Annotated in this window: 45 protein-coding genes and 1 tRNA gene (1 of these 46 running past the window's edge); all 46 read left to right on the top strand. The window is 51.5% G+C overall.

Annotated elements, in window-relative coordinates:
- On the top strand, nt 1–1,532 hold the 3' portion of the coding sequence (gene murJ, locus B9Y55_RS05330; protein ID WP_234986139.1) for a murein biosynthesis integral membrane protein MurJ. 7 nt of this gene lie to the left of the window's left edge; only the last 1,532 of its 1,539 coding nucleotides appear in the window; its start codon lies beyond the left edge, outside the window; its stop codon occupies nt 1,530–1,532.
- 6 nt (nt 1,533–1,538) lie between these two features.
- Nucleotides 1,539–2,081: a hypothetical protein gene (locus B9Y55_RS05325; RefSeq protein WP_085544337.1), complete on the top strand. Its 543-nt coding sequence runs from the start codon at nt 1,539–1,541 to the stop codon at nt 2,079–2,081.
- 169 nt (nt 2,082–2,250) lie between these two features.
- On the top strand, nt 2,251–3,276 hold the full coding sequence (gene tsaD, locus B9Y55_RS05320; protein ID WP_143340820.1) for a tRNA (adenosine(37)-N6)-threonylcarbamoyltransferase complex transferase subunit TsaD: 1,026 nt from the start codon (nt 2,251–2,253) through the stop codon (nt 3,274–3,276).
- Nucleotides 3,277–3,455: 179 nt separating this feature from the next.
- The gene (gene groES, locus B9Y55_RS05315; RefSeq protein WP_085544336.1) at nt 3,456–3,746 is read left to right on the top strand and encodes a co-chaperone GroES; all 291 of its coding nucleotides are present in this window, start codon (nt 3,456–3,458) and stop codon (nt 3,744–3,746) included.
- A gap of 36 nt (nt 3,747–3,782) precedes the next feature.
- Nucleotides 3,783–5,429 (top strand): chaperonin GroEL, encoded by a 1,647-nt coding sequence (gene groL, locus B9Y55_RS05310; protein WP_085544335.1) that lies wholly within the window; start codon nt 3,783–3,785, stop codon nt 5,427–5,429.
- Nucleotides 5,430–5,561: 132 nt separating this feature from the next.
- Complete coding sequence (gene guaA / locus B9Y55_RS05305; RefSeq protein ID WP_085544334.1) at nt 5,562–7,094, top strand: glutamine-hydrolyzing GMP synthase; 1,533 nt, start codon at nt 5,562–5,564, stop codon at nt 7,092–7,094.
- Between the two features lie 116 nt (nt 7,095–7,210).
- Nucleotides 7,211–9,169: a sodium-translocating pyrophosphatase gene (locus B9Y55_RS05300; RefSeq protein ID WP_085544333.1), complete on the top strand. Its 1,959-nt coding sequence runs from the start codon at nt 7,211–7,213 to the stop codon at nt 9,167–9,169.
- Between the two features lie 91 nt (nt 9,170–9,260).
- A complete protein-coding gene (dnaG, locus tag B9Y55_RS05295; RefSeq protein WP_085544332.1) occupies nt 9,261–10,991 on the top strand; it encodes a DNA primase in 1,731 nt (576 codons plus the stop codon).
- 176 nt (nt 10,992–11,167) lie between these two features.
- Nucleotides 11,168–12,313 carry an RNA polymerase sigma factor RpoD gene (gene rpoD, locus B9Y55_RS05290; RefSeq protein ID WP_085544331.1) on the top strand — a complete coding sequence of 382 codons (1,146 nt, stop codon included), beginning with the start codon at nt 11,168–11,170 and terminating at the stop codon, nt 12,311–12,313.
- A gap of 13 nt (nt 12,314–12,326) precedes the next feature.
- Nucleotides 12,327–12,611 carry an RNA-binding S4 domain-containing protein gene (locus B9Y55_RS05285; RefSeq protein WP_085544330.1) on the top strand — a complete coding sequence of 95 codons (285 nt, stop codon included), beginning with the start codon at nt 12,327–12,329 and terminating at the stop codon, nt 12,609–12,611.
- Between the two features lie 27 nt (nt 12,612–12,638).
- The gene (gene eno, locus B9Y55_RS05280; protein WP_085544329.1) at nt 12,639–13,922 is read left to right on the top strand and encodes a phosphopyruvate hydratase; all 1,284 of its coding nucleotides are present in this window, start codon (nt 12,639–12,641) and stop codon (nt 13,920–13,922) included.
- A 42-nt stretch (nt 13,923–13,964) separates the two neighbouring features.
- Nucleotides 13,965–14,582 (top strand): redox-sensing transcriptional repressor Rex, encoded by a 618-nt coding sequence (locus tag B9Y55_RS05275; protein WP_085544328.1) that lies wholly within the window; start codon nt 13,965–13,967, stop codon nt 14,580–14,582.
- A 60-nt stretch (nt 14,583–14,642) separates the two neighbouring features.
- Nucleotides 14,643–15,020 (top strand): preprotein translocase subunit YajC, encoded by a 378-nt coding sequence (yajC, locus tag B9Y55_RS05270; RefSeq protein ID WP_085544327.1) that lies wholly within the window; start codon nt 14,643–14,645, stop codon nt 15,018–15,020.
- A gap of 98 nt (nt 15,021–15,118) precedes the next feature.
- Nucleotides 15,119–16,516 carry a protein translocase subunit SecD gene (secD, locus tag B9Y55_RS05265; RefSeq protein ID WP_085544326.1) on the top strand — a complete coding sequence of 466 codons (1,398 nt, stop codon included), beginning with the start codon at nt 15,119–15,121 and terminating at the stop codon, nt 16,514–16,516.
- Nucleotides 16,517–16,532: 16 nt separating this feature from the next.
- A complete protein-coding gene (secF, locus tag B9Y55_RS05260; protein ID WP_085544325.1) occupies nt 16,533–17,411 on the top strand; it encodes a protein translocase subunit SecF in 879 nt (292 codons plus the stop codon).
- A 229-nt stretch (nt 17,412–17,640) separates the two neighbouring features.
- Nucleotides 17,641–19,146, top strand: coding sequence for a single-stranded-DNA-specific exonuclease RecJ (locus B9Y55_RS05255; protein WP_159448242.1), 1,506 nt, complete (start codon nt 17,641–17,643; stop codon nt 19,144–19,146).
- Between the two features lie 26 nt (nt 19,147–19,172).
- Complete coding sequence (locus B9Y55_RS05250) at nt 19,173–21,434, top strand: RelA/SpoT family protein (protein ID WP_085544323.1); 2,262 nt, start codon at nt 19,173–19,175, stop codon at nt 21,432–21,434.
- Between the two features lie 4 nt (nt 21,435–21,438).
- Complete coding sequence (gene dtd, locus B9Y55_RS05245) at nt 21,439–21,885, top strand: D-aminoacyl-tRNA deacylase (RefSeq protein ID WP_085544322.1); 447 nt, start codon at nt 21,439–21,441, stop codon at nt 21,883–21,885.
- 2 nt (nt 21,886–21,887) lie between these two features.
- Nucleotides 21,888–22,514: an MBL fold metallo-hydrolase gene (locus tag B9Y55_RS05240; protein WP_085544321.1), complete on the top strand. Its 627-nt coding sequence runs from the start codon at nt 21,888–21,890 to the stop codon at nt 22,512–22,514.
- Nucleotides 22,511–23,158, top strand: a complete 648-nt coding sequence (locus tag B9Y55_RS05235) for a JAB domain-containing protein (RefSeq protein ID WP_085544320.1) — start codon at nt 22,511–22,513, stop codon at nt 23,156–23,158. Before B9Y55_RS05240 ends, B9Y55_RS05235 begins: the two co-directional genes overlap by 4 nt.
- 28 nt (nt 23,159–23,186) lie before the next feature.
- A complete protein-coding gene (gene mreB, locus B9Y55_RS05230) occupies nt 23,187–24,236 on the top strand; it encodes a rod shape-determining protein (protein ID WP_085544319.1) in 1,050 nt (349 codons plus the stop codon).
- Nucleotides 24,237–24,260: 24 nt separating this feature from the next.
- Nucleotides 24,261–25,037, top strand: a complete 777-nt coding sequence (gene mreC / locus B9Y55_RS05225) for a rod shape-determining protein MreC (RefSeq protein WP_159448241.1) — start codon at nt 24,261–24,263, stop codon at nt 25,035–25,037.
- Between the two features lie 11 nt (nt 25,038–25,048).
- The gene (locus B9Y55_RS05220; protein ID WP_159448240.1) at nt 25,049–25,504 is read left to right on the top strand and encodes a hypothetical protein; all 456 of its coding nucleotides are present in this window, start codon (nt 25,049–25,051) and stop codon (nt 25,502–25,504) included.
- Nucleotides 25,497–27,266 carry a penicillin-binding protein 2 gene (gene mrdA, locus B9Y55_RS05215; protein ID WP_085544316.1) on the top strand — a complete coding sequence of 590 codons (1,770 nt, stop codon included), beginning with the start codon at nt 25,497–25,499 and terminating at the stop codon, nt 27,264–27,266. Before B9Y55_RS05220 ends, mrdA begins: the two co-directional genes overlap by 8 nt.
- Nucleotides 27,267–27,298: 32 nt before the next feature.
- Nucleotides 27,299–27,973 (top strand): septum site-determining protein MinC, encoded by a 675-nt coding sequence (gene minC, locus B9Y55_RS05210; RefSeq protein WP_143340818.1) that lies wholly within the window; start codon nt 27,299–27,301, stop codon nt 27,971–27,973.
- 27 nt (nt 27,974–28,000) lie between these two features.
- Nucleotides 28,001–28,804, top strand: coding sequence for a septum site-determining protein MinD (gene minD, locus B9Y55_RS05205; protein ID WP_085544314.1), 804 nt, complete (start codon nt 28,001–28,003; stop codon nt 28,802–28,804).
- 10 nt (nt 28,805–28,814) lie between these two features.
- Entirely contained in the window at nt 28,815–29,090 is a 276-nt protein-coding gene (gene minE, locus B9Y55_RS05200; protein ID WP_085544313.1) for a cell division topological specificity factor MinE, read from the top strand.
- On the top strand, nt 29,083–30,204 hold the full coding sequence (rodA, locus tag B9Y55_RS05195) for a rod shape-determining protein RodA (RefSeq protein WP_085544312.1): 1,122 nt from the start codon (nt 29,083–29,085) through the stop codon (nt 30,202–30,204). Before minE ends, rodA begins: the two co-directional genes overlap by 8 nt.
- A 258-nt stretch (nt 30,205–30,462) precedes the next feature.
- On the top strand, nt 30,463–32,289 hold the full coding sequence (locus B9Y55_RS05190) for a TIGR03960 family B12-binding radical SAM protein (protein WP_085544351.1): 1,827 nt from the start codon (nt 30,463–30,465) through the stop codon (nt 32,287–32,289).
- Nucleotides 32,282–32,905 carry a TIGR03936 family radical SAM-associated protein gene (locus tag B9Y55_RS05185; RefSeq protein ID WP_159448239.1) on the top strand — a complete coding sequence of 208 codons (624 nt, stop codon included), beginning with the start codon at nt 32,282–32,284 and terminating at the stop codon, nt 32,903–32,905. Before B9Y55_RS05190 ends, B9Y55_RS05185 begins: the two co-directional genes overlap by 8 nt.
- Before the next feature lie 14 nt (nt 32,906–32,919).
- The gene (locus tag B9Y55_RS05180) at nt 32,920–34,416 is read left to right on the top strand and encodes an Rne/Rng family ribonuclease (protein ID WP_085544310.1); all 1,497 of its coding nucleotides are present in this window, start codon (nt 32,920–32,922) and stop codon (nt 34,414–34,416) included.
- A complete protein-coding gene (gene smc, locus B9Y55_RS05175; protein WP_085544309.1) occupies nt 34,397–37,807 on the top strand; it encodes a chromosome segregation protein SMC in 3,411 nt (1,136 codons plus the stop codon). The genes B9Y55_RS05180 and smc overlap by 20 nt, the downstream gene beginning before the upstream one ends.
- The gene (locus B9Y55_RS05170; protein WP_085544308.1) at nt 37,804–38,544 is read left to right on the top strand and encodes a tRNA1(Val) (adenine(37)-N6)-methyltransferase; all 741 of its coding nucleotides are present in this window, start codon (nt 37,804–37,806) and stop codon (nt 38,542–38,544) included. The genes smc and B9Y55_RS05170 overlap by 4 nt, the downstream gene beginning before the upstream one ends.
- Nucleotides 38,535–39,344, top strand: a complete 810-nt coding sequence (gene rsmI / locus B9Y55_RS05165; RefSeq protein WP_085544307.1) for a 16S rRNA (cytidine(1402)-2'-O)-methyltransferase — start codon at nt 38,535–38,537, stop codon at nt 39,342–39,344. Before B9Y55_RS05170 ends, rsmI begins: the two co-directional genes overlap by 10 nt.
- Before the next feature lie 28 nt (nt 39,345–39,372).
- Nucleotides 39,373–41,313, top strand: coding sequence for a methionine--tRNA ligase (gene metG, locus B9Y55_RS05160; protein WP_085544306.1), 1,941 nt, complete (start codon nt 39,373–39,375; stop codon nt 41,311–41,313).
- Nucleotides 41,303–42,121, top strand: a complete 819-nt coding sequence (locus B9Y55_RS05155) for a TatD family hydrolase (protein ID WP_085544305.1) — start codon at nt 41,303–41,305, stop codon at nt 42,119–42,121. The genes metG and B9Y55_RS05155 overlap by 11 nt, the downstream gene beginning before the upstream one ends.
- Nucleotides 42,114–43,232 carry a tRNA guanosine(34) transglycosylase Tgt gene (tgt, locus tag B9Y55_RS05150; RefSeq protein WP_085544304.1) on the top strand — a complete coding sequence of 373 codons (1,119 nt, stop codon included), beginning with the start codon at nt 42,114–42,116 and terminating at the stop codon, nt 43,230–43,232. Before B9Y55_RS05155 ends, tgt begins: the two co-directional genes overlap by 8 nt.
- Entirely contained in the window at nt 43,229–44,191 is a 963-nt protein-coding gene (locus B9Y55_RS05145) for an L-threonylcarbamoyladenylate synthase (protein WP_085544303.1), read from the top strand. Before tgt ends, B9Y55_RS05145 begins: the two co-directional genes overlap by 4 nt.
- A 72-nt stretch (nt 44,192–44,263) precedes the next feature.
- Nucleotides 44,264–44,350: transfer RNA gene (locus B9Y55_RS05140), tRNA-Leu, on the top strand.
- Between the two features lie 147 nt (nt 44,351–44,497).
- On the top strand, nt 44,498–48,169 hold the full coding sequence (gene rpoB / locus B9Y55_RS05135; protein ID WP_085544302.1) for a DNA-directed RNA polymerase subunit beta: 3,672 nt from the start codon (nt 44,498–44,500) through the stop codon (nt 48,167–48,169).
- Between the two features lie 2 nt (nt 48,170–48,171).
- Nucleotides 48,172–53,154: a DNA-directed RNA polymerase subunit beta' gene (gene rpoC / locus B9Y55_RS05130; protein ID WP_085544301.1), complete on the top strand. Its 4,983-nt coding sequence runs from the start codon at nt 48,172–48,174 to the stop codon at nt 53,152–53,154.
- A gap of 106 nt (nt 53,155–53,260) precedes the next feature.
- The gene (locus tag B9Y55_RS05125) at nt 53,261–53,518 is read left to right on the top strand and encodes a ribosomal L7Ae/L30e/S12e/Gadd45 family protein (RefSeq protein WP_085544300.1); all 258 of its coding nucleotides are present in this window, start codon (nt 53,261–53,263) and stop codon (nt 53,516–53,518) included.
- A gap of 33 nt (nt 53,519–53,551) precedes the next feature.
- The gene (rpsL, locus tag B9Y55_RS05120; protein WP_085544299.1) at nt 53,552–53,926 is read left to right on the top strand and encodes a 30S ribosomal protein S12; all 375 of its coding nucleotides are present in this window, start codon (nt 53,552–53,554) and stop codon (nt 53,924–53,926) included.
- 22 nt (nt 53,927–53,948) lie between these two features.
- Nucleotides 53,949–54,419 carry a 30S ribosomal protein S7 gene (rpsG, locus tag B9Y55_RS05115; protein WP_085544298.1) on the top strand — a complete coding sequence of 157 codons (471 nt, stop codon included), beginning with the start codon at nt 53,949–53,951 and terminating at the stop codon, nt 54,417–54,419.
- 50 nt (nt 54,420–54,469) lie between these two features.
- Nucleotides 54,470–56,536, top strand: a complete 2,067-nt coding sequence (gene fusA, locus B9Y55_RS05110; RefSeq protein WP_085544297.1) for an elongation factor G — start codon at nt 54,470–54,472, stop codon at nt 56,534–56,536.
- A gap of 28 nt (nt 56,537–56,564) precedes the next feature.
- Nucleotides 56,565–57,671 (top strand): elongation factor Tu (gene tuf / locus B9Y55_RS05105; protein WP_085544296.1); only part of this gene is annotated, 1,107 nt, incomplete at its 3' end.

Raw genomic sequence — 57,671 nt, 5'->3', positions numbered from 1 at the left:
GTAACGCAATGACCATGATGGCAGGCACTCTGGCCAGTAGGATCCTGGGGTTGGTCAGAGAAATAATAACCGCCGCCATATTTGGGGCATCCAGATCCCTTGACGCCTTTTACGTCGCCTACACTCTGGCAAACCTAGCGAGGCAGCTTTTAGCTGAAGGGGCTCTGTCCGCCGCCTTCGTACCTATCTTTGCTCGGGCTCTGGACGAAAAAGGATCGGACAGAGCGAGAGATCTGGCGAAACAGGCCTCTGGAGCCCTTATCGGGGCCTGCATTGTGGTTGTCTCTTTAGGGATATTCTTTACCCCCTGGCTGGTTGACGTAATGGCCCCCGGTTTCGACGGGGAAAAGGCGGAGCTTGCGATAAAGCTCACCCGTTGGCTTTTCCCCTTTCTCATGATGGTATCCTTAGCTGCTCTCGCTATGGGAGTCCTGAACAGTATGGACCGATTTTTCGTGCCAGCGGTGGCTCCAGCCCTATCGAACCTCGCGTATATTACGGTCGTGGTTCTGTTTGCGTCAAGGGCGGATGTGGCGTTGCTGGTATGGGCTGTTATGATTGGCGGGTTTCTCCAGATGGCGTTACAGCTTTTTGCCGCTCATAGGGAGGGAGTTTCCCTTGTCCCATCTCTGCCTAAGAGGGACGATCCAGAGCTGAAAAAGATGATCCTCCTCTTTCTTCCATACGCCGCCGGTCTCTCTCTGAACCAGGTAAACCCTGTCATAAGCAGGATAATGGGGTCCTTCCTGCAGGATGGAGCTATCTCCGTCCTGACCTACGCTAACAGGGTAATTCAGCTGCCTTTAGGGCTTATAGTGATAGCCATATCCCAGGCGGTTCTTCCCGAGTTGTCGAGGTGCGTGGTTGAAGGAAACGATGTTTTCAGGGATACCGTCAGAGACTCCGTCCGTTTTGCCCTTTTCGCTATTTTGCCGATTACCTTAGGGGCCTGTATGGTCTCTGATTCTGTGATAAACGTCCTCTTTTACCGAGGAGCTTTCGATCAATGGGCCTGGAAAGCCACGTCAGAGGCTCTCTTCATGTACGCCCTTGGGCTACCTGGTATGGCCTGCTCTACTGTGATAATGAGAGCCCTTTACGCAAAGGGATTATCCAGAAGCGCTGTTATCGTCACGTCAAGTAGCGTTGTTTTTAATTTAATATTGAGCTACTCTATGATGAAGTGGATAGGCTTCTCCGGGCTTGCCTTAGCTCCCTCCGTGGCCTTTACCATCTCTGCTGCGGTCGGGATATACCTTCTTAGTCTTCGTATTGGTGGCCCGATTGGACTGTTTGGCTTTTCCTGGGTTTCAAAAATGGCCATATCCGGGGTCGTTCTATTCCTATCGGTGAGAGCGTTTGAACTCCTTTGGCCTTTCCCCTCGCAGGCGTCTTTAGCTATCCGATCTGGATGGATTGGGCTTATTTTTATCTCTGGGATGACCTCCTATGGGATTATAACCTATGGGTTGAGATGCGGTGAATGGGAATGGATAAAAGGGGCCTTTAGAGCAAAAAGAAAGAGCAGGTGATGTGAAGTGGGGCTATGGAAAAAATTTGGGATATACCTTTTTATATCTGTTCTGTGTCTTGGCTGTTGTGGCGGTGCTTTTGCTTCCTCCTACGACGATCTAGCTAAAGATAGAATCTCCACCCTTTGGGTGGAAGGGCAGGTTTTAGGGGACATGGTTATAGGTGCCAGATCTCAGCTTGTATTCGTCTACATGGACAGAAAAGTCTGCGACGCCGCTAGATCGGAACGAGGAAAGCTTCCGGACTGGGTTACGTGGAACCTACAGTACGAGGCGGTCGCGGCGAAGCAGAAGAAGGCCCTCTTTTTGATCAGGTACAGGACCCTAAAAAACTGGGATTTCATAATATCTCAGTTGTCCGTAGGTGGCTATGTCCTTAGCGAGGAGGATATCCTCACCAGATCGGACTTTACCCAGATAGGCCCGATTCCTCCCGATACGGAAGGCACTTTAGCTGTCGCTGTTCCTCTATCAAAATTAAAGCCAGGAGACAGGATATCCATCGCCTACGGCGAGTGGAGTCAAAAATGGACTATACCGAAGAGGTGATTTTTTTGCATACGTTTAAATGTGCCAGTTGTGGAGAGAGATTTGACAGCGAGAAAAGGGAATCCCGGTGCCCCTACTGCAAAGGCAAGGTCCTTATTCACGAAAAAGGCGAACAGTTTCGCTCCAAGTCATGCAGTGGATCCTGTAGTTGTTGTAGTGGGTGTGGACATTGAGTGAGAGAGGATTTTTGACCCTCGCTCTGGAGAGTAGTTGTGACGATACAGCGGTGGCTATCCTCGAAGGGCAACGGACCATCAGGTCCTCGGTTATCTCCAGTCAGATAGATAGCCACTCACCCTTTGGCGGTGTAGTGCCTGAATTTGCCTCCAGGATGCATCTGGAGGCGGTTTTGCCCCTCTTGGACAGGGCCCTTCTAGAGGCAGGTATATCCGATCCTAAAAGGGACATCGATTTGCTCGCCGTGACCTCTGGCCCTGGATTGATGGGATCTTTGCTCGTTGGAGTCATGGCGATGAAGGGCTTGGCCCAAGGTTGGGGTAAGCCTATTTTAGGGGTTAATCATCTGGAAGGCCATATTTTTGCAAATGTAGTAAACCACCCTGACTTGGATCCTCCCTTTCTGGCTATGATAGTCTCCGGTGGTCACACCGAGGTTGTTTTGGTGAAAGAGCTAGGGGATTATCGGGTAATAGGTGAAACCAGAGACGACGCAGCAGGAGAGGCCTACGATAAAGTGGCTAAATTGTTAGGGCTAGGTTATCCCGGTGGTCCTATCATAGACAAACTGGCTCTCACCGGCAACGAGAGGGCTTTCGATTTTCCTGTCCCTCTTCGCTCGTCGGAAAAGGTGGAGTTTAGCTTTAGCGGGCTGAAAACATCGGTTCTATCCCAGGTCGAGAAACTTAGAAAAAACGGACAACCGCTGCCTTTGGAGGATCTCTGTGCTTCTTTCCAGAGAGCGGTGGCCCAATCCCTCGTCTCAAAGCTCCATATAGCCGTATCCCTTACGGGGGTGAGGAAGGTCGCCGTCTCAGGGGGAGTAGGAGCGAACTCCTATCTGAGGAAAAAACTATTGACCCAAACCGCATGGAAAGCCTATCTTCCCGACCCCTTCTACTGCACCGATAACGGGGTCATGATAGCTGGGGCCGCCTACCATGGCTGGAACAGAGGCCGTCGTTCCGATCTAGAGTTATCGCCCTCTCCGTCTTGGAGAATCACCGATGGGGTTTGACCAATGTGATAATGGAAGAAAAAACGAGATATTCTCGGATATAAATCCATATGTTCGACTATCTGCCTGTAGTAGCTATTGAGATTTAAAGCCCTTGAGATTATCATCAGCATCGTCGGTTAGCACTCACATGGTTTGAGTGCTAATATCACCAGAAGAAATTTTAGGAGGTATTTAGCGTGAATCTCAAACCCCTTGCGGATCGTATCGTAGTCAAAGTGGTTACCAGCGAGGAGAAGACCAAAGGCGGTCTCTATCTCCCCGACACGGCCAAGGAAAAGCCCCAGGAGGGCGAAGTGGTCGCGGTCGGTAGCGGAAAAGTCCTTGAAAACGGACAGAAGCTTCCTCTTGAGCTCAAAGTCGGTGATCGTATAATTTTCAGCAAATACGCTGGAACAGAGGTAAAGATCGACGGCGATGAGTACGTGATATTCAGCGAGAGAGATGTTCTCGCGATAATTGAGAAGTAGTTTTTGGCTCATTAGCTTAATAGGAGGTCAGTAAAAATGGCAAAAATTCTTTCCTTTGGTGAAGAAGCCCGTCGCTCTATGGAGCGTGGTATCAATAAAGTCGCCGACACCGTAGGTGTCACCCTTGGACCTAAGGGGCGCAACGTAGTTCTCGAGAAGAAGTTTGGCTCTCCCACCATAACCAACGACGGTGTGACCATAGCCAAAGAGATCGAGCTTGACGACCCTTACGAGAACATGGGGGCTCAGCTGGTCAAGGAAGTAGCCTCCAAGACCAACGACGTAGCGGGAGACGGAACCACCACCGCCACAGTTCTCGCCAGAGATATCATCCACGAGGGAATGAAGAACGTCGCCGCCGGCGCTAACGGTATTTTCCTCCGTATAGGCATCGAGAAGGCCGTCGATTTCGTGACCGAAGAGCTCAAGAAGAAGTCCATTCAGGTCAAAGGCAAAGAGGAGATCAGCCAGGTCGCCTCTATCTCCGCCAACGACAGCGTCGTGGGCAACCTCATAGCCGAGGCCATGGAGAAGGTCGGTGAGGACGGAGTTATCACCGTCGAGGACAGCCAGACCATGGGCACCACCCTTGAGACCGTCGAGGGACTTCAGTTCGACAAGGGCTACATCAGTCCCTACATGGTCACCGACCCAGAGCGTATGGAGGCAGCCCTTGAGGACGCCTACATCCTCGCCTACGACGGAAAGATCGGCAACATCAAAGACGTTCTTCCCATCCTCGAGAAGGTCGTTCAGACCGGCAAGCCCCTCCTTATCCTCGCAGAGGACGTAGAAGGTGAAGCCCTTGCTACCTTGGTGGTCAACAAGCTTCGTGGAACCATGCAGGTCGCGGCGGTCAAGGCCCCTGGCTTTGGCGAGCGCCGTAAGGCTATGCTTCAGGATATCGCCATAGTCACCGGCGGAGAGGTGATCACCTCCGACCTCGGCGAGAAGCTGGAGAACGTCGAGCTTTCCAAGCTGGGACGGGCCAAGAAGATAAGGGTCACCAAAGAGGAGACCACCATCGTCGAAGGTGCAGGTAACCCCGATGATATCAGAAAGAGAGCAGCCCAGATCCGTAGGGAGCTTGAGGAGTCTACCTCCGATTACGACAAGGAGAAGCTTCAGGAGCGTCTCGCCAAGTTGGTCGGTGGCGTCGCGGTCATCCAGGTTGGTTCCGCCACCGAGACCGAGCAGAAAGAGCTTAAGCTCAGGATCGATGACGCCCTTGCCGCTACCAGAGCCGCTGTTGAAGAGGGTATCGTCGCCGGTGGTGGCGTCGCCCTGGTCAGCTGCATCGATGCCCTTGCTAAGGAAATCGAGGGCTTTGCCGGTGACGTTAAGACCGGAGCTAACTTAGTCCTTAAGTCCCTTTCTTCACCTCTTCACCTCATCGCCAGCAACGCCGGTCTTCAGGGTGACGTAGTGGTCGAGAAGGTCCGTGGCATCGAGGAGGGCTTTGGCCTGAACGCCGCTACCGGTGAGTACGTGAACATGATAAAAGCGGGGATCATCGATCCTGTCAAGGTCACCAGGAGTGCCCTTGAGAACGCCGCTTCCGTCGCCAAGATGGTCCTCACCACCGAGGTACTGGTTGCCGACAAAAAAGAGGAAAAAGGCAGTGACCCTGCCGCCGGTATGGGCGGCATGGGTGGTATGGGTGGTATGGGTGGTATGTACTAGTCCCCTTTACGTCCTCAAGGGAGCCTCCGTGTTTTCTCGGAGGTTCCCTTTTTTTCGTAAACAGGGATTGCCGGAGTCGGCCTTTCTGGTATCATAATCCGATATTCAACCTACATTCGGGAGGAATCAGCCATGGACAATATAGTTATTTTGGATTGCGGCTCCCAGTTTACCCAGTTAATAGCCAGGAGGATCAGAGAGCTTAAGGTCCACAGTGAGATACTGCCTTGGGACGTCTCCGCCGATGAGATAGCCAAGAGATCCCCTAAGGGCCTTATCATCTCCGGTGGCCCTAGAAGCGTTCTGGAAGAAGGGGCCCCCAGGATAGACGAATCGGTGATCCAGATGGATCTTCCCGTTCTCGGGCTGTGTTACGGGATGCAGTATCTCTGTAAGGCTATGGGAGGTCAGGTAAGATCCTCCACCAGCAGGGAGTACGGAAGGGCCTACATAACGGTGATAGACGACGGTAGCCCTATCTACCGGGACGTTCCGGCAAAAAACCAGGTTTGGATGAGCCATGGGGACGATGTCGAGAGTCTTCCTGAGGGAACGATCATGACCTCCCGGACCGATGACGGTGTGATCGCCGGTTTTAGGTCCGAAGACGGCAGGGTAAACGGTTTTCAATACCATCCAGAGGTCGCCCATACCGAGTATGGGGAGACCATGTTGTCTAACTTCCTGTTCCACGTCTGTCGCTGTGCTGGCGACTGGGACCTAGGGGATTGGGTCGAAAACGCCGTCGAAGAGATCAGGGAAACCGTAGGGCAGGATAAGGTTATCTGCGGTCTTTCCGGTGGAGTTGACTCCTCTGTGGCCGCTGCGTTGGTATCTAAGGCTATAGGCGACAGACTTCAGTGTATCTTCGTCGATACCGGTATGATGAGGGACAAAGAGGCTGAGGAGGTCATGGAAAGCTACAGGGCTATGGACCTGAACGTGATACACGTAGATGCCTCTGAGCGGTTCCTCAAGGCCCTAGAGGGCGTGACCGAGCCTGAAAAGAAGCGCAAGGTGATAGGCGAGCTTTTCGTGAGGGTTTTCGAGGCGGAGTCTTCAAAAGTTTCCGACGCCAAGTGGCTTCTCCAGGGAACCCTCTATCCTGACGTTATAGAAAGCGGCCATAAAGGCAAAGGAGCGGCTGTCATAAAAAGCCACCACAACGTAGGAGGCCTTCCTGATGACATGAGCCTGAAGGTTCTTGAGCCTTTGAGGGATCTCTTTAAGGACGAGGTTCGTGCCTTAGGGAGGATAATAGACGTTCCTGAGGACATAGTATCGAGGCATCCTTTCCCTGGTCCGGGGCTGGCGGTTCGCTGTCTTGGCGATATAACGGTGGAAAAACTGGATATACTCAGAAAAGCGGATAGGATCTACCTTGACGAGATCAGAAAGGCCGGCCTTTATAACGATATATGGCAGGCTTTCGCCGTATTGCTCCCTGTCTACACCGTAGGGGTAATGGGAGACGACAGGACCTACGCCAGGGTTTTGGCTTTGAGGGCTATAACCTCTTCCGACGGAATGACCGCCGAATGGTTCCGTTTCCCGAACGAAGTTCTAGATCGAATCTCCACCAGAATATGCAATGAAGTTCAAGGTGTAAACCGAGTGGTCTACGATGTCACCAGTAAACCACCGGCAACGGTGGAATGGGAATAACCGTCCCTTGTCTTTATTCAAGGCCTTTACTATAATGTTCTAGTTTTGGGCGGACCGGTCCCTTCGAGGGGCCTGTAACGTGGTTGGTTTTATAGAAAACAGAGGAGGTCTGGTTTATGGGTCAAATTTTTACGCTTGTCGGTTTTACCGGCATCCTGGCTCTTGTCTTTGCGATGTCTTCCTATCGCAAAGTCAACAGGTTCAGGGTCGATAATGATAGGGTGAATGAGCTCTCCGAGATCATTCATCAGGGGGCAATGGCGTTTCTGAACAGGGAATACAGGTGGCTTTTCCCCTTCGTGATACTGGTCGCCGTTCTGTTGACCTGGAAGCTAGGTCTTCCTACCGCTTTGGCCTTTGTCCTTGGAGCCCTGTGCAGTGCCGTTGCGGGATACATCGGCATGAACGTGGCCACCAAGTCCAACGGAAAGACCGCTTACGCCGCTACCAGAGGCATGAATGCAGCTCTGGGAGTGGCTTTCAAAGGCGGTACCGTTATGGGTATGGCGGTAGTGGGACTTGGGGTCCTGGGGGTCTTGGTATGTTACTTCCTTTACAGAGATCCTAGCGTCATCACCGGATTTGGATTTGGCGCTAGCTCGATCGCTCTCTTTGCCCGTGTTGGCGGCGGGATCTACACCAAGGCCGCTGACGTAGGAGCGGACCTCGTCGGTAAAGTCGAGGCCGGGATTCCTGAGGACGATCCGAGAAACCCCGCTACCATAGCGGACAACGTCGGAGACAACGTAGGGGACATCGCAGGCATGGGTGCGGACCTATTCGAATCCTACGTCAACTCCATTATAGCCGCTATGGCTATAGGCGTTATTACCATGGGTACCGTTGGAGTGGCTTACCCCCTGGTCCTTGCGGCCCTCGGCATACTAGGGTCTATCCTTGGTACCTTCGTCGTCAGGGTCAAAGACGGCGGTAACGCTCAGGCAGCCCTCAGAAACGGCACTTTCCTGACCGGCGGCCTGATGATCCTTGGAGCCTTTTTTGCCACAAAGCTCATGACAGGAGATATGGGGCTCTTCTGGAGCGTCCTTTCCGGTATTCTCGTGGGAGTTCTCATCGGCTGGGTCACCGAGATCTATACCTCCGCTGACTACCGCTCCGTTAAGAACATCGCTAGAGCCACCGAGACCGGTGCTGCTACAACTATACTTGCCGGTATATCCGTAGGGATGGTCTCCACCGTGGTGCCTGTGCTCATGATCTGTGCCGCTACCTTGATAAGCTTCAAGTTCGGTGGACTTTTTGGCATAGCCTGTGCTGCGGTCGGTATGCTTTCCATCACCGGTATGACCCTTAGCGTAGATGCCTACGGTCCTATCGCCGACAACGCCGGTGGTATCGCCGAGATGAGCAAACTTCCTCCTGAGGTCCGCAAGATAACCGACAAGCTCGATGCGGTAGGAAACACCACCGCTGCTATGGGTAAAGGTCTGGCCATAGGCTCAGCCGCACTGACCGCCCTTTCCCTTTTCTCCGCCTACGCCACCGCGGTGAATCTGAGCACGATAGACCTCAGCAACCCCACCGTCATGACCGGACTCTTCATCGGTGGAATGTTGCCCTTCCTCTTCAGCGCCCTGACCATCCAGGCTGTAGGAAGAGCGGCGGAGCACATGATAGACGAGGTCCGTCGTCAGTTCAGGGAGATCCCAGGCATCATGGAGGGAACCGCCCGTCCTGAATACGAGAAGTGCGTCGAGATATCCACCGGTGCCGCTCTGAAAGAAATGGTGATACCGGGCCTTCTAGCAATCGTTTCTCCTATCCTAGTCGGAGTCTTCCTCGGTCCCGAGGCCCTTGGCGGTCTGCTCGGCGGCTCTATAGTTACCGGTGTCATGATGGCTATATTCATGTCCAACTCCGGAGGAGCCTGGGATAACGCTAAGAAATACATAGAAGAGGGACATCACGGCGGCAAAGGAACCGAGCAACACGCTGCTGCGGTAGTGGGAGATACGGTCGGAGACCCCTTCAAGGACACCTCTGGGCCGAGCCTCAACATCCTTATAAAGCTTATGTCCGTTGTGGCCGTGGTTATGGCCCCCCTATTCCTGTAGGGAAATAGTATAAGGGACAAACGAAAAAACAGGACAGGGGAGAGCGTGAGCCTTCCCTGTCCTGTTTTTCGTCTTTTAAGGAGGTTTTTTTTTGGGCGACGATGTAGGTAGAATAAAGGACAAATTGGATATCGTCGATGTAATAGGAGATTACGTAAAACTTATCAGAAGCGGTCAAAGCTACAAGGGGCTCTGCCCCTTTCACGATGAAAAAACCCCTTCTTTCCACGTTTCCCAGGAAAGGCAGACCTGGCATTGCTTTGGGTGCGGAAAGGGAGGGGATATATTCACCTTTATGATGGACAGAGAGGGACTTTCCTTTGCCGAGACTTTGGATGTTCTGTCAAAAAGGGCGGGCATAGAGCTTCAGTTTAAGTCAGAAGAGGGTAAAAACAGGAAAAACCTTTTTGAGGTCATGGAATACGTCTCTAATCGTTATATAAAGACCCTTCGTGGTGACCAAGGTGCTGCCGCTAGGTCATACCTGTTTAGACGAGGGATCGACGAAAAGGTCTGTCGCGATTTTTCACTCGGTTGGGCTCCTCCCTCCTGGGATTTTCTCGTGAAAGACTGCGGCCTGTCCTCTATGGAGCTTGGTGATCTGGTTCGGTGTGGCATGGCGATCCAGGGGGATAGAGGATATTACGACAGGTTTAGAGGACGGATTATCTTTCCCATAAAGGACATATCCGGTAGAACTATCGCTTTTGGAGGAAGGATTACCGAAGGCGATGGAGCTAAATACCTCAATAGTCCTGAGACGGAGATCTACAGCAAGAGAAAAACACTATACCTCATAGAAAAGGCGAAGTCAGCCATAAGGGAGAAGGGGCACGCTATACTGGTCGAAGGCTATATGGACGCTATCAGATCCCACATGAATGGTTTTCCTCAGACTGTAGCTACTTTAGGAACCGCCTTGACGGAGGAACAGGCCACTATAATAAAACGACTGGCCGACAGGGTTTATATCTGTTACGATGCTGACGGAGCAGGGCAGGCCGCCGCCCTGAGAGGGATGTACGTCCTTCAGAAGGCCGGATTGTCGGTTAAAGTGGTCAGTCTGCCTAAAGGCAAAGACCCTGATGACTTGCTATCCGACCCAGATGGGGCTATTGAGTATAAAGATCGTCTAAGATCCGCTCTTTCCCTCGTGGATTACCACATAGCTCTGAGGGAATCTGCTATGGCCGATGGGGACTCCCGAAAATCGGCTGTAGAAGACCTCCTCGAGGGGCTTGCTTCCCTCGACATGGTCGATATCTCTCCCTATCTTCCCAAGCTAGCCGCTGTTTTAGGAATAAGGGACTTTGAGGTCTTGGACGAATTGAGATCCAGGAAAAGAAGGCCCTTTGTCCCTCATGAAAAAAACACTCCAGATGGCCCTGTGGAGGATATGGACGGAACACCACCTCTAACGGATCCAGATAAGACTGAGATGGCTTTAATAGCTCTTCTATGGCAACAGGGAGAACTTCGAAAAAACTGTGATCTTCAAGAACTGTTCTGCCTTATCTCCGACGATCGTCTTAAGCTGATGGCCAGTTCTATCCTCTCCGGTGATTCCTGTGACTCTCTGGAGAGGCGATGGCTTGAGGCTGGCGATAGCTTCCAGATAAGGGTGCTTGCCAAAGGCGGCTCCTACCTGGAGGAGTTCCCCAGTGACTTTAACCGTAACTGGGAACTTTTTTGCTCTCTTTTACGTCGCAAAAAGGCTCAAATGCGGTATAATGAACTCCGTGTAAAAATGCTCCAAGGAGCGGCATCTCCTGAAGAGATAAAAGAACACGAGGAAATCAGACAGATTCTGTGTCTCAAATAGGGTGTGTTATGGTGGCGGTATGGTGATTATCTCCATATTTTTGGAGATGCCCTGTATGGATAGTCTAAGTTACAACCACAGAACTCTCTTAGAATGCAGGAGAAGCTTATTGTTCGAGAGGAGGGAGGTCGTCTCATCCCACGGCTAAAGTCATGTGGTGGTGATGGCCAAACAACATGAAAAATCTCGTTGATCAACAGGACGCAGGTGACGACCTAGAGGTTGAACTAGACCAAACCGAGGTCGTTCTGGATCAGTATCTCGATAAGATCAAAGATATCCTTCTGGAGGGGCAGAGCAAGGGGTATGTAACCAAGGACGACATAGAACGGCACATGAACCATCATGTCCTAAACGAAGCTCTTTTGGACAAGATCTACGAAAACCTGGAGGCATTAGGCATCAATATCCACAAACCGGAGGACTCAGAGGAGTTCGAGGAGGAAGATCCTCTTCCCCTTGTCCCTTGTGAGTCCTCATCGTCCGATTTAGGGTCGATATCCGACCCGGTCAGGATGTATCTCAGGGAGATTGGCACCATCCCTCTTCTCACCCAGCAACAGGAGGTAGAGCTTGCAAAAAGCATAGAGGAAGGGGATAAAGAGGCTAAGTCCAAATTAGTGGAGGCCAACCTCCGTCTGGTCGTCAGTATAGCTAAGAAGTATATGGGAAGAGGAATGCTTTTTTTGGATCTCATCCAGGAGGGCAATCTCGGCTTGATCAGAGCGGTTGAAAAGTTCGACTACACCAGAGGCTATAAATTCAGTACCTATGCGACCTGGTGGATAAGGCAGGCCATCACCAGGGCTATTGCCGATCAGGCTAGAACCATTAGAATACCTGTCCATATGGTAGAGACGATCAATAAGGTAATGAGGACCTCCAGAAACTTAGTCCAAAGCCTAGGTCGAGAGCCCTCGGACGAGGAAATAGCCGCAGAAATGGGTATAGAGCCCTCAAAGGTGGTCCAGATAAGGCGGGTTGCCCAGGAGCCTGTCTCCCTGGAATCTCCGGTAGGGGAGGAAGACGACAGCGAGCTTGGGGACTTTATAGAGGACAAGGACATGATAAGTCCTGATGAATCGACCTCGATGGAATTCCTAAGGGGACAGCTTGACAAGGTCTTAGATGGTTTGACGGACAGAGAACAGCAGGTGCTCAGGCTTAGGTTTGGCTTTGACGACGGTCAGTGTTATACCTTAGAGGACGTAGGTAAAAGATTCGGTGTCACCAGAGAGCGCATTCGCCAGATAGAGGCTAAAGCCCTCAGGAAACTTCGCCACCCCAGCAGAACTGTGACATTGAAGGATTATATGTCTTGAAAAGAGAGATAGAATGACAATTAGAGTAGATAAATACCTTAAACTTTCCAGGCTGGTAAAGAGGCGGACGATCGCCCAGGAGATGGTGGACGTCGGTGCGGTGAGGATCTCCGGTCGAAAGGTAAAACCCTCTGCGGACGTAAAAGTAGGCGATATCCTGGAGGTAGCCTTTCCTAGGAGGCTTTTAAAGGTGGAGGTCCTAATAGACGACGAATCTGTGCTCAAAAGAAAGGGAGTAGAGCCTTATCGGATGCTTCTGGACGAAAAGCTTTCCCCGGAGGATAAAGTCTGGGGTTGAACTTGGTTGATTTAGGAGGGATGTTCGATGAGTACTATAGTAGGGATACACGGTAGGGAGATACTGGACTCAAGGGGAAATCCTACGGTAGAGGTCGAGGTTATCCTCGAATCAGGGGTAGTTGGAATGGCTGCTGTCCCATCAGGGGCCTCTACTGGCACCTTTGAGGCAGTCGAACTGCGGGACGGTGGCGATCGCTATATGGGAAAAGGGGTTCTCAAAGCGGTGGAGAACGTCAACGACAGGATAGCACCGGAGATAATTGGAATGGACGTCGCGGAACAGGCCTACATAGATCGAGCTATGATAGATCTCGACGGTACCGCCAATAAAGAGGTACTTGGGGCAAACGCTATTCTAGGTGTCTCCATGGCCGTAGCCAGGGCTGCCTCCATCTATTTTGACATGCCCCTTTGGAACTATTTAGGTGGGTTAGGTCCTTTCTCCCTTCCCACCCCTATGATGAACGTCATAAACGGAGGGGCCCACGCGGATAACAACCTGGATATCCAGGAGTTTATGGTTATGCCATATGGTGCGGACAGTTTTTCCGAGGCCCTGAGGATGAACACAGAGGTTTATCATCACCTTAAGAGTATGTTGAAGAAGAAAGGTCACTCCACCGCTCTGGGGGACGAAGGTGGTTTTGCCCCTAACCTGGGCAGCAACAGGGAAGGATTCGATATTCTCGTCGAGGCGATAGAGAAAGCCGGTTATCGTCCTGGAGAGCAGATAGGTATCGCCGTGGACGTCGCAGCGTCGGAAATCTTCTCCGACGGCATCTATACCTTCAAAGGGGAGGGTAAGAAATTCTCCTCTGAAGAACTGAACGATTATTATGCCGGTCTCTGCGACGACTATCCTATCGTTTGCATCGAAGACGGAATGGCCGAGGACGATTGGAATGGTTTTGCCCTTATGACCTCTACGTTAGGTAAAAAAATACAGATCGTCGGTGACGACCTTTTCGTCACCAACAGAGAAAGACTTGCCAGGGGAATAAAAGAGAACTCCGCTAACGCCATTCTCATAAAATTGAATCAGATAGGGTCCCTATCCGAGACCCTTGACGTCATAAGGACCGCTAGAAACGCCGGCTTTGCGACGGTCATATCCCACAGGTCAGGAGAGACCGCTGATTCCTTTATAGCCGACCTATCGGTAGCGGTAGGAGCTGGTCAGATAAAGACCGGTGCGCCTGCCAGAACCGACAGAGTGGAGAAGTACAATCAGCTCCTTAGAATAGAAGAGGCTATAGGGGATAACTCCCCTTATGCTGGCATCTCTGCCATAAACTGCAGCGGGAGATAACCGTCAGGTCGGTTCATCGCCGATCCTTGAGGAGGTTTTTTTATGAAGGTCGCTGAACCGACGGTGGAGCGTCTGGTGCAATACCGACGGCTCCTTGAGCGTTTAGTTCAGGAAGATGTGTCGGTGGTCTCGTCCAGAGATATAGGGGATATGCTGGGTTACAAAGCAAGCCAGGTCAGGAAAGACCTATCCTACTTCGGGGAAATAGGAAAGCGAGGGGTAGGATACGGCGTGGAGAGGTTGCTCTCCCACGTAGAGGATATTCTCGCACCGCCCAAAAAATGGCGAATAGGCCTGGTGGGAGTTGGCCGTTTAGGCGAAGCGATTATAGACCACAGGGCGTTCCTATCACAGGACTACGAGATAGTCGCCCTTTTTGACGTATCGGAGAAAAAAATAGGCAAAGTTTTTTTAGGTAAGCCCTGTTTTTCCCTTGCCGATATGCCGAAAAAACTGTCTGAGCTGGATATAGACGTCATAATGTTGACAGTTCCAAAGGAAGCTGCTCAGTCCTGTGTTGATATAGCTACCTCCAGCGGAGTAATTCGGGGGATCCTGAACTTTTCCCCTTCTTCTATCTCCGTGCCTGAGGGAGTTATAGTCTACTCTGTAGACATATCCGTAGAGCTTGAAAAATTGTTGTTCTATCTCAAACACTGAAGTCCATGGTAGAATAGGCACTTGAGAACGTACAAGGACAAGATATAGGAGGCGGTATCGTTGAATCAAAGCGGGCAGGCAGGAGCAATGCAGATGTTTTTTCCCCTGGTCATATTCGTGGTAATATTCTACTTCTTCATAATCAGACCACAGAAGAAGAGGCAGAAGAAACACGATGACCTTATAGGGTCTTTGGGCAGGGGCGATAGGGTTATCACCGCTGGTGGATTTATCGGCATCGTCAGGGAAGTCAAGGATGATAGCTTCATACTGGAGATCTCCGAGGGCGTTAAAGTAAGGGTCCTTAAAGGCTCGGTCTCCAGCAAGATGGCTGTCGAAACAGGGGAGTCTCAAAAGACCTCTAAGGATGAGACCAAGTCGGACTCCGACTCCGGCAAGGTTGGGCTCTCCAAGGAAACTCCGGAAGACTCTAAGTAGATCGATCCGGTAAATGTCTGGAGTGGATGTCCTCCAACGCATCCACTCCTTTTTTCGTTTTTATCTTTTATGAGTAGAGTCAGGAGGTAGCGAATTTTATGCTGAGAAAAGATCGTTGGCGGCTGGGATTGGTGGCTGTCGTCATCATCGCAGCGGTAGCATCGGTTTTCCCTGTCAAGGGAAGAATTAACCTGGGACTTGACCTCAAAGGTGGGGCTCACATAGTCCTCCAGGCCAAAGGCACCGAAGAAAACCCCCTTACCCACGACAGCGTTGAGAGGCTGCTCGTCGTCTTAAGAAACCGGGTCGACCAGTATGGTGTGGCAGAACCTCTCATTCAGAGAGAGGGACAGGACAGGGTTATAGTCGACCTGCCAGGGGTGGAAAACCCGGAGCATGCCCTTGACCTTATAGGTAGGACGGCCCTTCTCGAGTTCCGTCAAGTTTTACAGTCGACAGGCTCTCTTCCCCCAAAAGCGGAGCGGCCTAACTACGACTCCGATGAGGAGTACCAGACTGCGGTGGAGAGATGGAACGAGGTAAAAAAACAAAGAGATCAGCTTGAGGTAAGGCTAAGGGAAGAAGCGGCCTCCGATAGCTCCACTAAGGTTGCCGTCGACGAGTCAGGCCGCATTTATCTTCTCGGTTCTCCCTATGTGACAGGCAAAGATCTCAAAGACGCAAAGACCACCTACGATAACCTTGGTCGACCTGTAGTCAGCCTGGAGTTTAACGACCAGGGCGCTAAGTTGTTCGATGAGGCGACCTCGGAAAACGTAGGCAACCAAATTGCCATCGTCCTAGACGGATCGGTCGTATCCGCCCCTGTCGTTCAAGAGCGTATAAGCGGTGGGGCTGCTCAGATCTCCGGTCGATTTACCCCTGAAGAGGCCAGAAACCTCGCTATAATGCTCAGGGCCGGTGCTCTCCCTGTTCCGGTGGATATCCTTGAAAATCGCTCCGTTGGACCTACCCTTGGAGCTGACTCAATTCAGGCAGGGTTAAAAGCCGGAATCATCGGCTGCGTTTTGGTCGTCCTGTTTATGCTCCTCTACTACAGGGTTCTCGGTGTAGCTGCGGACGTGGCTTTGGTCGTCACCATGCTGATACTATTTGCGCTGCTTATAAGCTTTAAAGCCACTCTGACCCTCCCCGGCATCGCCGGTATTATACTGACCATAGGTATGGCGGTGGACGGTAATATACTGATCTACGAGAGAATAAAAGAGGAATACAGGGATGGTAAGACCCCCTTAGCTTCCCTGGAAGCGGGGTTCAAAAAGGCCTTCAAGACAATCCTGGATGCCAACGTCACGACCCTTATCGCTGCCTCGGTTCTCTATTATTTCGGGAGTGGACCGATCAGAGGTTTTGCCCTGACCCTTACTTTCGGCATAGTGGCCAGCGTCTTTAGCGCTCTTTTGGTGACAAGGGTCCTGCTTCAGGTAATGGTGGGACGCAACGGCATTCCTTCTCTGTCCCGTAGAAATCAATAGGGGAGGCATAAAAACTATGGAAAAATTAGCTAAGTATCGTTTTAATTTCATGGGCTACCGTCGCCAAGCTATGGCGGTAAGCGCGATTCTCATACTGATAAGCCTAGGTTCCCTTCTGACAAAGGGATTAAACCTAGGGATAGATTTTACCGGTGGAAATCTGGTGCAGATAGAGTTTCAGGCACCTGTTGAGGTCGGAGATGTCAGAGACGTTTTGGCCCAAACCGGTCAGGAAAGTGCGGTAATACAGGCCTATAGCGACAGGGGCGTTATTATACGCCTTAAAGCGGAGGAAGAGGACGTAAGACAGCGTGCTGTAGAGGCCCTTCGCTCCAAATACGAAACCCTTCAGGTCCTAAGGTTTGAAAAAGTAGGTCCTGTGGTGGGACAGCAGCTTAGGCAAGAGGCCTTTATAGCCCTTGGTCTCGCCTTGCTCGGTATTCTGGCCTACATAACCGTCCGTTTTCAGTTTAGATTTGCCGCCGCTAGCGTCGTGGCCCTTCTGCACGACACCATAATAACCCTTGGTGTCTTCAGTCTCACCGGCAGAGAGATCTCGGTTACCTTTATCGCGGCTATTCTCACCATCGTTGGCTACTCTCTCAACGATACTATTGTGGTTCTGGATAGGGTCAGGGAAAATTGGAAGCATCTCAGAAGCTGGGGTGTCGATGACACCATGAACGTCTCCATAAACCAGACCCTCTCAAGGACGATAAACACCTCCTTAACCACCTTTCTCCCGGTTTTAGCCTTCTACATCTGGGGAGGACCTGTGCTGTCCAACTTCTCTTTTGCCCTTATGGTGGGTATTTTGGTAGGTACTTACAGCTCTATCTACGTGGCCAGCTCGATACTCGACGAGTGGTTTAAAAAATCCCCGTTAAAGGGATAAAAAAGGGATTGAACGGGGAGGGGGCCTATGCTCTCTCCCTTTTTTGTTCTATCCACTGTGTAATTTCAAAGTTTATAAGGAGGGGGAGTCGATGCTTCCTGTTTGTTCAACGGAGCTAATAGATATATTTTCCCTAGATCGAGAGTCTTCTGACCTCGCTCACAGTCTAGGTTGTTCCGAACTGGTCGCTGCGGTACTGAGATCAAAAGGTTTTTCCGATATGGAAAGCATGTCTAAACGCTTAAGCCTGGACCTTAAGGACTGTTTAAACGGTCTGGATATCGGTCCAGGATCTGTGGAGACCGCCCTTGAATGGGGTAAAGCCGTTCCTGGGGCTAGAGTTATGGTTTACGGTGATTATGACGTCGACGGAGTATGTTCATCTGCCCTTGCGGTGGAGATGGCCAGAGAGTCTGGAGCCAAGTCGGTTCATTACTATCTCCCCCACCGACAGAAAGAGGGCTATGGAGTTCACCTAAATGTCATAAAAAAAGCCCTTAAAGGTGGTATAGAGACCCTCATAGTCACCGACTGTGGCTCTAAAGACGTGGAATCCATCGAATACGCCGTCGACAACGGAATGAACGTAATGGTCTTTGATCATCACTCTGTCGAAGGAAACACCATAGATATTGAGGCTTTCGTTAACCCTCAAAGAGGAGGCTCTGAGGAGGCAAAAACCTTATGTGCTACCGCTGTCCTGTGGAGTTGGGCGTTCAGCGAAGGGATCCTGCCTTCCAGATGGCTGATGGAAAGATTGGACCTAGTCGCTATGTCCACCGTTGGAGACTGTGTAAGTATGGGGTATCTTAACAGGGCTTTGGTTCAGGAAGGTCTTACCGTCCTTAAAAGTTCCAAAAGGCCTGGTTTAGCCAGGCTTGTCGACCGTCTTGGCTTGGTAAAAGAGGATATAGACGAAAGTTCGTTGGCTATGAAGCTGGTACCCTGTCTAAACGCCGCTGGACGAATGGACGTAGCGGACCTCTCGTTATCGGTGATCCTGACAGGAGATCTCTCCTCCATAGATCGTCTAGAGGACCTTAACGTCAGAAGAAAAAAGATCTCCAGCGATATAGCTGCAGACATAGCTAAAAAACTTGAAAATTACGTCGAACACGTTATGTATAACCCAGATTGGCCGGTTGGCTTGCTAAGTGCAATCGCTAGTAGGCTTTGCTCAAGGTACTCCCTCGGTTTTGCCCTGGCTGCTCCCTCCGGGAAGGGGATAAAGGGAACTTTAAGGGTCCCTGATGGCGGAAATGCGGTAGAGATTTTATCGGAATTGGCTCCTCTGCTTGATTCCTGGGGAGGTCATCCCTATGCCGCTGGTTTCTCTGTCAGCAATTCCAGATGGGAAGAGCTTTCTTCAGCTTTGGAGATAAAGCTCAGATCGATTGAAGTGGCGGAAAAGCCGGAAACGGTGGTAGACTATGATCCATCTATGTTTGACCTTCTGATCTGGAAAGATCTGAACCGCATAGGTCCCTTTGGACAGGATAACCCATTCCCCTGTTTTTTCACCTCTCGAGAGGGAGGGGAGAGGCTAATTCCTCTTGGAGAAGGAGGAGTTCACGCTAAAATAGAGTCGGGATCAAAAAAACTAATTGCCTTTAACGGAGCCTGTCAGCATAGATCGATGGAGAGGATCCGTGGCTGGGTCTATAGACCTAGCATCAACTCCTGGAGAGGTCGAAAGGACCTTCAGTTCATAGTGGAAAAAATAGTGATGTTTTAAAAATATTTAGACCGGAGGTGAGGTATATGACCGGTGATGTAAAGAAAACCTCCAGCAAAAAGGAGATGTTCTCCCTTAGAGACAGTTTTATGGGCCGTATTCCTGAAAGCCAGCGCTCTGTTACCGTTAAATTTGCCTGGCAGGAACTCTGGTCCAAGGTCTCTCGGTATCTATCCAGAGAGGAGCTTATGGATTTAGGGGAGGCCCTGATATTTGCCGCGGTGGCCCATGGAGACCAAAAAAGAGGGACAGGGGAGCCTTACATAATACACTGTGTTTACGTAGCGTCCCTTCTGGCGGACATGAAGATGGATCTTCAGACGATGCAGGCGGCCCTTCTCCACGACTGTATCGAGGACACTGTGGTCACTAAAGAGGAGCTCGTCGAGAGATTTGGCTCTGAGGTAGGGGTCCTGGTGGATGGGGTAACTAAGCTTGGGAAACTTCCCTTTAAATCCTTTGAGGACTATCAGGCGGAAAATCTCCGAAAGATGTTCTTGGTCATGGCCAAAGACATTCGAGTCGTGCTGATCAAGCTTGCGGACAGAACCCATAACATGAGGACTTTAGGTGCCCTAAGGAAAGACAAACAACAGAGAATAGCGAAGGAAACTTTGGAAATATACGCTCCTTTAGCCCACCGTCTTGGTATATATCAGGTAAAGAGGACTCTCGAGGACCTCGCTTTTAAGTATTACGACCCTAATATGTACTACGAGATAAGAAAAAAAGTCCAAAAAAGGCTCCCTGAGAGGGAAGCCACGATAAAAAAAGCTATAGAGGAGTTGGAGGTTAGACTTAAAGATCACGGTATAGACGCCTTCATAAAGGGACGAGCTAAACATTTTTATAGCATTTTAGAAAAGATGAATCGAAAGGGCCTTTCGGTGGACCAGCTATACGATCTGCTGGCGATGAGGGTGACAGTAGACGATGTGACCACCTGCTACACCGTTTTAGGCATAGTACACACCGTATGGAAGCCCATACCGGGTCAGTTTGACGACTATATAGCTAATCCTAAGAACAACATGTACCAGTCTCTTCACACCACCGTAGTCGGTCCCTCTGGAGAACCTATGGAGGTTCAGATAAGGACCTGGGAGATGCACTGGTTGGCCGAATACGGTGTCGCCGCTCACTGGAGATATAAAGAGGGCTCCAATAAAATGGACGATCTAGACACCAAACTGGAGTGGATCAGACAGGCCATCGAGGGAGGCCAGGAGACGAGGCCAGAGGAGTTTATGGAGCGCCTTAAAGACGACGTGCTTACCTCCGACGTCTTCGTTTTTACACCTCAGGGAGACGTTAAATCCCTTCCAAGAGGGGCCTCTCCTGTCGATTTTGCCTTTGCTGTACACACTCAGGTCGGTAACCAGTACGTAGGTGCTATGGTCAACAACCGTATCGTTCCGGCGGACTACGAGCTTCAAAACGGCGATATAGTCAAGGTTCTGACCTCCCCTCAGGGCAAGCCCTCGAGAGACTGGCTCAAAGTCGTCAAGAGCAGCAAGGCTAAGCTCAAGATAAGAAACTACTTCAAACATCTCGACTCGGTAGCGAAATCGGAGGCTATCCAGAGGGGCAGAGAGCTTCTGGACAGGGAGCTTAAGAAGAGATATCCAGACCAGAGTAATTCTCACTCTCAGGACGATATAGGTGCTGCTTTAAACAAAATAGCTAGAGATATGGGGTACAATAACGGCGAGGACGTGTTCTACTCTATTGGATCAAACGCCCACTCTCCTGGCTCCATAGCTGCCCGAATATCCGCTGTTTTGCCCGATTCTCCTGGCGATTCATCCAACGTTGTACCCGATCCAGCCCCTCAAAAAATGATAAGAAAAGATAACCTTGATATTTTCGTCGAAGGGGCGGAGGGGGTTTTGGTAAAACTCTCCGACTGCTGTAAACCGGTTCCAGGAGACAGCATAGTCGGCTTCTCCACCAGAGTCAGAGGGATTACCGTCCACAGGGAGAACTGTGCCAATATATCTAAAATACCCTCAGAGAGGCTTATCCAGGTATCCTGGGGACATACAGGAAAAAAACGATACGAAGCCAGAATTATAGTCGATGCACTGGATAGACCTGGTCTTTTTTCCGACGTCGCTCAGGCGGTCTCTCAGGCTGAGTCCAGTTTGCCCTCGGTAAAGGCAAATCAAATCGGTGGAGGACAGGCCAGGATGAAGCTTGAGGTCACCGTCAGGAACTTGGAGCATCTTTATACAGTGATAGCCAGAATAAATACCGTTAAAAATGTGATTGACGTAAATAGGGGGTAAGGTCATGAAGGCTGTTGTTCAGCGAGTTTTAAGCTCAGCTGTGGTTGTAGACGGTGAGGAAGTCGGAAGGATAGGTAATGGCTTATGCGTCCTCCTAGGTGTGACCCATGGAGACGGACCGGATCAAGCTAGATGGCTTTCGGATAAAATAGCCTCTCTGAGGGTGTTTGAGGATCAAAATGGAAAACTCAACCTGTCTTTGAAGGAAGTCGATGGTCAGGTCCTGGTGGTCTCTCAGTTCACCTTATACGCCGACTGTCGGAAGGGAAGGAGACCTTCCTTCGTTGAGGCAGCGGAGCCAGTTGAGGCTAAAAAACTTTACGAACTTTTTGTGGATGAGCTAAAAGCCAAGGGCCTATCGGTCGCAACCGGTGTTTTTCAGGCCCACATGGACCTTGAGATACACAACGATGGTCCGGTAACTTTGATTATTGAAACCCCGGAGGTTTAATTATGGATTACAGAAGATTTCCTTTAGGACCCCTTTGGACTAACGGTTATATTTTCTGGGATAAAGACGGAGCCGCTTTTTTCGTCGATCCAGGAGGGGATCCGGAAGACGTGATAAATTGGATCAACAGGGAGAATCTCTCTCTGAAGGCTATTATACTCACCCACGGACACGCCGATCATATCGCAGGAGCAGCGAAGCTTCTCGAGGAATTTCAGTGTGAACTAATGGTTAACAAAGATGACGAACCGATGCTCTCTAATGGGGAGAAGAACCTTTCAGTTAACTTAGGAACCGAGTGTCCCCCGATACTAGCCACTGGATACCTGGCCCATGGAGAAACGTTTTCCGTAGGGACCATGGATCTAAAGGTAATTCACACACCAGGACACACTATGGGAAGCTGTTGTCTCTTGGTGACCGATGAAGGTCGCTCGGTTCTTATCACCGGAGATACCCTTTTCGCGAGAAGTATAGGAAGGACCGACCTTCCTGGAAGTGTTCCAGATCTCATGGCCGGTTCTTTAAACCTTTTCATGGATATGGACGATGATCTTAAAGTCCTCCCTGGCCATGGTCCAGAGACCTCTCTAAAGGTAGAAAAAAGAGAAAATCCCTTTTTGTCATGACCGGCGATCAGCTCCCAAGGGAAAGGCTTCTTTTGAAGGGACCATCCGCTTTGAGCGATGGAGAGCTACTGGCTGTCCTGCTGAGGACCGGAGATGGATCTCGAGATGTCGTTGGGTTATCAAGCTACATCCTTAGCTCCTTCGGTGGACTTAGGGGATTAAGCAAATCGTCGGTACAGGAATTGATGTCCTTGAAAGGTTTAGGGGTGGCGAAGTCAACCGCTATACTTGCGGCAATCGAACTTGGTCGACGAATATCCCTATTGGCCCTGAATGAATCGGGAGACAGGACCAAGATCTCCGTTGCTTTGGATGAGATAAGGTTATTTATTTCTGAAGAGGATAGAGAGTTTATAATAGCCCTTTTCCTCGACGAAAAAGAGGGTATTATAGCCAGGGAAAAGCTTTCCTATGGAGGACCTGATGGGGCCTCTTTGGACCTCAGATATCTTCTAAAAAAAGCTGTAAGGTTAGATTCAAAGGGATTGGTATTGGTGCATAACCATCCCAACGGTACTTTAGATAGCAGTTACGAGGATAAGGTTTTAACGAAAATAGTAAAGGAAAAGACCGATGCTTTAGGATTGGATTTTCTAGGGCACTATATAGTGTCACGGCAGGGTATAGCTGCTGTTTCGCTGTAAAGGTGTACATAAGAGGAGGAACAAACAGGTGGGTTTTTTTTCTGGTTTTCTTGGAAACGATGTGGGCATCGATCTAGGTACATCCAACGTGGTGGTATATCAGAGCGGTAAGGGGATAGTCATAGACGAGCCCTCTGCTGTCGCGGTTAGGAAGAAAAAAAAGGGCGGCCAGCTAGAGGTTATCGCTTTCGGCCATGAGGCCAAGGCCATGATGGGAAAAACCCCTACAGGGGTTTCCACGATAAAACCGTTGAAAGACGGGGTAATAGCTAACTTCGATATGACCGAGGCTATCATAAGACACTTTTTACAGCTGACCGGAGGAAGAGGGGTAAAGTCCCGTCCAAGGGTGGTAATCTCCGTTCCTGCAAAGGTAACTGAGGTCGAAAAGAAGGCGGTCATAGACGCTACCTTAGGTGCTGGTGCTAGAGAAGCCTACGTCGTAGACGAGCCTATCGCATCCGCCCTCGGCGCAGGTCTTCCTATTCAGGATCCGAGGGGCAGCATGGTCTTGGATATCGGAGGAGGTACCAGTGAAGTCGCGGTGCTCTCTCTCGGTGGAATTGTGGTAAATAACTCCCTCAGAGCGGCCGGAGACGACATGGACGAGGCCATTATCGCCATGCTCCGGCAGAAACACGCCATATTGATAGGGGAGACTACCGCGGAAAACATAAAGATAAGCATCGGGTCGGCCATACCTCTGGATAATGAGATAGACGTAGAGGTCAAAGGTAGAGACCTTGCGGACGGACTTCCTAAGGTAACCACTGTATCCTCCGTAGAGATAAGGGAGGCCCTGGATCCTTTGATCTCAAGGGTAGAGGACATGGTTAAAGTCGCTTTAGAGCAGACTCCTCCTGAGCTTTCAAAGGATATTGTGGATCAGGGAATCGTCCTAACCGGCGGTGTCTGTCAGATAAAAGGGCTGGCATCGAGATTTTCAAGGGCTCTGAACGCCCCTGTTATTCTGGCTGACGATCCTCTCCATTCTGTGGCCAACGGCGTTGGGAAAATATTGGAGGATCTCAGTGCCATGAGGAAAGTCCTCATGTCGGTGGAAAAAGGAAGCCGATAGGCCCCAAAGAGAAGGAAGATGCCGATGGAGAACCGACAGCCACAGATCATCTCTGGGTTATGCGCCGTGGCCCTGGGATTGCTCCTTACCCTAAGTACCGGTAGCGAGACTATCGTAAAACTCATGGGGCAAATAGGAGGTATTCTGGAATTTATCGAAAGACCAGGGATCTTTATTAGAGAGACCTACATAGGAGCTCAAGGTTGGATAAAGGAACGAGACCACGTTTTAGCCCACCTGGAGAAACTGGAACGGGAAAACGACGGTCTCTTTCTGGCGCTGCATATGAAAGAAGCTCTAGACGTAAGGGAGTCGGTACTATCCTCCACGAAGGACTCTATGGTCGATCTTCGTCTCCCTTTAAGTTGGTGGGACAGACTCAGGATAAATAAAGGCGGCATAGATGGGGTCTCCCCTGGGGATCCGGTGCTCCAGGATGGCTTTCTCATAGGGAGGGTTGCCTCGGTTGAGACCTCTCGCTCTTGGGTCAGTCTTATAAGCTCTACAGGAGAGATGATACCTGTGGTTATAAGAGAGACGAGAGACGTTGGGGTTATTACAGGAGATGGTACGGGATCTCTGTGGCTGAGGTATATTCCCGACGGAAGTCAGATAAAAGAGGGAATGACCCTTGATACAGCCCTTATCGGGGAGTCCATACCGGCGGGAATTCCCGTCGGTTCTCTCAGTGGAGTGACCAGGGAGAGCGATCACGGAATAACCGAGTACAAGGTTATACCTGGAGGCTCCCTATCTCGAATATACGGCGTCAGGGTTTTCCGTCGAGAAAGTGATGAGTAAACATGATTTTCGTGTTTTTAGCTTTTTGGTATCTCCAAAACCTGCTACAGGTTGCCTTCGCAGGTTGGGCTTTAGCTCCAGATCTGTTCTTTTTGTCGATATTTTCAAAAGGTCTTACCGACGAGAAACACTACGATAGATACCTTTGGGGATGTTTTTTAGGGGGGCTGCTCTGGGATTTCCGTTGGACCGGAATACCTGGTTTTTCAGCTTCTCTTTATGGAGGGCTATTTATGGTTTTCAGGCTAGTATGGATGATTATCCCTAAAGAGGGAAGGATCCCCATCCTTTTCCTGGGAGTATCCTCTTCCGCCTTATGTATCTCGGCGATACTCCGTGTGACGCTTTTTTACAGCGGACGGGCGGTTATCGGTTCAGCGATGATGATGTTTCTCGCTTCGGCAGCACTCTCCATCGTCATCTCCTGGATATATTACAGTCAGTTCTACAGGAAACAAGATGTTTGACGATAGGTCTATAACCGACAGCCGTTTGCGCTTCTTGAGATTTATATCCGCCGGTTCCCTTGTGCTCCTCCTGGCCGCTTTGTTTCATTTTCAGGTCTTTCAATCGGACAGATACGTTCAGTTGGCTATTTCAAATAAGCTAAGGGTCATGAGGATACCTCCTGTTAGAGGGGAAATCTACGACACGAACATGGTGTCTTTGGCGAGTAACGTCCTAACCTTTGACATAGTCGGTTATCCCCTTGATCTGAAAAAGGAAGGCGTATTAGAGGGCTTTGCCTCCCTTCTAGGTCGTCATGGTATCCCTCTTACCGAGGGAGATCTAGAGAAAAGGATGAAAGATCAGTACGTCGCTCCCTACCGTTCTGTGGTCCTGTTAAAAAACCTTACCCTAGCCCAGATGACCGATCTGACCTCCGACGGTGACTTTCCCTCTCAGATATTCCACCTTCCTGTATGGAGGAGAATTTACCCTGTTGGCTCTCTTTTGTGCCATGCCCTTGGATATGTGGGAGAGATATCCGACAGAGAGTTGCAGTCCATGGGTGAAGGAGGAGCCAGGTCCAGGTATATAGGTGGAGACGTTATCGGCAAAGGTGGAGTCGAGAGGTTTTACGAGGATCGCCTTCAGGGATACCCCGGTTTTCAGGTGATAGAGGTGGACGCCAGAGGTCGTTTTGTCCGATCCATATCCAGCAGAAAACCGGTTCCCGGTGAGGACTTAGTTTTAACCGTAGATCTAGGGGCCCAGCGATTGGCGGCGGAGGTTATGGGCGAAAAAAGAGGCTCAATAATAGCTATGGAGATAGCTACCGGTGAGATAAAGGTCCTTTTTTCAAGCCCCACATTTGACGTCAACCCTCTCTCCTGGGGGGTGGCCGGTAAGGAATGGCGAGATCTCATTAACGACAAGGACAAGCCGATGATCAACAGGGCTATCGCCGGTCTTTACGCTCCTGGTTCGGTCTACAAGAGCGTCATAGCCTATGCCGCCCTTGCTGAAGGAGCCGTTAATCCCAGGACCACCTACTTTTGTTCTGGCAGTTACGAGCTTGGCAATCAGGTATTTCGTTGCCACAGAAGCTGGGGCCACGGTAATGTAAACGTAATAGAGGCCCTAAGGGACTCCTGCGATGTCTACTTCTACGAAGTGGGGCAGAAAGTGGGCATAGATAACCTGATAAAATGGGGAAAGCTTTTCGGCATAGGCGAGTTGACCGGTATCGACCTGCCTGGAGAATTGGCAGGAACGGCGGCGGGAAGGGAATGGAAGGAAAAAAGATTTGGAGAGAGATGGTATAAAGGGGATACGGTTAACTATTCCATAGGACAGGGATTTCTCCTTATGACCCCAATTCAGATACTACGGCAGTTTGGCGTTGTCGCATCGGGCAAAATATCACGGCCTCATCTTTTAAAAGGTATCTCGGAGGAGCCTGTGGACGTCGGACTGGATCCCGAGATTTTGGGCATAATACAAAGAGGTATGGACGCCGTCGTCTCTTCCGGTGGAACCGGAAGGAGAGCCGCAATTTTTGGGGTGTCTATAGCGGGAAAGACCAGTACGGTACAGAACTCCCATGGGGATGACCATGCCGCTTTTGCCGGTTACGCTCCGGCGGAAAACCCTAAGTACGTGGCCATAGCCTACGTCGAGGCTGGGCTTCACGGCAGTACCGCCGCCGCTCCTTTAGTCGGAGAAATTCTCGCCTATCTGGTAAAACACGACGGAGGTTCTGTAACACAGAGTCAGCCTAAATGAAGGGAGGTGAACCTGCTAATAACGTGTAGCAGGTGGCAGTTTTGACAAATAAACAGACTGGTGCCGTTTTGCTTAAGGGAAGTGGAAACGGCTTGAGACTGATAATCCCCGACGATGTCCCAATCGATAAGGTCATCGAAGACGCTCGCTTGCTTCTGAAAGAAGCCTCTGCTATGGTCTCCGGTATGGATATAATAGTCGATACCGGAACTCGCCCTGTCGATGAACAGGAGCTGGTCTTTCTCCTCCAGCGTTTGATCTGGGGAGAATCCCTCAAGGTTTCTTTCTGGAGGTGCGAAAACTCAGCTGCAAGGGATTTGATCTCCAATAGCGGCTTCAAGTTAGAGTTTCCTCCTGCTCAGATAGACTCTCAAGATTATGACGCTCTAGTTATAGACAGGTCCCTTCGATCAGGGCAGAGAATATCCCATCCTGGAGATGTGCTAGTGATGGGAAACGTCCACGACGGAGCCGAAGTCTCGGCAACCGGAAACGTATGCGTCTTTGGCCGTCTTTCAGGTGTTGTCCACGCAGGGGCGGACGGAGATGACAGACGTTTTATAACCGCCGATAACTTTAACGCCAGACAGATCAGGATAGGCAATAAGGTAAGCAACGACGTAGATCTCTCCGATCATAGTTGGTGGGGCAGACCGGTGATAATCTCCGTAGAGAGAGGTTCTTTCCAGATAACCGAAAGAAAATAATTATATTTTTGATAGGGGATGTGGCTTTTGGACGCAAGGGTGATAGTTGTTACTTCAGGTAAGGGAGGGGTTGGCAAGACAACTACTACCGCCAACGTCTCTATGGCCCTGGCTAAAAGGGGATATAAAGTCGTAGCGGTAGACGCCGACATAGGTCTCAGAAATTTGGACGTTATCCTGGGGTTGGAGAATCGTATACTGTACAACCTGGTGGACGTGGTGGAGGGAACCTGCTCTTTAAGGCAGGCTATGGTTAAAGACAAAAGGGTAGAAGGTCTTTACATGCTCCCCGCCGCCCAGACTAGGACCAAGGACTCTGTGTTGCCGGATCAGATGAAATCTCTATGCGATGAGCTCAAAAAAGACTTTGATTTTGTGGTGCTGGACAGTCCTGCAGGCATAGAGGGAGGTTTCCAGAACGCCGCCGCCGGTGCTAGAGAAGCTCTGGTAGTGACCACCCCTGACGTCTCCGCCGTAAGGGACGCCGATCGCATTATAGGGATGTTAGAGTCTCTCGGAAAAATGCCAATAAAATTGATAGTAAACAGGATAAGGCCTCAGATGGTTCAAAAGGGCGATATGCTATCGGTAAGCGATGTGCTCGATATCCTTGCGGTTGATCTGGCCGGTATAGTGCCGGAGGACGAATCGGTGGTAACCTCCTCCAACAGAGGAGAACCTCTGACTCTAGGGGATGAATCTCCTGCCGCTAAAGCTTTCGCAAACATAGCTGGCCGTATCGTAGGCGAGGAAATACCTTTTATGGAGATGGAGCACCTCTCTAAAGGCGGCATTCTGGACGGCTTCCGAAAGCTGTTTTTAAGGAAGTAGGGATAAATCGATGACTTTTTTAGATACAATATTTGGGAAGAAAAAATCCCAGTCCGTCGCTAAGGAAAGGCTTCAACTGGTTTTGATCCACGATAGATCAGACATATCCCCAGAGGTCATGGAGCGACTCAGGAAGGACCTTATATCGGTTATATCGTCCTATATGGACGTAGACACGGAAAACATAGAGATGGATTTCGACAGGGAGGGTAAAAAAGTCGCTCTAGTGGCTAATATACCTGTTACCTGCATGAAAAGGACTAAAAGAGGGGGAGATGATGTCTGAGGAGAGAGGCTCTTCGGTCGGACTTCTCCGAGCCATCGATATACCCCTCATCATAGCGGTTTTGGCCTTGACCTCTATAGGCATTATGTCCATATACAGTGCCGCATCGGGAGTTAACGTCAGCGGCTTGGCTCTCGCCCGTCGCCAGCTGGTCTGGGGCGGGCTTTCCCTTTTGATTTCCCTCTTGATAGTAAAAATTGGATATAGGTCTATCGTTAAATCAAGCTACATTCTCTACGGGGTTCTAATACTTTTTCTCCTGTTTATGATGGTTCAAGGAGAGGTCTCAAAGGGAGCTCTTAGATGGCTTTCTGTCGGGCCAATCAGAATACAGCCCTCTGAGCCAGGTAAAATACTGCTATCTTTGTTTCTCGCTAAGTTTATGGCCTACAAAGAGATGACCGACCTAATCGACTTCGCCAAGGTCTGGGCCCTCGGCGGTTTATCCGCCTTTCTGATACTGATACAGCCCGATTTAGGGACCTCTTTGGTCTATTTCACCGTGATCTTTTCCGCCTTGATAGTGGGAGGAGCCAGAAAAAGACATCTGTTAGGGCTTATAGGAATTGGGCTAGCTATATTGCCCTTTGCTTGGCACGGATTGAAATCCTACCAAAAACAGAGGTTGCTGGTTTTTATTAACCCAGAGTCCGACCCACTCGGTGCGGGCTATAACGTCATACAGTCCCGAATAGCGGTAGGATCCGGCTCTCTCTGGGGAAAGGGTTTTATGAACGGTACTCAGAGCAAGTTAAAATTTCTCCCAGAGCCTCACACCGATTTTATCTTCAGTGTCTTTTCCGAGGAGTGGGGGTTCTTGGGATGTCTTTTAGTCCTTGCCCTGTTCGCTTTCGTCATGTGGAGAATGATCTCCATAGCGATAAAAAGCAAAGACCGTAGAGGTAAGGTACTAGTAGGTGCCTTGACTGGATGGATCTGGTTTCAAACCGTGGAGTCGGTCGGAATGAGCATAGGACTTCTTCCTGTTACCGGTGCTCCCCTTCCCTTTTTGAGCTACGGCGGAAGTGCCCTTGTGTCGGTCTTTATCGCCATAGGTCTGGTTATCAGCGTGGGGTTGACCGACGAAATGGAGAGGAATCAATACGATACATAAAGGATCTCTAGAAAATCTGATCCTCGGAGAGATCGTTCCGACGGAGCCTAGATCCCGTATGCTGTAGTACGAATGGGGCGACAGGAGGTCGCCCCAAGCCGAGGGGCCACAGGACGTGCCCTCTGAGGCGGTTCGTACGTAACAGGCAGGTCGAGTATACGATTGGGCCAGGGCGTAGGCGGGACGGTCTCTCCGAGGGGACTCAACGGTGAGTTTTTAGAGGTTCCCTATAGATGATGGATGATGGGAGCTAATTTTATGGTTTTTAAAGAATGGAACGACCGGAGATGGGACGCTATGGCTTCGGTCAGTCGTCCCTCTCGTTACGCCGGAGGAGAATGGGGGAAGATCGCCCCTAAAGAAAGCCCTTCTCTGAGGATGTGCCTATGTTTCCCCGATGTGTACGAGGTCGGAATGAGCTACCTTGGGTTTCAGCTTTTATACGACATGATAAAAAAAATAGACGAAATTGACGTGGAAAGAGCTTATTGCCCATGGATAGACATGGAAAAAGAGATGAGACACAGAGGCGTTCAGCTTGGGTCTCTGGAAAGCGATCGATCTTTAAGCGATTTTGACGTTGTCGGTTTTACGCTCCAGTACGAACTCTCCTTTACCAATATACTGACGATGTTGGATCTCGGGGACATCCCCTTAAAATCGGCGGACAGAGGGGATAGCGTCCCTCTGGTTATAGCTGGAGGTCCAGGGGCCCTCTCTCCGGAGCCTATCTCCGATTTCGTAGACCTATTCTGCTTAGGCGACGGAGAGGCTATGTTGCCCGATCTGCTGCTCATGCTTTCTGAGACCAAAGGAATGAACAGACAGGACCGGCTCAAATTGGCCTCCGAGATACCGGGGGTCTACGCACCTTCCGTCCTGAACTGGGAATTCTCCCCTCTGGGGGCGTCTTTTTCCGGTATTTCCGCCCCTTTTCGTCGGGTAATAGCCCCTGATATGGACTCTATCTGTCCCGACTCGGCTATAGTCCCTTCCTCGAGCATACTTCACGATCGTATCGCCGTCGAGCTTTTCAGAGGATGCTCCAGAGGATGTAGGTTCTGTCAGGCGGGAATGATATACAGGCCTATAAGGGAAAGGTCTCCCCAAAAGGTGGTGGAGACCGTAAGCCGTCTAGCGGACTCCACCGGATGGGACGAGATCAGCTTGGTATCTCTGGCTAGCTGTGACTATCCCCATATAGAGGAGACTATCATGGCTTTAAAGCCTCTTATGGAGGAAAAGGACATGAAACTCAGCCTCCCTAGTCTCAGAATGGACAACTTCTCCCTCTCTCTCGCCTCCGGTCTCGACGTGATGAAAAAAAGCGGTCTGACCTTAGCTCCAGAGGGAGGGACCCAGAGAATAAGGGACGTCATAAACAAAGGGGTTTCGGAGGAGAACGTAGAAGAGTCTATTCGATCAGCCTTCGATCACGGCTGGGAGAGAATGAAGCTTTATTTCATGATGGGCCTTCCTACTGAGACCTACGACGATCTAAAGGGGATTATAGACATCGCGGAGAGAGCTGTAGCCATAGGAAGATCTATGAAGAGGAGAGCGGACATAAACGTCTCGGTAGCCGGGTTTGTCCCTAAACCTCATACTCCTTTTCAATGGGAGCCTCAGGACAGCATGGAGAGTTTCAGGGATAAGGGAAGATGGCTGAAGAGTAGGGTTAAAAATAGAAAGATATCCCTTAAATATCACGAGCCATCTCAGTCTTTCATAGAAGGGGTTATGGCAAGAGGGGATCGCAGGCTTGGCGAGGTTATTGATAGAGCGTGGAAAATCGGAGCTAGATTCGACGGTTGGTCCGAGACCTTTAACCTATCCATCTGGCAACAGGCCTTCTCCGACTGTTCTGTGGACCCAGCTTGGTATGCCAACAGGGAGAGACCTAAGGACGAGGGCTTTCCCTGGGATCACATAGACTGCGGGGTTACCAGGGAGTTTTTGTGGAGGGAAAGGGAGAAATCTAAGTTAGAGGCCCTTACCGTCGACTGTCGAGAGGGCTCCTGCTCCTGCTGTGGATGGCAGTCCAACGGCTGTAACTGGTATCATGGAGGTAAACAAAATGGCTAGAGTCAGGATGCTTTTCTCAAAAAGAGGTCCCTTTTGCTTTATCCGCCACGTCGACCTGCCTCAGATCCTCTCTAGATCGGCCAGACGGGCGGGTATGGCGATAGACCAGACGGAAGGTTTTTCTCCCCACCCTAAAATATCCCTTGGCCCAGCCCTTCCTGTAGGGGTAGTCGCCTGCGCTGAGCCTGGGGAGATATGGTTTTCAAACTGGAACCCAGAGGACCTGGACCGTTTTAACTCCTGCCTGCCTGAAGGGCTATCGGTTCTGGCCTGGGAAGAGGTCGAGGGAAAGGCGCTTAACAAGCTATGCGATGCGGGGGAATATCTGGTAAGGCCCCAGAAGGAGGCTGTTTTCAGGGATTTAGTCCAGCTTTTGGAGAACAAAGATCCCTGGGACGGCTTGCTTTATAGCTGGCTTCCTACGTCCACCGAGGTCAAACTGACTATCGGCGACCCCTCCCAAAACGGTCCTGGAAAAATTGTGAAAGCCCTTGTAGGGGAGAATATCATACAGGGATGGACCGATATCCGTATTGCCAGACTTTCGGTAGGCCTTTGGGATGGGGACTCTAAATCGGTAAAACATTTGATCTCATCCTATTCTGGTGGTATTTAGAGAGGTGTTTAATTTTGTCCTCAGAGGATAAAGATATAAGGATACTGGCGAATACCCTTGATCCCGAAGAAATGAGGGTAGCCATAGTTGAAGGTGAAAGGCTCAGAGAGCTTTTCATCGAGAGAATGTGGGAGCGGCAGAAGAGCGGAGAGATATACAAAGCCCGTGTAGAAAGCGTCTTGCCTGGGATGAACGCCTCTTTTGTAAACTTAGGTGACGGGAGAAACGCTTTTTTGTATCTCAACGATGCCCGAGGACACGAGCTAAAGCCTGGAGGGGATATAGTAGTTCAGGTCACCAAAACCGCCAGAAAAAACAAAGGTGCTAGGGTAACCACCAGATTATCTCTACCTGGGAGGTATCTTGTGTTGGTCCCAGGGTCCCAGGATGTAGGTGTATCTAAGAGAATAGAGAGAGACGAGGAGAGATTGAGGCTAAGGTCCATAGCCAAAGAGCTAGCCAAAAGGGAATCGGTGGGAGTTATCGTCAGGACCGCGGCGGAAGGGGCGGAACTGGACGTTCTGGAGTCCGATTTTTCCGCACTTCTCGACCTCTGGAAGGATATAGAGAAAAACTCGGCTAAACAGTCCTCTCCCTGTCTTATATACAGGGACCTTGGCCTTACCGGCAGGGTTCTGAGGGACGAGTTCAGCGAGAGGGTTTTTGAGATTGTAACCGATAACGAAGAGGAACGGTCGAAGGTGGAAGAATGGCTTGAGCGATACTCCGGAGGGATCGACTGTCCCGTCTCCGTTCACCGGGGAAATGTCCCTGTCTTCGAGCTCTACGGTCTGGAAAAGGAGATAGAGGCCGCTCTGGATCAGAAGGTATGGCTAAAGTCAGGGGCCTATCTTGTGATTGAGCAGACCGAGGCCCTGACGGTGGTGGACGTAAACACCGGAAAATTTGTCGGTCACTCCGATCTGAGAAACACCGTTTTTCAGACAAACCTGGAGGCGGCGGAGGAGATAGCCTGGCAACTGAGGCTCAGAGCGATCGGAGGGATAGTTGTCGTCGATTTTATAGACATGGACTATCAGGAAGATCGAAAAGCTCTTGTTCAGAGGATGGAGGAGCTTTTTGCCAACGACCGTTGCAGGACAAAGGTTTTCGGTGTCACTCATCTTGGTTTGGTGGAGATAACCAGAAAGAGGGCCAGGGCGGACATCCGGTCTATCTTAACCAGAAGCTGCCCGTTCTGTGGTACCCCCTCCAGGGTACTCAAAGAGGACTCCGTGGCGATTATCGTAAAGAAATTTGTGAGAAAGATATGTAATTCAAGTAGATCCGAGTCCCTAATGCTGGAGCTTAACTCTCGGATGGGGGAGTATCTTTCGGAGACCTACCTCTCCCAGTGGGAAGAGCTATTTGAGAGAACGATAGCTCTAAGGTGCTCCGATAGCATGGGATGGGACAAATTCAGGCTGGATTTTCAGGGAGACCTAGAGGCACTGGAGAGAAGGATATGTCAGCTCCAGAAGGAGGGATTCGTTGTTTATAGCACGAATTAAACTCAAAAACTTTAAAAGCTTTGGAGGTGCTCACGACCTACCTCTTTCTCCGGGGTTTACCGCCATCGTTGGCCCTAACGGAAGCGGCAAAAGCAATATTTTGGACGGCCTTAGGTGGGGACTGGGAGACAGCAACGGGTCCAGGCTCAGGATAACCAGGCAATCGGACCTGCTGTTTCAGGGGACCGCTCTCCAAAAACCGGCGAAAGCAGCGGAGGTTCTCCTCGAGTTTTCCGATGGGGAGGGAAAGACCTCGGTGAAAAGAAAATTCTCCGAGGAGGCCGGTGCCCTTACCTACGTCGACGGGATAAAATGCAGAATTCAGGATCTCCAGGAGACAAAACACCGGTATCATCTGGACGGAGATAGATTTGCCTTTATCGGCCAGGGAGATGTCACCGATGCCATCAGCCAGAGACCTATGGAGCGTCGCAACCAGCTGGAGGAGCTATTCGGTATAAACATATACCGAAAAAAAAGGGACGAAGCCCTGTCGAAAGTCAGCTCTGCGGAGCAGGAACTGGCCCGTCTTTACTCCCTCGTGGCGGAGCTTGAGACTCGCCGCCGCCAGATAGCTTCGGCGGTGGAGATCGCCAGGAAAGCGGTCGCACTGGAAAAAGACCTGTCTGAGACCAGAGGGCGATGGTATCACCTCCGTCGTAGAGCTTTGGAGGAAAACCTGGAGGAACTGAGGAGAAAGGCATCCTACTCCCGCCGCGATTCTGAGAACAGGTTGAGCTGGAAGATCGTCTGGGAGCAGAACCTATCGAAGGTAAAAAGCGGAGCTAAAGAGATAGAGCTCCGTAAATCGGTATCAAAGCAGGAACTGGCGGAAGCGGAAAAAGAGCTGGAGGACCTGAGAAGACAGGTTTTCGAGATAGAGACTTCCTTGAGGTTAGAGGAGGAGCGCCTTGGAACCACCGAAGAGTCAGCCAGGTCTCTCTCCTCCACGGTAGAGGACCTTGAGGTAAAGGTAAAAAAATATTCCCTAGAGGACAAAGACATTTCCTCTCAGGTAAGCAAAATAGCCGGAGAGATCGAGGCACTGGAGATCCGCCACCGGGCCTTGATTGAGGAAAAAGAGGCAAAGGAGCAGGACAGGATCGACTGTCTCCAGCGCCAGGGGGAGATAAAGTCTTATCTCGAAAGAGCTAGAGCCACGGAAAAGGCTCTGGGATCCACCGAATCGGAGAGGCTTCCTCTTATCGAGAAAATGGATAATGAGTTGAAAGCCGCTGAGGCTGAGATAGGAAATCTTGCTCTTGAAGAGGCTAAAGTTCAAAAGATACTTAATCAAGCGATCAAAGAGCGTAAAGACGCCGACGATAAGTGTAAAGACCTAGGTACCAGACTACAGCCACTGAGGAAGGATATCTACCGTAAAGAATCGGAGATAGACAGGGTTAACGCCTCTTCCTCCGAGGAAGGATACCCCAGGCCTGTGGTCCATCTGCTATCCGCTGCGGACCTAGGCAAGCTTACCTTTAGGCCTACCCCTGTGGTCGAGGCGTTCCAATGTCCTGGCGACCTGGCGATCGCAGTCGAAGCTGCCCTAGGAGGCCGACAGTTCTGGTTGTTGGCCCAATCTTTATCCGACGCTCAGGACGGCATAGAGGAGCTAAAAAGGGCCAAAGCCGGAAGGGCAACCTACCTCACTTTAGATAGAGCTAGGCCGAGAAGGCCGAAAGATGGGGTCGTCCTGCCGGATAAAGGGGTCGTCGGTTGGGCTATAGACCTAGTCTCGGTTCAGGATATCTGGAGGCCAGCCCTCGAACACCTGATAGGAGATCTCCTAATCGTAGAGAGCTACGGAGTAGGAGCCTCTATGGTCGCAGGAGGATATTCTATGCCTATCGTTACCCTTGAGGGAGAGGTTTTTTCCCCCGGTGGGACCGTCAGTGGAGGAGGCAACCGCAGACCTGGCGGGGTGATACAGGCCAGAGCTCAGCAGAGGGAGCTCGACGAATCCCTCAAAAAACTGAAAAAAGAGCTTCTATCCCTGGAAAGCTCCCTGAAAAAATGGGAGCAGGAAGAGGCCTCTAAGGCGACTGATGTCCAGGCCCTCTCCCTGGATCTTCAAAGGATTCAGGCCCAAAAAGCCCAGTGGGAGAGGTCTCTCTCCGATATCGAGAGGGACAAAAAGCTCTTTTTGGCGGAAAACAAAGCCATAGAGGGTAAAAAAGAATCTCTCTTAAAGGAGATAAAGTCTCACGAAGAGGCATTGGCGAAAGAGGAAGAGAGGCTTCTCTCTATCTCCATTCCCGAGGACGGAGAGATAGATTCTCTTTTATCAAATCTTAGACTGGATCTCGTCATCTGGAACGAGAGGGCTAAAGTATCGATAGAACGTCTTGAAGGGGCTACCAAAGACCTGGAAAAGGCGAAAAACGATCTTTCCTCCTGCACCGTCACTCTTTTAAACTTGAAAAACCGAAGGGATAGTCAGCGTGAGGCTTTAAAAAAGCTAAACGATCAGGTCGCCATCGCCGAAGAGGTAAAAAAAATCAAGCTATCCGAGCTGGCAGAGGCGGAAAAGGGAAACAGCAAAATAGAAAAATCCCTGGACATATGCTCTCGTCGATTTGCCTTGGCCTGCGACAGGCTCGACGAAGGAGAGAAAACCGTCGTCTGGATCGAACAAAAGCTGGAGAGGGAAAAATCCCGTCTAGACGATATAATCGCCTCCTGGGAGAGCAAATACCCCTATCCTGGACCTTCTCTCGATTATCCAAGGTCCTCGGAGGAGGAGGAGAGAAGGCTCAAACACCTTGAGAGCTCCCTTGCCCAGATAGGCGATTTCGACAGAGGGGCTATCTCCGAGGATTCCTCTTTGTCCGAAAGGATAGGCTACTACGGCGAACAGACCCAGGACGTATCGTCGGGAATAGACGAACTTCGAGCTTTGATAGAGGAAACCGATCGTCAGGCAGGCAGTCTTTTCGGCGATGCACTGGATAAAATAGACTTAAGGTTTAACGGCCTGTTCCAGAGGCTCTTTGGTGGAGGGGAGGCTCACCTGAAGATACAGGGCGAAGGAGGGCTATGGGACTCAGGCGTGGAGATTATAGCCAGGCCTCCTGGAAAAGTCTCCGCTTACCTCGCTCAGCTTTCCGGAGGAGAGCAGACCCTGACCGCCCTCTCGCTGCTCTTTGCCTCTATGGAGGTGGCCCAGGTTCCTCTTGCGGTCCTGGACGAGGTCGACGCTGCCCTCGACGAGGTTAACCTAGGTAGGTTTGCGGATATAGTGGCCGATTACTCCTCCTCTTTGCAGATAATAGCCATGACCCACCGTAGGCAGACCATGGAAAGGGCGGACGTCATGTACGGAGTCACCATGTCCGAGCCGGGATTATCCCAGGTAGTAGGCGTAAAGCTGGAGGACTGGAAATGACCTCCGAGAGAACGATCGACGAGCTAAAAGGGACGAGATTAACCTTAATTCAACCTCGTAAGGGGTTCAGGGTCAACGTCGACACCATACTCCTCGCGGGGTTTACCAAGGTCAAGCATGGAGAAAAGGTCTGCGAGCTAGGCTGTGCTCACGGAGCGGTATCCCTTATCCTAGGTGGGCGTACTTCCGTTCAGGTTACAGGGCTGGATATTCAGGCCGACCTTATAGAGATGGCTACGGAAAACGCCGCTCTCAATGGCCTATCCCAAAAGGTATCCTTTCTGCACCATGATCTGCGATTCGTGGATCAGGCGTTACCCCCTCAGGGCTTTGACGTAGTGGTATCCAACCCTCCCTACGGGGATCCCGAAAGACATCGCCAGGGGATAAGAGAAGGGGAGATTATGGCTCGCCACGGAATTCTATGCTCTTTAGACGATATAGGGCGATCCTTCGGCTACCTGCTCAAGCACGGAGGCCGTGGCTACACCGTCTTTACCGCCGAGAGGATGGTCGGCCTTATGGAGTCTATGAGAAAAAACGGCTTAGAGCCTAAAGCGGTCCTTCCGGTCTATCCCAGGGACGACAAAGAGGGCTCGGTTTTCCTGATGAAGTCCATAAAAGGAGCGGCCCCTGGACTTAGGTTATTGCCGCCTCTATTTATAGGGGATTGTAGCGGTAATTCCACCGAGAAGCTGCTTTCATACTACACCGTGGAGGGATGTCCATGCCCTTAATAGTCATACCGACCCCAGTGGGAAACCTGTCCGACATAACCATTAGGGGGCTTGAGGAACTGCGCAGAGCGGATATTATAGCCTGTGAGGACACCAGACATACGGGGATACTTCTCAAAAAGTACGACATATCCTGTAAGCTGATTTCCTGTCACCAGCACAACGAGATAGCCAGAGCCGACGAGATAATGTCCTACCTGTCTCAGGGAAAAAACGTGGCTCTGGTCTCCGACGCCGGAACTCCCGGCGTCTCAGACCCAGGCTATCAGGTAATCAAAAGGGCCATCGAGGATGGATTCGTAGTCGACGTCCTTCCAGGACCTACCGCCGTTATACCGGCGATTCTCATGTCCGGTCTCGACCCTCAGCCTTTCACCTTCTTCGGATTTCTGCCCGATAAAAAAGGCGAAAGGGAACAGGTACTAGGTAACCTGAAAGACAGTCCCTGGACCACCGTTTTTTACGTCTCCCCCCATAAGATATCCCGACATATAGAGTCTATGCTGGAGGTCTTTGGCGACAGAAAAGCCGCTCTGGTAAGGGAGATCAGCAAAATCCATCAAGAAGCTCTTCGTGGGACCTTTACGGAGATACTTCATAAGGTGGAGGAGGGCTTAAAAGGAGAGATAGTCTTAGTCGTAGAAGGCTCTAACCGATCGGACCAGGGTAGGGACTGGGAAGAGCAGGCTCAGAGACTTCTGGAGGCTGGCCTCTCCCACAGGGATATAGTGTCTGTCCTTAGCGACACCATGGGAGTACCTAAAAACAGATCTAAAAAATGGCTTTTAGACAGAAAATAGATTAAAAATACCGCAGGAGGAAAAAATAATGGCTGATACAAAGAATTTCTACATAACTACACCTATATACTACGTCAACGACGTCCCTCATATAGGCCACGCCTACACGACCATCGGTGCGGACGTAATGGCAAGATACAAGAGGATGACCGGCCACGAGGTGCATTTCCTGACCGGAACCGACGAACACGGTCAGAAAATATACGAAAGTGCCGCCGCCAAAGGAATGACCGCTCAGGAGCTTACCGACGTTATGGCGGAGAACTTCAAAAAGCTCCTTCCTGTCCTCAATATATCGAACACCGACTTTATCAGAACCACCGAGAAGCGGCATGAAAAGGTTGTCCAGTCTATATTCTCCAAACTCGTCGAACAGGGTGATATCTATAAAGACACCTACAAAGGGCTATATTGCGTACCCTGTGAGACCTACGTTCCAGAAAGCAGCGTAGGCCAGGGCTCCACCTGTCCCGACTGCGGTCGTCCTCTGGTGGAGATGGAGGAGGAGAGCTACTTCTTTCGCACCTCTAAATACGCCGACCAGCTCCTGGACTATTACGAGTCCAACCTGAAGGCCATAATGCCAAAAAGCAGGTATAACGAGATAATCAGTTTTATAAAAAGCGGCCTGAGGGATCAGTCGGTTTCCAGGACATCCATCTCCTGGGGCATCCCGGTGCCAGGGGACGAAAGACACGTCATATACGTCTGGTTTGACGCTCTCATCAACTACCTGACCGCCTGTGGCTACGAATCGGACCAATCTCAGATGGACAAATACTGGCCTCAGGTCCATCACCTGATGGCGAAAGACATAATTCGGTTTCACTGCGTCATATGGCCCACTATGCTTATGGCTCTAGGACTCAACCCTCCTGTAAGGGTGTTCTCCCATGGCTGGTGGACCATGGAGGGAGAGAAAATGTCCAAGTCCAAAGGCAACGTTGTGGATCCCTTCGAAATGGTCAACCTCTACGGAGCCGACGCTTTCCGCTACTTTCTGCTCCGGCAGGTCCCCTTCGGGACCGACGGAGACTTCTCCGAATCCGCCATGGTCCAGAGGATAAACTCAGACCTTGCCAACGACCTCGGCAACCTGCTCAGCAGGACGGTTTCCATGATAATAAAGTACAGAGAGGGAGTTGTCCCTACCCCTCCCTCCCTGGCCTCCATAGACCTGGAGCTTTCGGAGGTCGCTAGAACCTCCTGCGAGCTCTATCTGGAGAAAATGGACGACTTCGCCTTCGACGAAGCCCTTAAAGCGGCCTGGACGGTGATAAGCAGGGCCAACAAATACATCGACGAAACCATGCCATGGAAACTAGGCAACGAAGGGGAAAAGGACAGATTGGACGCAGTTCTATGGGGACTGGTGGAAGCCCTTAAACTAGCGTCTATGATGATATCCCCCTTCATGCCTGATACAGGCCACGCAGTGTGGTCCCAGATAGGTTTCTGTGGCGACCCCGCCAACCTAAAGTGGGAACACTATAAGTGGGGAGAGCCTACCGCCGGGATTATGAAGGTCCACAGGACCAAAGAAGTCCTCTTCCCCAGAATAGACATTGAGCTGTGGGCGGAGGAGAAAAAGGCTCGAGATCTGTCCAAAGGCAAAGTGGTCGACCCTGGAGAGCACGAACCTCAGATAGGCATAGAGGACTTCTCAAAGATAGAGCTCAGGGTAGGTCAGATAGTCAAGGTGGAGGAAGTTCCCAGAGCCAAAAGGCTCTACAAGCTGGAGGTCGACCTGGGCTACGAAAGAAGAACCATAGTGTCCAGCATAAAAGCGGACTTCACCCAGGAAGAGCTCCTGGGACACAAAATAGTCGTGGTGGTCAACCTGAAGCCCGTCAAAATGTGCGGAGTTCAGAGCGACGGCATGTTGCTCGCCGCGTCTATGTCGGGGCATGAAGGTCTATCCCTTTTAGCCCCTGTAGAGGACATCCCCCTGGGGAGCCGTGTCCACTGATCTCGGTGTGGATCCTATGACGCCCTACATAGACGGACACTGTCACCTTAATTCCCCGGAGCTCCGGGAGGACGTTCAGCTACACGTCGACAAAGCGGTAGAGGCTGGGGTAGGGAGAATGTTGGTAGTCGGAAGCGACGAGGAGTCCAGCTGGGAGGCCGTGGATATGGCCTCTCGCTTCTCCCCTCAGGGAGTAAGGGCTTCCGTGGGAATCCACCCCCATGAGGCGGGTCGATACCCAGATGGAATTCCCTCCGACCTCCTGGCTATGGCTGACCGGAAGGAGGTATTCGCCGTAGGGGAGATCGGCCTTGATTATCATTACGACCACTCTCCCAGGTCCGTTCAGAGGGAGGTTATGGCGGCCCAGATCGGTTGGGCAAAGGTTAAAAATCTTCCTGTGGTTTTCCACGTAAGGGAGGCCTTTGCCGACTTTTTCTCCCTCATAAACGACAACCCTCTAGGGGATGCTGGCGGGGTCGTCCACTGTTTTTCCGGCTCCTGGAGCGAAGCCAAGATGTGCCTTGACCTAGGTCTTTACCTCGGTTTTGGCGGAATGATAACCTTCAAAAGCGCCCAAGAGGTGAGAGAATGTCTGTCCTCTTCGCCGATGGACCGGATAATACTCGAGACCGACTCTCCGTGGCTTGCTCCGGTGCCCTACAGAGGCAAGACCAACACGCCGTCTATGATGCCCCTCATATACCGAGCGGCGTCGGACATAACCGGCAGAACCCTCTCCTCGGTGGCTCAGTCGGTGTGGCAAAACGGCAAAGACCTTTACAGATGGGGTGAGCAGGATGTTTGAGTTTCGCCTTTTGGCCGAATGTCCTGAGACAGGGGCCAGGGCTGGAGAGCTTGTGACCCCTCACGGAATAATAGAGACCCCGGTTTTCATGCCCGTAGGAACCGCTGCAACCGTAAAGGCCATGTCTCCTAAGGAAATGGCTGAAATAGAGACCCAGATACTCCTGTCCAACACCTATCACCTATATCTGAGGCCAGGGGCGGAACTGGTGGAGGAGGCAGGAGGACTTCACAGGTTTATGAACTGGAACGGTCCTATACTCACCGACAGCGGCGGTTTTCAGGTTTTCTCCCTTGCTGGCATAAACAAAATACTTGAGGATGGAGTGGAGTTCGTCTCCCACCTGGACGGTAGCCGTCATTTCATGACACCTGAACTGGCTACCCAGACCCAGGAAAAGCTCGGCAGCGACATAGCCATGTGTTTCGATCAGTGTGTAAAGCTCCCCTGCACCAGAGAAGAAGCGGGGAAAAGCGTCGATCGGACCCTCAGATGGGCCGCCAGATGTCAATCTATACACCGCAGAGAGGATCAGGCCCTTTTCGGAATAGTCCAGGGAGCCCTTTACGACGACCTTCGGGTTAAGTGTGCCGAAAAGCTCATAGACATGGATTTCCCGGGCTACTCTATAGGAGGTCTATCGGTGGGAGAGAGCCACCAGGAGATGTACCGAATACTGGATCTCCTAAATCCCGTCATGCCTAAGGGAAAACCGAGATACCTAATGGGCGTGGGATACCCCACCAACCTAGTTGAAGGGGTCGCCCGAGGGGTTGACATGTTCGACTGCGTCCTTCCGACGAGAAACGGAAGAAACGGAACCCTTCTCACCTCTCGGGGAAAGTTCAACATCAAGCACAGCCGTTTCACCCACGATTGGGGCCCTATCGATCCCGACTGCGACTGTTACGCCTGTCGAGAATTCTCCAGAGCCTATGTAAGGCACCTTTATCGGTCCGGCGAGATGCTGTCCGCCAGGCTATGTAGCTGGCACAATCTTCGATTCTTAATAAGCCTTATGAAGCGGGCCAGACAGTCCATACTGGACGGTGTCTTCCCTGCCTTCAGAGCGGAATTTCACCGCCTCTTTGGGGAGAGCAATCCTCTATGATAGTCAAACTGGATCGGTGGAATCCCGACAAAGAGGCCATAACGTCGGCGGTAAAAATCCTTAAGTCCGGCGGATTGGTGGCCTTTCCGACGGAAACGGTCTACGGACTAGGGGCAAACGGTCTGGACGGAAAAGCGGTCTCCTCGATCTATTCCGCAAAAGGACGCCCTTCTGACAACCCGCTCATACTCCACTTTGGTTCCCCTGAGGATGTCGTAAATGTGGCGACGGTGGACGAAAGGGCAAAAAAGATAATGGACCTCTTCTGGCCTGGACCTCTGACTCTGGTCCTCCCGGTAAATGAAAATGTCCCTGAAGAGGTAACCGCAGGGCTGGGAACGGTAGGTGTGCGGATGCCCTCTCACCCGGTGGCTCTAGCCCTCCTTCAGGCCTGCCGATTTCCTGTGGCCGCGCCTAGCGCCAACGCCAGCGGAAGGCCCAGCCCTACCGACGCTCAAACCGTGGCTGCCGATCTAAAAGAAAGAGTCCATATGATACTGGACGGCGGCCCTACGGACCTAGGGCTCGAATCCACCGTCTTAGACGTCACCGGAGATACTCCAGTGCTTCTCAGGCCCGGAGGATTTCCCCTTGAGGCTTTGGTCGAACTTCTGGGACCTATCGCCATGCCTAAAGGTGAGCTGGAGCTGAAAAGATCTCCAGGAACCAGGTATCGACACTACGCTCCCTCTCTGCCGATGAGAATACAGTTCCCCTCGGATCCATTTCCCGTAGAGGAAGGGGAAAAATGGGCCTTCGTGGGGATGGACCATCCTTCGCTGGAATCGGATAGGTCTATTTTATTTGACGACTTAGATGCCTACGGGAGAGGGCTCTTCGCCGCTATGAGGGAACTGGAGAGGCTTCCTCTGGACGTTATAATAGCTCAGTGGCCCGGAGACTCAGGGGTTGGGCTGGCCATAAGGGACAGGCTGATCAGGGCCTCTGGGCTAAGCTAAAAATAGTTTTATCTCCATAGGGCTTGTCAAAAACCTCTTCTACTGGTAAAATACTCTTCGTTTCGGATATAGGCCCGGGTGGCGGAATTGGTAGACGCGCTAGATTCAGGTTCTAGTGGGCATACGCCTGTAGGAGTTCGAGTCTCCTCCCGGGCACCATCTACTTAGTGGTGTTAATGCGCGACAAAATCGCGATAAGCATACGGGTCGTATTGTGTCGTTGACATAATGCGGCCTTTTTGTTATTTTATTGCTCTTCAGCTTGTTATAGTTTACTTTATGAAACATAGGGAGGTCGTCAGCCTTATGGCCGAATTCGTACCAGTGGGCAAAAAGCGCAGCCGTCTTACCTTTGGTCGTGCCAGAGATCTAGTTGAGATCCCTGACATGGTCGAGGTCCAGCGAGACTCCTACGTCAGCTTTTTTCAGGAGGGCCGTGATCCAGAGGAAAGGGAAAGCATCGGTCTACAGGAACTTCTTGACGAGATCTTCCCTATCGAGAGTTACGACGGCTCCTTTGCACTTGAGTTTGTCCGATACTACCTGGATAGGCCTACGACAACCCAGGAGGACGCACAGCAAAAGGATTGTACCTGGCATCGTCCCGTAAGGGCCACTATCCGGTTAATCAACAGAAAGACCATGGAGATCAAAGAGGAAGAGATTTTCCTGGGAGATTTTCCTATGATGACCGAGCGGGGTACCTTCATCATAAACGGGACCGAGAGAGTCGTGGTCAACCAGCTGGCCAGGTCGGCGGGGGTGTACTTCAAGGTAGACTATTCCGCCCCTGCGGCGGAGGTCTACACAGCCAAGATAATTCCCGATAGAGGTGCCTGGCTGGAATTCGCCATGGGAAGCGGCGATACCCTTTACATAAACATCGACAGCAAGAAAAAACTTCCCGGAACCTTGCTGCTCAAGGCCTTTGGGATCTCCTCAAACGAAGAACTCCTCCGTTCCTTCGGTGGGGAAATAGAGGAGGTCGATCTCTCCGAGGAGGAGCTCCTAGGCCGTCTTCTCGCTGAGAATATCGTCAACGACGGCGGCAATATAGTTATCAGAAAAGAGAGCCGCATAGGCAAAGAACAGCTTGAGGCTCTTTGGGAGATGAATCGCTCAAGGGTGAAGGTTTGGAATGTTAATCCCGTTCTGGCCGCAACCTTGGAGAAAGACGTTACCGACAACACCGACGAGGCTATGCTGGAGATATTCCGGAGGCTGAGGCCCAACGAGCCCGCCAGGATAGAGAACGCCAAGGAATATTTTGACACCCTTTTCTTCGATTCCAGGAGATACACCCTTGGAAGGGTCGGTCGCTACAAGCTCAACCGTCGGCTGAAACTGGATGCTCCGATGAGCGGGCGGTTGCTGACTGTGGAGGATATGGTCCGTATAGTTAAAGGGCTTATAGTCCTCAGGGACACAGAGGAACAGAGGGATATCCTCTCGTTCCCGGACATCCCGGAGGAATTCCCCGACGATATCGACCACCTCGGAAATAGACGGGTAAGATCGGTAGGAGAGTTGCTTCAGAATCAGATCCGTATAGGCCTTCTTCGTATGGAGAGGATCGCCAAGGAAAGGATGACCACCATGCCGGACCTCACCAAGGCCATGGGACGAGACCTCATCAACGTGAGGCCGATCTCCGCGGCCTTGAGGGAGTTTTTCGGGTCCGGCCAGCTTTCCCAGTACATGGATCAGAACAACCCTCTCTCGGAGCTCACCCACCGTCGTCGTCTCTCGGCGTTGGGTCCTGGCGGTCTCAGCAGAGAGAGAGCGGGTTTTGAGGCCAGAGACGTCCACTACACCCACTATAGCCGTATCTGTCCTATAGAGACCCCTGAAGGACCTAACATCGGTCTTGTTACGTCTCTCTCGACCTATGCAAAGGTAAACGAATATGGCTTCCTGGTTTCCCCTAGAAGGCCGGTAAAAGATGGCTTCGTGTCCCTTAATCCGGAGGACGTTATATATCTCGCCGCAGACGAAGAGGACGAGGCCTACGTCGGAAGGGCTAACACCCCCTTTGATGAATCGACCGGTCGTCTTTCCGAGGCCCTTTGTTACGCTAGATATAGAGGGAAAATAGTCGAAGTCCCACCGGAGAGGATCGATTATCTGGACATATCGCCGAAGCAGATAGTCTCGGCTTCCACCGCCTTGATCCCCTTCCTTGAGCACGACGACGCAAACCGAGCTCTCATGGGATCTAATATGCAGAGACAGGCGGTGCCTCTGCTTTTGCCCGAGGCCCCTAGAGTCGGTACGGGCATGGAGTATAGAATAGCGAAAGACTCAGGCTCCTGTGTTGTCGCCCCTGAGGACGGTGTTATCTCCTACGTCGATTCCGACAGAGTCGAGATCCGCTGCGACTCTGGAGCTTATCGTTCCATGACCTTTCAGAAATTCAAAAGATCCAACCAGGGGACCATAATCCATCAAAGACCTCTGGTCACCAAAGGAGAGAGGGTCACCAAAGGTGAGATTATCGGTGACGGCCAGTCCGTAGACCAAGGAGAGCTCGCCCTAGGTAGAAACGTTCTCATCGCCTTTGTGCCCTGGGAAGGGTATAACTACGAAGACGCTATACTTCTCAGCGAGAGGATGGTGAAAGAGGACTTTTTCACCTCCATCCACATAGAGGAGTACGAAATGGACGCCAGAGACACCAAGCTCGGACCGGAAGAGATCACCAGAGACATCCCGAACGTAGGGGAAGAAGCTCTGAAGGATCTGGACGAGCACGGTGTCGTGCGGGTCGGTGCGGAGGTCAACGCCGGGGATATCCTGGTAGGTAAGGTTACCCCTAAAGGGGAGTCGGACCAGTCTCCTGAGGAAAAGTTGCTTCGGGCTATTTTCGGAGAGAAAGCCAGAGAGGTAAGAGACACCTCCCTTCACGTTCCTCATGGCACCAGAGGTAAAGTCGTAGCCGTCAAAAAGCTCAATAAAGAGGAACACAGCGACTCTATGAGTCCTGGGGTTAACGAAGTGGTAAAGGTATACGTCGCTCAGCTGCGGAAGATAACCGTAGGGGACAAAATGTCCGGTCGTCACGGTAACAAGGGAGTTGTCTCTCGAATACTTCCTGTCGAGGACATGCCCTATCTGCCCGACGGAACCCCTGTGGACGTCTGCCTTAACCCCCTTGGCGTCCCTAGCCGAATGAACATCGGTCAGGTCCTTGAGACCATACTTGCGACGGTGGCGGTAGCCAACGATTGGCATATAGCTACCCCCGTGTTTGAAGGGGCCCAGGAGCAGGACGTCTACGACCTCCTCCAGCAGCTCAGCGAGGAAAACCCCGACTACAGCTCCTTGACCTCCGGTGGAACCATGCAGCTTATCGACGGCAGAACCGGAGAGCCTATGGAGCACAAGAGCACCATAGGCTATATGTACATGCTTAAGCTGAACCACCTGGTCGACGACAAGCTCCACGCCAGATCTATAGGGCCCTACAGCCTTATAACCCAACAGCCTTTAGGCGGTAAAGCTCAGTTTGGAGGCCAGAGGTTTGGGGAGATGGAGGTCTGGGCTCTTCAGGGATACGGCGCTGCCCACGTCCTACAGGAGATGTTGACCGTAAAATCGGACGACATAAGGGGAAGACTTAAGACCTACGAAAAGATAGTGAAAGGGCAAAACCTCACCAAGCCCGGCGTCCCGGAGAGCTTTAAGGTTTTGGTCAAAGAGCTTGAAGGCCTTGGCCTTGGTGTAGATATAGAATACAACGACGGAACGATAGGTCCTCTGCTACCTGATGAAGAGGAGGATGAACAGGGACAGAACGCCTCCGCGGCCATAGAGTTTGAACCCCCTTGTCCTGTCGAAGACTGCCAGACCTCCGATTCATCGGAGAAAAATCTGGACGACTCCATATTCGAATCGGAGCCCGATATATCCGATATATACAGCATATCGGATCTGCGTTTCGAGGACGATGACGAAGAAGCGAAAGGAGCTGACAGCTAACGATGACTCGTCGTGAAATCGTCGGAGTCAGAGTGCGTCTTGCCGGTCCTGAAGAGATCCGTGGCCTTTCAAAAGGGGAGGTCAAAAAACCGGAGACCATAAACTACAGGACCTTAAAGCCGGAAAAAGACGGTCTTTTTTGTGAGCGGATATTTGGACCAACCAAAAGCTTTGAGTGTTCCTGTGGAAAATACAAAAAAAGTGGCCCTAAGTTCAAGGGAGTCGTCTGCGACCGTTGCGGTGTAGAGGTTACCGACAACCGGGTTCGCAGAGAGCACATGGGACATATCGAGCTGGCCGCACCGGTGGTCCACATATGGTATCTCAGAGGAATACCCAGCAGGCTTAGCCTCCTGCTGGGTACGGCCACCAAGATGCTCGAAAAGGTCGTTTACTTTGCTCCTGTAAGAAAGAGAGAGGCCGCTTTTAAGGTCGTCATAGAGGGAAAAAGGCCGGATCTCGCGAAAAGAGGATCTATTATCTCCGAGAGCGAGGTCAGAGTTCACGCCCATTACGACTCTAAATTCAAAGCTGAGGAAGCCTACCGAATCGTGTCTGTAGACGATGTCCCTGTGACATCGGGAGACGTTATATCCTCCTCTCAGGTCGCTAGATTCAAAGGTGATTACGGAGATGAATCCTTCTCCGTTGAGCCTGCGTTTATCGTGGAATCCTGCGATGAAGGTCTGGAGCTTCAGATAGGTCAGGTCATATCGGGAGGGGAATGCGAGAGACTCAGAGATAGCGGTAGCTCTCTGTCCGTCCGCAGGGCCATGGCGGGAAACCAGGATGGTTTTGTTGTTACCTCGGTGGCAAAGTTGCCCTTTGCTAAAGGCGATGTGGTCTCCACCAGCGAGTATAACCTCTTCCATCAGAGATACCAGGATAAATTCGTCGCCCAGCTTGAGACCGTAGTCGTGGAGGATCCCTGTTTCCTGGTCATATCGGGAGGAGAATCTCCCTTTGAGGACGGAGACGTCGTCATAGACCGGGAACAGCATCTTTGCTCTAACTACGATAAAAAATTCCGAGCCGGAATCGGTGCGGAGGGAGTTCGAGATATGCTCGACTCTATGGACATGAACCACCTGGCTCAGGCCCTCAGGGAAGAGCTCTCCGAGACCAGCGGTCAGAAGCGGCGTAAGGTCGTCAAAAGGCTCCAGGTCGTCGAGGACTTCCGTAAAGGCTTCTGCCAGGCTCAGTCGATGGTCCTTGAGGTTCTACCGGTCATACCGCCGGATCTCCGTCCTATGGTCCAGCTTGACGGAGGAAGGTTTGCCACCTCCGACCTCAACGACCTCTACCGAAGGGTCATAAACAGAAACAACCGCCTTAGAAAGCTACAGGAACTCAGGGCGCCGGAGATAATAGTCCGAAACGAAAAGCGAATGCTCCAGGAATCCGTCGACGCTCTCATAGACAACGGCAGAATGGGGAAAGCGGTCTTAGGAGCGGGCAACAGACCTCTTAAGAGCCTCTCCGACCTTCTGAGGGGCAAAAAAGGTCGTTTCCGTCAGAACCTTCTGGGGAAACGGGTCGACTACTCGGGGAGATCGGTTATAACCATAGGTCCAAGCCTGAAAATCTATCAGTGTGGTCTACCTAAACAGATGGCCCTGGAGCTCTTCAAGCCCTTTGTCATACATCAGCTTGTAGAGCAGGGAATAGCTCCTAACGTAAAAAGCGGAAAAAGGATGATAGAAAGGGGCAAAGAGGAAATTTGGGGCATGCTGGAGGAGATAATAAAAGATCATCCAGTGATGCTAAACCGTGCTCCTACCCTTCACCGCCTCGGTATCCAGGCCTTTGAGCCGGTCCTCATGGAAGGAAAGGCAATAAGACTGCATCCTCTGGTCTGCACCGCCTTTAACGCCGACTTCGACGGAGACCAGATGGCCGTTCACGTCCCTCTTTCCGTTGAGGCTCAGGCGGAGGCCAGAATGCTCATGTTGGCGGCGAACAACATACTTTCTCCCGCCAGCGGAAAGCCTATAGTCGCTCCAGCTCAGGACATGGTTTTAGGTATATACTATCTGACCAACAAAAGGGAAGGAATGACCGGAGAAGGGCTCTACTTCAAGAACTTTGATGACGTCCTCAGCGCACTGGACCATGGAGTCGTTCACGTCAACGCAAAAATAAGGCTTCGCTGGAACAAAGATTGGAAAGACTGGTCCGATCAGGAACCTCAGTGGGGAATCTCCTTCGTCGACGAAGGCAAAAGATGGATAGAGACCTCTCCTGGCAGGGTTCTCTTCAACAGCCATCTTCCCAGGAACATCAGGTTCCTGGACGGACAGCTAGGCAAAAAAGACGTCTCTAAACTGCTGGATATCGGATACGACATGGTTACTCGGCAGGAGATGGTAGAGCTTCTGGACTCCATAAAAGATCTGGGATATCGTTGGGCTACCTTAAGCGGCCTCAGTTTCTGCATCACCGACGTTATCGTTCCTGAGGAAAAAGCTAAGGTCGTAAAAGACTCCTTAGTCGAGGACGACGAAATCAGAGATCAGTACGAAATGGGTATCTTAAATGAAGATGAATATCTTCTTCAAAAAGAGATCCTATGGTCTAAAGCTGCCGCCGACGTCGGTGACGCTATTCTCGGCCATATGCACCACGATAATCCCGTCAGGATGATGGTCGACTCCGGTGCTAGAGGAAGTAAAGGACAGCTCGCCCAGATGGCTGGCATAAGAGGCCTGATGGCCGATCCTACCGGTCGAATCATCGACTACCCTATAACCAGTAACTTCCGTGAGGGAATGAACATGTTGGAGTACTTTATATCCACCCACGGAGCGAGAAAAGGACTGGCGGACACCGCCCTTCGTACCGCTAAGTCGGGATATCTAACCCGTCGTCTCGTGGACGTAGCTCAGGACGTCATTATAACCGAGGTGGATTGCGGAACGGAGCAGGGGGTAAAAATAGAGCCTCTGGAGAGCGACGGAAAAATCGTCATACCGATAAGCGAAAGGCTCTCCGGTAGAACCGCCCTTAGGGACGTGATCTCCCCATCCGACGGAAAGGTAATAGTACCTAAAGGGGATCTCATAACCCCAACTCTGGCGGAGGAGATCGACCGTTATGGCCTGAAAGAGGTCTGGGTAAGAAGCCCTATGAGCTGTGTAACCAGACACGGAATCTGTCAGAAATGTTACGGAACCGACCTTGCTACGAGGCGGACCGTGGATATAGGAGAAGCGGTCGGAGTCGTCGCTGCTCAGTCTATTGGAGAGCCCGGCACCCAGCTCACCATGAGGACCTTCCACACCGGAGGGGTCCGAATCTCCGGAGAGGACATCACCCAGGGTCTTCCTCGAATCGAACAGCTCTTCGAGGCCAGAAGGCCTAAAAAAGTGGCTGTATTGGCGGGAGTGGACGGCAAAGTCTCAGAGATAAGGGAAATGGAGGGCAAGAGAAAGGTCATTATAATTCCTGACGATCAGGAGCATGACTCTAAAATAGCCTATAACATCCCCTCCAACCAGAACCTCCTGGTCGAAGAGGGGCAAAACGTCACAAAGACCCAGAAGCTAACCGAGGGATACATCGATCCTCAGCAGCTTCTAGAGGTGGTTGGACAGGACTCTGTCCAGAAATACCTCGTCGACAGCATCCAGGAGGTCTACCGTTCCCAGGGTGTCTCCATCAACAACAAACACATAGAGGTAATACTCCGTAAGGTGGCTCCGGTCAACAGGGTCAAGGTAATAGACGAAGGGGACACCGCCTTTGTCGCCGGAGACCTGGTCTGGGCCGGTGACGTCGAAGCGGAAGCCTCGGTGATCGAGCAGGAGAACGAGAACAACATCCACGAGGCCATAAAGATATTCTCTGGAAAGGCCTTCAACGGATTGGTCGGTGCTGGCAAGAACGATCTGGGCAAGAGAAAAGGCGACCCTCTCGACGAAGAGCTGATAAGATCTATTTTAGTCCCTGGAGCCTCTTTGACGGAAATAGACATGACCGACGAGGCTGGACCTTTGAGGGTTATCGTCGGAGAAGCCTCATTCCGAAAGGAAATGAAGGGGTTTGAACTGATAGAGCCCTTTGAAGCTAGGGATGGGCGGATCGTAGAGGCTGGACAGCCTCTTACCCTGGGACAGCTTTCGGTCGTAACCTCCGAGGAGCCGAGACCCATAAGGGTAAGAGACGCAGAAGAGGTCGATAAGCTTATCGATGTGGCCTACCTTGCGGAAGACGTCGTATCGGAAGGCCAGGTTCTTGCGGCAAAGGATCAGATAGTAACCGAAGAGATCGCTCAGCTCATAAAGATGAGCGACATTTCCGCCATAAAGATATGGAAAGGCATAGAGAGGGTCAACCTGGCCGATGCCATGCAGGAAAGGTTGCTCGCCAAAATATGGGGTAGACCTCTCAGGCAGGCCATCGACGATCAGGGCAACGCCCTGCCTTCTCAGCCTCCTATAGTCGATGGAAGTATAGTAAGAGGCTTAATCGAAGGCCAGTTGGCGGCTATCTCCATGGATGACGAGATAGTATCCAGGCAGACCGTGATAAAAGACGTTATAGCGGATAAATGTTACGGCAAGATATTGCTCGAGAGTATTGAGATCGATGGAGTCACTGTAGTCGACGGAGGACAGGAGATAAATAAAGCCGTCCTCGACTCCCTGGTCTCCGCTAACCTGGAGGAACTGGTCCTAAGGCCGGTCTTCTGTCACACCGAAAGCAGATCGATCATCTCCAGGGTGACCTTTGTCCGTAAACTGAGACAGGCACCTGAGTGCCGTAAATTTATCCACGGAATAACCAAAGCGGCCCTCGCCACCGACAGCTTCCTGAGTGCGGCATCCTTCCAGCAAACCGCTCAGGTACTGGCTGGAGCTGCGGTGAGATGTCAGGTCGACGGATTGGTCGGCTTGAAGGAAAACGTAATTATAGGTCACCTCATACCAGCGGGAACAGGGGTTGAATCCTTCAGGACCTTAGAGATTAAAGATAAAAAAGCCTAGAAAACGGGGCTAAATTAGATATGCCAATGACCTGGGTGCGATATTTCTTGACATAGCACCAGGTCATTGGTATTATTGCTCGGTGCCTGTGCACAGGAGGTCTTAAATGGCTGTTCAAGAACTGGCTGAAGGAAAAAGGTTTATAGGTCTTAGTCAGGTTCGTAGAGAGCTACTGAAAGGCAACGTCGAAAAGATTTTCGTCGCTGAGGATGCCGACGACTCGATACTTTCCGACATCCTGTCCTTAGCTGGTTCTCAGGGAATTCCCGTTGAACAGGTGGGGACGATGGTAGAACTGGGCAGGGCCTGCGCCATATCCAGAGGCGCAGCTACAGCGGCTTTACAGCGGAAGAACCGCTGTTAACAGCATAGAGAATCTCTGGAAGGAGGGAACATAGTGCCAACAATTAATCAGTTAGTTCGTAAGGGCAGGGTAGAGAAGACCCAGAAGTCCGACTCTCCCGCTCTGCAGAACTGTCCGGCACGAAGAGGGGTCTGTACCAGGGTATACACCGTTACCCCCAAAAAGCCGAACTCGGCTCTCCGTAAGGTCGCCCGTGTAAGGCTGACCAACGGAATTGAGGTAACCTCGTATATTCCCGGTGTAGGCCATAACCTGCAGGAGCACTCGGTGGTTCTGGTCAGGGGTGGTCGAGTCAAGGACCTTCCCGGTGTGCGTTATCACATCGTCCGTGGAACCCTTGACTGCGGCGGAGTCGAAGGTCGTCGTAGGAGCCGTTCCAAGTACGGCGCCCGTCGCCCCAAGTCCTAGGTTTTTTTAAGGAGGTAGGGTCATGCCACGTAAAGGGCATGTTAGAAAACGCGAAACACAGCCGGATACGAAATTCGGCAACACAGTGTTGACCAAGTTTATCAACAAGGTCATGCTGGACGGAAAGAAGAGCACCGCGGAGAGCATCGTTTACGAAGCTCTGGATAAGGCTGGCGAGAAGCTAGGCGTGCAGGCTGTAGAGGTCTTCGAGAAGGCCATGGAGAACGTCAAACCCCTTGTGGAAGTCCGTTCCCGCAGGGTCGGTGGAGCCACCTATCAGGTTCCTGTCGAGGTTGCCCCTGCTAGGGCTCAGGCTCTAGCTATCCGATGGATCATAAACTTCTCCAGAGGCAAGAAGGGTATGCCCATGGCGGACAGACTCTCCAGAGAGTTTATCGACGCCTATAAAGGCGAAGGCAGCTCCATGAAGAAGAGAGAAGACACCCACAAAATGGCTGAGGCCAACAGGGCCTTCGCTCATTACCGTTGGTAGCACTGGCCGACATGCTCGTCAGTCAACGTTATGTGTCCTAGGTGATTATAATGGCTGGAATGGATCTACATAAAATAAGAAATATAGGTATTGCCGCTCATATCGATGCCGGTAAGACCACAACCACCGAGCGTATCCTGTTCTACACCGGTAAAAGCTACAAGATCGGTGAAGTTCACGAAGGCGCGGCCACCATGGACTGGATGGAGCAGGAGCGGGAGAGAGGCATTACCATCACTTCAGCTGCTACCACCTGTCAATGGAAGGGCCATAACATCAACGTTATTGATACGCCCGGCCACGTGGATTTTACCGTAGAGGTCGAACGCTCTATGAGAGTCCTCGACGGAGCGGTATCAGTGTTCTGTGCTGTCGGTGGAGTTGAGCCTCAGTCGGAGACCGTATGGCGTCAGGCGGACAAGTACCACGTCCCCCGTATAGCTTTCGTCAACAAGATGGACCGTGTCGGTGCCAACTTCCTCAGCGTAGTCGATCAGCTCAAAGATCGGCTCGGTGCCAGAGCGGTCCCCCTTCAGCTCCCCATAGGGTCTGAGGACAGCTTCAAAGGCGTAGTTGACCTGATAGAGATGAAAGCCATGGTCTTCTCCGACAACATCGGAGGCGATCCCTCAGTGCAGGAGATACCGGCAGAGATGCTGGACGACGCCAAGCTCTACAGGGACTCTATGATAGAGGCCCTCGCCGATTTCGACGAGGACATAATGTCTCTCTTCCTAGAGGGCGAGCCAGTTCCTAACGACATGATAACGGCCGCCATCAGAAAGAGCACCATAGCTCTGGATATAATCCCCGCTATGTGTGGGACTGCCTTTAAAAACAAAGGAGTTCAGCCCCTTCTCGACGCCGTTGTGGCCTACCTTCCGAGCCCCATGGATCTCCCCGCCATAAAAGGCGAAGATCCTGACGATGGCTCCGAGATGGAGAGACACGCCGACGTAAGCGAGCCGGTATCCATACTGGCTTTCAAGGTAGCGGTTGACCCGTTCGTGGGTAAACTGACCTTCTGCCGTATATACTCCGGTATGCTGAAGTCCGGTATGTCCCTTTATAACCCGACCAGCAGGAAGAAAGAAAGAGTCGGTCGAATCCTCCAGATGCACTCCAACAAGAGGACCGACATAGACGAAGCTGGGGCAGGCATGATAGTCGCTATCCCCGGTCTTAAAGCGACCAGAACCGGAGACACCCTCTGTGACGAAAAGGCTCCTATAGTGCTTGAGTCCTTGGTCTTCCCTGAGCCGGTTATCTCTCTGGCCGTTGAGCCTATGTCCCAGGCGGACAAAGATAAAATGTCCAAAGGACTCATCTCCCTGGCCGAAGAGGACCCGACTTTCGTCGTCCGCAACGACGAGGAAACCGGACAGACCGTCATATCCGGCATGGGCGAGCTTCACCTCGACATCATAGTCGATCGCCTAAAGAGAGAGTTCAAAGCCGACGTCAACGTCGGACGTCCCCAGGTCGCCTACAGAGAGGCTATCACCAGAGCGGTCACCGATGTGCAGGGCAAATTCGTCCGTCAGAGCGGCGGTAGAGGCCAGTACGGCGACGTGGTTATAAACATGGAGCCCCTAGAGGACGGCAAAGGCTTCCTCTTCGAGGACAAGATTGTCGGTGGAGTGATCCCCAGAGACTACATTCCCGCAGTACAGAAGGGAATTGAGGAATCCCTCACCAACGGTATTCTCGGCGGATTCCCCGTCATAGGCGTGAAGGTCCAGCTCGTCTACGGAAGCTACCACGACGTCGACAGCTCCGAAATGGCCTTTAAGATCGCCGCCTCCATGGCTTTCAAAGAGGCGATGAGAAAAGCCGGTCCGACCCTGATGGAGCCTGTCATGTTTGTTGAGGTAGTAACCCCTGAGGATTACGTCGGAGACGTTATGGGAGACCTGTCCTCCCGCCGTGGTCGTGTGGAAGGCATGGATATCAGAGGAAACGCCAGGGCTATAAAGGCCTACGTCCCCCTCGGAGAGATGTTTGGTTACGCTACCGACATCAGAAGCAAGACCTCCGGTCGTGCCACCTACACCATGCAGTTCGACCACTACGAAGCGGTTCCTAACAGCGTAGCGGAAGAAATACTTAAAAAATAAGAGTTTTCAATCTAGGAGGGACATCCAAATGGCAAAGGAAAAGTTTGAAAGGACAAAGCCTCATCTTAACATCGGTACCATCGGTCACATCGACCACGGCAAGACCAGCCTTACCGCTGCTATCTCCAAGAGTCTCGCCTCCGCAGGCTATGCGGACTTCTCGAAGTTCGAGGACATCGACAAGGCCCCTGAGGAGAGAGAGCGCGGAATAACCATCAACATAGCTCACATCGAGTACCAGACCGACAAGCGTCACTACGCTCACATCGACTGCCCCGGCCACGCCGACTACATCAAGAACATGATCACCGGTGCCGCTCAGATGGACGGCGGAATCCTGGTGGTCTCCGCCGCCGACGGCCCGATGCCTCAGACCCGTGAGCACGTCCTTCTCGCCCGTCAGGTCAACGTGCCCGCCCTCGTGGTCTTCATGAACAAAGTCGACATGGTCGACGACGACGAGCTTCTCGATCTGGTCGAGATGGAGATCCGCGAGCTTCTGGACAAGTACAACTTCCCCGGAGACGACGTGCCTATCATCCGTGGTTCCGCCCTTAAGGTTCTCGAGGAGAGCGACGGCACCAGAGAGGACAAATGGAGCAAGGCGATCTGGGAGCTTATGGACGCTTGCGACAACTACTTCCCCGATCCCGTCCGTGACACCGACAAGACCTTCCTCATGCCCATCGAGGACGTGTTCACCATCACCGGTCGCGGCACCGTCGTAACCGGTCGTGTGGAGCAGGGAGTTATCCACTCCGGCGACGAGGTGGAGATAGTCGGGATCAGGGACACCCAGAAGACCGTTGCCACCTCCCTCGAGATGTTCCGCAAGATCCTCGACGAGGCTCTGGCTGGAGATAACGTAGGGGTCCTTCTTCGTGGAACCGGCAAAGACGACGTCGAGCGCGGTCAGGTTCTGGCCAAGCCCGGATCGATCAAGCCTCACACCAAGTTCAAGGCTGAGGTCTACGTCCTCAAGAAGGAAGAGGGCGGCCGTCACACTCCCTTCTTCAAGGGCTACAAGCCTCAGTTCTACTTCCGTACCACCGACGTCACCGGAGCCATCGAGCTTCCTGAGGGAGTCGAGATGGTAATGCCTGGGGACAACGCCACCTTCAAGGTCGAGCTTATC

This window comes from Dethiosulfovibrio salsuginis (assembly GCF_900177735.1).
GTDB classification, from domain to species: domain Bacteria; phylum Synergistota; class Synergistia; order Synergistales; family Dethiosulfovibrionaceae; genus Dethiosulfovibrio; species Dethiosulfovibrio salsuginis.
This window is presented reverse-complemented; position numbering and strand designations above follow the sequence as displayed.

Bases quoted from the DNA above. Each gene is read 5' to 3' on its own strand.
- groL (WP_085544335.1), top strand. From the start codon at position 3,783: ATGGCAAAAATTCTTTCCTTTGGTGAAGAAGCCCGTCGCTCTATGGAG.
- guaA (WP_085544334.1), top strand. From the start codon at position 5,562: ATGGACAATATAGTTATTTTGGATTGCGGCTCCCAGTTTACCCAGTTA.
- B9Y55_RS05300 (WP_085544333.1), top strand. From the start codon at position 7,211: ATGGGTCAAATTTTTACGCTTGTCGGTTTTACCGGCATCCTGGCTCTT.
- rpoD (WP_085544331.1), top strand. From the start codon at position 11,168: ATGAAAAATCTCGTTGATCAACAGGACGCAGGTGACGACCTAGAGGTT.
- B9Y55_RS05285 (WP_085544330.1), top strand. From the start codon at position 12,327: ATGACAATTAGAGTAGATAAATACCTTAAACTTTCCAGGCTGGTAAAG.
- eno (WP_085544329.1), top strand. From the start codon at position 12,639: ATGAGTACTATAGTAGGGATACACGGTAGGGAGATACTGGACTCAAGG.
- B9Y55_RS05275 (WP_085544328.1), top strand. From the start codon at position 13,965: ATGAAGGTCGCTGAACCGACGGTGGAGCGTCTGGTGCAATACCGACGG.
- secD (WP_085544326.1), top strand. From the start codon at position 15,119: ATGCTGAGAAAAGATCGTTGGCGGCTGGGATTGGTGGCTGTCGTCATC.
- secF (WP_085544325.1), top strand. From the start codon at position 16,533: ATGGAAAAATTAGCTAAGTATCGTTTTAATTTCATGGGCTACCGTCGC.
- B9Y55_RS05255 (WP_159448242.1), top strand. From the start codon at position 17,641: ATGTCTAAACGCTTAAGCCTGGACCTTAAGGACTGTTTAAACGGTCTG.
- B9Y55_RS05250 (WP_085544323.1), top strand. From the start codon at position 19,173: ATGACCGGTGATGTAAAGAAAACCTCCAGCAAAAAGGAGATGTTCTCC.
- dtd (WP_085544322.1), top strand. From the start codon at position 21,439: ATGAAGGCTGTTGTTCAGCGAGTTTTAAGCTCAGCTGTGGTTGTAGAC.
- B9Y55_RS05240 (WP_085544321.1), top strand. From the start codon at position 21,888: ATGGATTACAGAAGATTTCCTTTAGGACCCCTTTGGACTAACGGTTAT.
- B9Y55_RS05235 (WP_085544320.1), top strand. From the start codon at position 22,511: ATGACCGGCGATCAGCTCCCAAGGGAAAGGCTTCTTTTGAAGGGACCA.
- mreC (WP_159448241.1), top strand. From the start codon at position 24,261: ATGGAGAACCGACAGCCACAGATCATCTCTGGGTTATGCGCCGTGGCC.
- mrdA (WP_085544316.1), top strand. From the start codon at position 25,497: ATGTTTGACGATAGGTCTATAACCGACAGCCGTTTGCGCTTCTTGAGA.
- minE (WP_085544313.1), top strand. From the start codon at position 28,815: ATGACTTTTTTAGATACAATATTTGGGAAGAAAAAATCCCAGTCCGTC.
- rodA (WP_085544312.1), top strand. From the start codon at position 29,083: ATGTCTGAGGAGAGAGGCTCTTCGGTCGGACTTCTCCGAGCCATCGAT.
- B9Y55_RS05190 (WP_085544351.1), top strand. From the start codon at position 30,463: ATGGTTTTTAAAGAATGGAACGACCGGAGATGGGACGCTATGGCTTCG.
- B9Y55_RS05185 (WP_159448239.1), top strand. From the start codon at position 32,282: ATGGCTAGAGTCAGGATGCTTTTCTCAAAAAGAGGTCCCTTTTGCTTT.
- B9Y55_RS05170 (WP_085544308.1), top strand. From the start codon at position 37,804: ATGACCTCCGAGAGAACGATCGACGAGCTAAAAGGGACGAGATTAACC.
- rsmI (WP_085544307.1), top strand. From the start codon at position 38,535: ATGCCCTTAATAGTCATACCGACCCCAGTGGGAAACCTGTCCGACATA.
- metG (WP_085544306.1), top strand. From the start codon at position 39,373: ATGGCTGATACAAAGAATTTCTACATAACTACACCTATATACTACGTC.
- tgt (WP_085544304.1), top strand. From the start codon at position 42,114: ATGTTTGAGTTTCGCCTTTTGGCCGAATGTCCTGAGACAGGGGCCAGG.
- B9Y55_RS05145 (WP_085544303.1), top strand. From the start codon at position 43,229: ATGATAGTCAAACTGGATCGGTGGAATCCCGACAAAGAGGCCATAACG.
- rpoB (WP_085544302.1), top strand. From the start codon at position 44,498: ATGGCCGAATTCGTACCAGTGGGCAAAAAGCGCAGCCGTCTTACCTTT.
- rpoC (WP_085544301.1), top strand. From the start codon at position 48,172: ATGACTCGTCGTGAAATCGTCGGAGTCAGAGTGCGTCTTGCCGGTCCT.
- B9Y55_RS05125 (WP_085544300.1), top strand. From the start codon at position 53,261: ATGGCTGTTCAAGAACTGGCTGAAGGAAAAAGGTTTATAGGTCTTAGT.
- rpsG (WP_085544298.1), top strand. From the start codon at position 53,949: ATGCCACGTAAAGGGCATGTTAGAAAACGCGAAACACAGCCGGATACG.
- fusA (WP_085544297.1), top strand. From the start codon at position 54,470: ATGGCTGGAATGGATCTACATAAAATAAGAAATATAGGTATTGCCGCT.